The 56378-nt window shown below is 72.5% G+C and carries 49 protein-coding genes and 2 pseudogenes (1 of these 51 only partly in view); 26 read left to right on the plus strand and 25 right to left on the minus strand.

The features are described 5' to 3' along the window. The 4 genes in view from A6A29_RS15300 to A6A29_RS15315 are tightly spaced (at most 3 nt apart) and all read right to left on the minus strand, a layout consistent with a single transcriptional unit that may run on beyond the window. On the minus strand, positions 1 to 1171 hold the 5' portion of the coding sequence (locus A6A29_RS15300; protein ID WP_073720630.1) for a vWA domain-containing protein. It extends 2591 nt beyond the left edge of the window; the window shows 1171 of its 3762 coding nt (coding positions 1–1171); it begins with the start codon at positions 1169 to 1171; its stop codon lies off the left edge, out of view. Between the two features lie 3 nt (positions 1172 to 1174). Next, entirely contained in the window at positions 1175 to 2398 is a 1224-nt protein-coding gene (locus A6A29_RS15305; protein WP_073720631.1) for an ATP-binding protein, read from the minus strand. Further along, a complete protein-coding gene (locus tag A6A29_RS15310) occupies positions 2395 to 7584 on the minus strand; it encodes a hypothetical protein (protein ID WP_073720632.1) in 5190 nt (1729 codons plus the stop codon). Before A6A29_RS15310 ends, A6A29_RS15305 begins: the two co-directional genes overlap by 4 nt. After that, entirely contained in the window at positions 7581 to 8441 is an 861-nt protein-coding gene (locus tag A6A29_RS15315; RefSeq protein ID WP_073720633.1) for a DUF4132 domain-containing protein, read from the minus strand. The genes A6A29_RS15310 and A6A29_RS15315 overlap by 4 nt, the downstream gene beginning before the upstream one ends. Before the next feature lie 668 nt (positions 8442 to 9109). Here A6A29_RS15315 and A6A29_RS15320 point away from each other — a divergent pair. Beyond that, positions 9110 to 9751: a hypothetical protein gene (locus A6A29_RS15320; protein ID WP_073720634.1), complete on the plus strand. Its 642-nt coding sequence runs from the start codon at positions 9110 to 9112 to the stop codon at positions 9749 to 9751. Between the two features lie 57 nt (positions 9752 to 9808). Here the strand turns inward: A6A29_RS15320 and uppS are convergent, their stop codons facing one another. Beyond that, positions 9809 to 11437, minus strand: a complete 1629-nt coding sequence (uppS, locus tag A6A29_RS15325) for a polyprenyl diphosphate synthase (protein WP_241838483.1) — start codon at positions 11435 to 11437, stop codon at positions 9809 to 9811. Next, positions 11437 to 12075, minus strand: coding sequence for a LysR family transcriptional regulator (locus tag A6A29_RS48025; RefSeq protein WP_385730380.1), 639 nt, complete (start codon positions 12073 to 12075; stop codon positions 11437 to 11439). Before A6A29_RS48025 ends, uppS begins: the two co-directional genes overlap by 1 nt. A 110-nt stretch (positions 12076 to 12185) precedes the next feature. Here A6A29_RS48025 and A6A29_RS46505 point away from each other — a divergent pair, with 110 nt between their 5' ends. The 4 genes and pseudogenes from A6A29_RS46505 (at position 12186) to A6A29_RS15350 (ending at position 14633) form a co-directional block, all read left to right on the plus strand. Then, on the plus strand, positions 12186 to 12380 hold the full coding sequence (locus tag A6A29_RS46505; RefSeq protein WP_073720636.1) for an FAD-dependent monooxygenase: 195 nt from the start codon (positions 12186 to 12188) through the stop codon (positions 12378 to 12380). Further along, complete coding sequence (locus tag A6A29_RS46510) at positions 12377 to 12694, plus strand: hypothetical protein (RefSeq protein WP_241838484.1); 318 nt, start codon at positions 12377 to 12379, stop codon at positions 12692 to 12694. Before A6A29_RS46505 ends, A6A29_RS46510 begins: the two co-directional genes overlap by 4 nt. 145 nt (positions 12695 to 12839) lie before the next feature. Then, a pseudogene (locus A6A29_RS48030) lies at positions 12840 to 13040 on the plus strand (helix-turn-helix domain-containing protein); the annotation flags it as partial. Positions 13041 to 13238: 198 nt separating this feature from the next. Further along, the gene (locus A6A29_RS15350; protein WP_073720695.1) at positions 13239 to 14633 is read left to right on the plus strand and encodes an MFS transporter; all 1395 of its coding nucleotides are present in this window, start codon (positions 13239 to 13241) and stop codon (positions 14631 to 14633) included. A gap of 27 nt (positions 14634 to 14660) precedes the next feature. On the opposite strand, the gene A6A29_RS15355 is transcribed toward A6A29_RS15350, so the two are convergent. Together A6A29_RS15355 and lnt are read right to left on the minus strand one after the other, a co-directional pair. Beyond that, positions 14661 to 15140 carry an NUDIX hydrolase gene (locus A6A29_RS15355; RefSeq protein ID WP_073720638.1) on the minus strand — a complete coding sequence of 160 codons (480 nt, stop codon included), beginning with the start codon at positions 15138 to 15140 and terminating at the stop codon, positions 14661 to 14663. A gap of 51 nt (positions 15141 to 15191) precedes the next feature. After that, a complete protein-coding gene (lnt, locus tag A6A29_RS15360; RefSeq protein ID WP_073720639.1) occupies positions 15192 to 16796 on the minus strand; it encodes an apolipoprotein N-acyltransferase in 1605 nt (534 codons plus the stop codon). A gap of 324 nt (positions 16797 to 17120) precedes the next feature. On the opposite strand from lnt, the gene A6A29_RS15365 reads away from it, so the two are divergent. Continuing rightward, complete coding sequence (locus A6A29_RS15365; RefSeq protein ID WP_198953080.1) at positions 17121 to 18284, plus strand: O-antigen ligase family protein; 1164 nt, start codon at positions 17121 to 17123, stop codon at positions 18282 to 18284. On the opposite strand, the gene A6A29_RS15370 is transcribed toward A6A29_RS15365, so the two are convergent. Beyond that, positions 18232 to 18795 carry a hypothetical protein gene (locus A6A29_RS15370; RefSeq protein ID WP_073720640.1) on the minus strand — a complete coding sequence of 188 codons (564 nt, stop codon included), beginning with the start codon at positions 18793 to 18795 and terminating at the stop codon, positions 18232 to 18234. The genes A6A29_RS15365 and A6A29_RS15370 overlap by 53 nt on opposite strands. Positions 18796 to 18864: 69 nt before the next feature. Next, the gene (locus tag A6A29_RS15375) at positions 18865 to 19650 is read right to left on the minus strand and encodes a glutamate racemase (RefSeq protein WP_073720641.1); all 786 of its coding nucleotides are present in this window, start codon (positions 19648 to 19650) and stop codon (positions 18865 to 18867) included. Positions 19651 to 19708: 58 nt separating this feature from the next. Here A6A29_RS15375 and A6A29_RS15380 point away from each other — a divergent pair, with 58 nt between their 5' ends. Next, positions 19709 to 20890, plus strand: a complete 1182-nt coding sequence (locus A6A29_RS15380) for a glycosyltransferase (RefSeq protein WP_073720642.1) — start codon at positions 19709 to 19711, stop codon at positions 20888 to 20890. A 133-nt stretch (positions 20891 to 21023) separates the two neighbouring features. Here A6A29_RS15380 and A6A29_RS15385 read toward each other — a convergent pair whose 3' ends face one another. Then, the gene (locus A6A29_RS15385) at positions 21024 to 22325 is read right to left on the minus strand and encodes a TerD family protein (RefSeq protein WP_073720643.1); all 1302 of its coding nucleotides are present in this window, start codon (positions 22323 to 22325) and stop codon (positions 21024 to 21026) included. A 260-nt stretch (positions 22326 to 22585) separates the two neighbouring features. On the opposite strand from A6A29_RS15385, the gene A6A29_RS15390 reads away from it, so the two are divergent. The 4 genes from A6A29_RS15390 (at position 22586) to A6A29_RS15405 (ending at position 27537) form a co-directional block, all read left to right on the plus strand. Continuing rightward, a complete protein-coding gene (locus tag A6A29_RS15390) occupies positions 22586 to 23104 on the plus strand; it encodes a DUF6643 family protein (RefSeq protein ID WP_073720644.1) in 519 nt (172 codons plus the stop codon). Positions 23105 to 23218: 114 nt separating this feature from the next. Beyond that, a complete protein-coding gene (locus A6A29_RS15395; RefSeq protein ID WP_073720645.1) occupies positions 23219 to 24043 on the plus strand; it encodes an MOSC domain-containing protein in 825 nt (274 codons plus the stop codon). A gap of 163 nt (positions 24044 to 24206) precedes the next feature. Then, entirely contained in the window at positions 24207 to 24815 is a 609-nt protein-coding gene (locus A6A29_RS15400) for an Rv1733c family protein (RefSeq protein WP_073720696.1), read from the plus strand. Between the two features lie 277 nt (positions 24816 to 25092). After that, positions 25093 to 27537, plus strand: coding sequence for a right-handed parallel beta-helix repeat-containing protein (locus A6A29_RS15405; protein ID WP_073720646.1), 2445 nt, complete (start codon positions 25093 to 25095; stop codon positions 27535 to 27537). On the opposite strand, the gene A6A29_RS15410 is transcribed toward A6A29_RS15405, so the two are convergent. Beyond that, positions 27507 to 29786: a hypothetical protein gene (locus A6A29_RS15410; RefSeq protein WP_385730390.1), complete on the minus strand. Its 2280-nt coding sequence runs from the start codon at positions 29784 to 29786 to the stop codon at positions 27507 to 27509. The genes A6A29_RS15405 and A6A29_RS15410 overlap by 31 nt on opposite strands. A 362-nt stretch (positions 29787 to 30148) precedes the next feature. On the opposite strand from A6A29_RS15410, the gene A6A29_RS15415 reads away from it, so the two are divergent. The 4 genes and pseudogenes from A6A29_RS15415 (at position 30149) to A6A29_RS15430 (ending at position 34171) form a co-directional block, all read left to right on the plus strand. Continuing rightward, entirely contained in the window at positions 30149 to 30994 is an 846-nt protein-coding gene (locus tag A6A29_RS15415; protein WP_073720648.1) for a DeoR/GlpR family DNA-binding transcription regulator, read from the plus strand. A gap of 41 nt (positions 30995 to 31035) precedes the next feature. Continuing rightward, positions 31036 to 31515: an SRPBCC family protein gene (locus A6A29_RS15420; protein ID WP_073720649.1), complete on the plus strand. Its 480-nt coding sequence runs from the start codon at positions 31036 to 31038 to the stop codon at positions 31513 to 31515. 145 nt (positions 31516 to 31660) lie between these two features. Then, a pseudogene (locus A6A29_RS15425) lies at positions 31661 to 33508 on the plus strand (hypothetical protein). Between the two features lie 183 nt (positions 33509 to 33691). Beyond that, on the plus strand, positions 33692 to 34171 hold the full coding sequence (locus A6A29_RS15430; protein ID WP_073720650.1) for an SRPBCC family protein: 480 nt from the start codon (positions 33692 to 33694) through the stop codon (positions 34169 to 34171). Positions 34172 to 34261: 90 nt separating this feature from the next. Here A6A29_RS15430 and A6A29_RS15435 read toward each other — a convergent pair whose 3' ends face one another. Then, positions 34262 to 35395 (minus strand): PLP-dependent cysteine synthase family protein, encoded by a 1134-nt coding sequence (locus A6A29_RS15435; protein ID WP_073720651.1) that lies wholly within the window; start codon positions 35393 to 35395, stop codon positions 34262 to 34264. A gap of 301 nt (positions 35396 to 35696) precedes the next feature. Here A6A29_RS15435 and A6A29_RS15440 point away from each other — a divergent pair, with 301 nt between their 5' ends. Together A6A29_RS15440 and A6A29_RS15445 are read left to right on the plus strand one after the other, a co-directional pair. After that, entirely contained in the window at positions 35697 to 36014 is a 318-nt protein-coding gene (locus tag A6A29_RS15440; protein WP_073720652.1) for a hypothetical protein, read from the plus strand. 292 nt (positions 36015 to 36306) lie between these two features. Then, positions 36307 to 36825, plus strand: coding sequence for an ATP-binding protein (locus A6A29_RS15445; RefSeq protein WP_198953081.1), 519 nt, complete (start codon positions 36307 to 36309; stop codon positions 36823 to 36825). A gap of 68 nt (positions 36826 to 36893) precedes the next feature. Here A6A29_RS15445 and A6A29_RS15450 read toward each other — a convergent pair whose 3' ends face one another. Continuing rightward, complete coding sequence (locus A6A29_RS15450; protein ID WP_073720653.1) at positions 36894 to 37193, minus strand: SHOCT domain-containing protein; 300 nt, start codon at positions 37191 to 37193, stop codon at positions 36894 to 36896. 200 nt (positions 37194 to 37393) lie between these two features. Here A6A29_RS15450 and A6A29_RS15455 point away from each other — a divergent pair, with 200 nt between their 5' ends. The 3 genes from A6A29_RS15455 to A6A29_RS15465 all read left to right on the plus strand — a co-directional run bounded on the left by A6A29_RS15455 (position 37394) and on the right by A6A29_RS15465 (position 39624). Further along, positions 37394 to 37987 (plus strand): TetR/AcrR family transcriptional regulator, encoded by a 594-nt coding sequence (locus tag A6A29_RS15455; RefSeq protein ID WP_073720654.1) that lies wholly within the window; start codon positions 37394 to 37396, stop codon positions 37985 to 37987. Between the two features lie 69 nt (positions 37988 to 38056). Continuing rightward, positions 38057 to 38638: a DUF4865 family protein gene (locus A6A29_RS15460; RefSeq protein ID WP_073720655.1), complete on the plus strand. Its 582-nt coding sequence runs from the start codon at positions 38057 to 38059 to the stop codon at positions 38636 to 38638. Between the two features lie 86 nt (positions 38639 to 38724). Further along, positions 38725 to 39624 carry a phosphotriesterase family protein gene (locus tag A6A29_RS15465; RefSeq protein WP_073720698.1) on the plus strand — a complete coding sequence of 300 codons (900 nt, stop codon included), beginning with the start codon at positions 38725 to 38727 and terminating at the stop codon, positions 39622 to 39624. 195 nt (positions 39625 to 39819) lie between these two features. Here A6A29_RS15465 and A6A29_RS15470 read toward each other — a convergent pair whose 3' ends face one another. Next, positions 39820 to 41034 carry an ROK family protein gene (locus tag A6A29_RS15470; protein ID WP_073720656.1) on the minus strand — a complete coding sequence of 405 codons (1215 nt, stop codon included), beginning with the start codon at positions 41032 to 41034 and terminating at the stop codon, positions 39820 to 39822. A gap of 240 nt (positions 41035 to 41274) precedes the next feature. On the opposite strand from A6A29_RS15470, the gene A6A29_RS15475 reads away from it, so the two are divergent. From A6A29_RS15475 to A6A29_RS15490, 4 genes are all read left to right on the plus strand, one after another. Next, entirely contained in the window at positions 41275 to 42399 is a 1125-nt protein-coding gene (locus A6A29_RS15475) for an MFS transporter (RefSeq protein ID WP_073720657.1), read from the plus strand. Between the two features lie 96 nt (positions 42400 to 42495). Beyond that, positions 42496 to 42864 (plus strand): SCO4225 family membrane protein, encoded by a 369-nt coding sequence (locus A6A29_RS15480; RefSeq protein WP_073720658.1) that lies wholly within the window; start codon positions 42496 to 42498, stop codon positions 42862 to 42864. 22 nt (positions 42865 to 42886) lie between these two features. After that, positions 42887 to 43666 (plus strand): maleylpyruvate isomerase family mycothiol-dependent enzyme, encoded by a 780-nt coding sequence (locus tag A6A29_RS15485; RefSeq protein WP_073720659.1) that lies wholly within the window; start codon positions 42887 to 42889, stop codon positions 43664 to 43666. Between the two features lie 86 nt (positions 43667 to 43752). Next, positions 43753 to 44049, plus strand: coding sequence for a DUF6332 family protein (locus A6A29_RS15490; RefSeq protein ID WP_073720660.1), 297 nt, complete (start codon positions 43753 to 43755; stop codon positions 44047 to 44049). Here the strand turns inward: A6A29_RS15490 and A6A29_RS15495 are convergent. The 3 genes from A6A29_RS15495 to A6A29_RS15505 form a co-directional block, all read right to left on the minus strand. After that, a complete protein-coding gene (locus A6A29_RS15495; protein ID WP_073720661.1) occupies positions 44010 to 44675 on the minus strand; it encodes a response regulator transcription factor in 666 nt (221 codons plus the stop codon). The two genes, A6A29_RS15490 and A6A29_RS15495, sit on opposite strands and share 40 nt — an antisense overlap. Further along, on the minus strand, positions 44672 to 45985 hold the full coding sequence (locus A6A29_RS15500) for a sensor histidine kinase (protein WP_073720662.1): 1314 nt from the start codon (positions 45983 to 45985) through the stop codon (positions 44672 to 44674). The genes A6A29_RS15495 and A6A29_RS15500 overlap by 4 nt, the downstream gene beginning before the upstream one ends. Positions 45986 to 46174: 189 nt before the next feature. Further along, positions 46175 to 46951, minus strand: a complete 777-nt coding sequence (locus A6A29_RS15505; protein WP_073720663.1) for a TetR/AcrR family transcriptional regulator — start codon at positions 46949 to 46951, stop codon at positions 46175 to 46177. A gap of 126 nt (positions 46952 to 47077) precedes the next feature. Here A6A29_RS15505 and A6A29_RS15510 point away from each other — a divergent pair, with 126 nt between their 5' ends. Beyond that, positions 47078 to 47530: a nitroreductase/quinone reductase family protein gene (locus tag A6A29_RS15510; protein WP_073720664.1), complete on the plus strand. Its 453-nt coding sequence runs from the start codon at positions 47078 to 47080 to the stop codon at positions 47528 to 47530. 145 nt (positions 47531 to 47675) lie between these two features. Here the strand turns inward: A6A29_RS15510 and A6A29_RS15515 are convergent, their stop codons facing one another. Further along, positions 47676 to 48890: a geranylgeranyl reductase family protein gene (locus tag A6A29_RS15515; protein WP_073720665.1), complete on the minus strand. Its 1215-nt coding sequence runs from the start codon at positions 48888 to 48890 to the stop codon at positions 47676 to 47678. Positions 48891 to 49085: 195 nt separating this feature from the next. On the opposite strand from A6A29_RS15515, the gene A6A29_RS15520 reads away from it, so the two are divergent. Further along, a complete protein-coding gene (locus A6A29_RS15520) occupies positions 49086 to 50450 on the plus strand; it encodes a dipeptidase (RefSeq protein ID WP_073720666.1) in 1365 nt (454 codons plus the stop codon). Positions 50451 to 50559: 109 nt separating this feature from the next. Here the strand turns inward: A6A29_RS15520 and A6A29_RS15525 are convergent, their stop codons facing one another. The 6 genes from A6A29_RS15525 to solA all read right to left on the minus strand — a co-directional run bounded on the left by A6A29_RS15525 (position 50560) and on the right by solA (position 56218). Continuing rightward, positions 50560 to 51597 carry an NUDIX hydrolase gene (locus tag A6A29_RS15525; protein WP_073720667.1) on the minus strand — a complete coding sequence of 346 codons (1038 nt, stop codon included), beginning with the start codon at positions 51595 to 51597 and terminating at the stop codon, positions 50560 to 50562. A gap of 189 nt (positions 51598 to 51786) precedes the next feature. Further along, positions 51787 to 52077, minus strand: coding sequence for a hypothetical protein (locus A6A29_RS15530; RefSeq protein ID WP_143196989.1), 291 nt, complete (start codon positions 52075 to 52077; stop codon positions 51787 to 51789). Between the two features lie 564 nt (positions 52078 to 52641). Beyond that, positions 52642 to 52851, minus strand: a complete 210-nt coding sequence (locus tag A6A29_RS15535; RefSeq protein ID WP_073720669.1) for a hypothetical protein — start codon at positions 52849 to 52851, stop codon at positions 52642 to 52644. Then, complete coding sequence (locus A6A29_RS15540; protein WP_073720670.1) at positions 52844 to 53047, minus strand: helix-turn-helix domain-containing protein; 204 nt, start codon at positions 53045 to 53047, stop codon at positions 52844 to 52846. The genes A6A29_RS15535 and A6A29_RS15540 overlap by 8 nt, the downstream gene beginning before the upstream one ends. A gap of 200 nt (positions 53048 to 53247) precedes the next feature. Continuing rightward, a complete protein-coding gene (locus tag A6A29_RS15545; RefSeq protein WP_079182771.1) occupies positions 53248 to 54966 on the minus strand; it encodes an ABC-F family ATP-binding cassette domain-containing protein in 1719 nt (572 codons plus the stop codon). A 103-nt stretch (positions 54967 to 55069) separates the two neighbouring features. Then, the gene (solA, locus tag A6A29_RS15550; protein ID WP_073720671.1) at positions 55070 to 56218 is read right to left on the minus strand and encodes an N-methyl-L-tryptophan oxidase; all 1149 of its coding nucleotides are present in this window, start codon (positions 56216 to 56218) and stop codon (positions 55070 to 55072) included. Positions 56219 to 56378 lie beyond the last annotated feature (160 nt).

Consider the following 56378-nt stretch of genomic DNA (forward strand, 5'->3'; position numbering starts at 1 on the left):
GAAGGCGGGCCAGGTCACCGGCCACCCGGACGACCTCCCGGCCGTCCGCCGGGCCGTAGGGGTGGCCCTGTTCGCGCAGGGCGGCGCAGACGCGGACGGCGGTGCGGATCAGCGCCTCGTGCAGCGCGGCCGGGTCCCCGGCGGCGTCCAGGACGGTGTGCTGCCACTCCGGGTCCCGGATGCCGGCCGGGTAGCCGGACCGTGAGTCGAGCAGCGGGTACGTGTACGGGACCAGGGAGACCGTGCACGCCGCCGTCCCGGCAGCGCCGTTCACGTGGCCGTCCGCGTCCCGTGCGGGGCCCCCGGCGGCGGACGGCAACAGCGCCGGGGTGTGGAAGGCTCCCACCACCACGGCGGGCCGCCGCCCGCTCGCCAGGGCCTCGTCGACATGTCCGCGCATCCATGCCTCGCGCACCAGGTCCGTGCCGTGCACCCCGCCCCGCGCCTCGGCCTCGTAGCGCAGTGCCCAGCCGGTGAGCAGGGCCGCACGGCGGAGCGCCTCGGGTGTCGAACCGGGCGCGAGGGCCTCCACCAGCCGGTCCCACAGGTCGTCGCCGTCCCGGCCGGTGAGCCGGGACCGGAGGGCGGCGGACAACCCGTGCCCCTCCCCCGGCACGGGTACCGAGTCGGCTCCCGGAACAGGGGCGGGGGTGGGGGTGACCGGACCGCCGCCCGCCCACGCCCGGTCGGCCAGCGGCAGATCGCAGGCCACGGCCGGGACCCCGTTTCTCGCCGCCCAGCGCAGAGCGACCAGCTCGGGCGAGAAGTCCGCGAACGGGTAGAAGGCCGGACCCCGTTCGCCTGCCGAGCCGGGCCCGTCGGCGGGCACGGCCGCAAGCGCCACCGGGGCCTCGGTCTCCTCGTGGGCGAGCCAGCCCAGCCAGGGCTGGAACTCGGCGGGCAGTTCGACGAGGAGGACGTCGGGGGCCGCCGCGTCCAGCAGTGCCGGGAGGGCGGCCGCCAGCGAGGGCGCGTGGTGGCGCACCCCGATCAGGAACGGCAGCCCGGGTCCGGTCGCCGCGAGGGCCGCCACCGCGGCTTCCCCGGTGCGGGGCCCGGCGGCCGGGCCCCGCACCGGGGAGGCTGCCGGCGCACCGGCGGTGGGCGGAGCCTCGGCGGTGGGCGGAGCCTCGTGGGTGGACCGCGTCTCGGGGGTGGTCGACTCGCTCATCCGTCAGTTCTCCAGCACCGAGCGCAGGTCCCACAGGGCACGCCAGGTAGCCGCCCCCTGCTCCGCGCGCCTGCGCACCGGCCCGTCCCAGTACCCCAGCAGCCGTGCCGCGTCGGCGGGGTCGTCCTTTCGGACGACGCCGAGCAGATGGCCGGGCAGGAGGGAGAGTACGTCCCGGTCGCCGGGGAAGTAGGCGGCGGCCAGGCCCAGGGAGCCCGCGACGGAGACCGCCTCCGCCGTGCTCATCACCGTGGAGGGGCGCTCGACCTCCCAGCCCTCCACGGAGCGGCCCTCGCGCAGGTCCCGGAAGGCCGTGACAAGGGCTTCGAGGACCGCGTCGTCCACCTGGTAGGCGGCGCCCACGCGTTCGACGGCTGCCCGCGACTGGCGCCGGACGAGCGCGGTCTCGGCGTCCACGTCCCCGATGTGGCCCACGGTCTCGAAGTTGAAGCGCCGCTTCAGCGCGGCGGACATCTCCGAGACGCCCCTGTCCCGCAGGTTGGCGGTGGCGATGAGGGTGAACCCGGGGGCCGCGTGCACCTGGGCGCCCTCGCCGCCCGCGAGTTCGGGGACCGCGATCCGCCGCTCGGAGAGCAGTGACACGAGGGCGTCCTGGACCTCCGGCAGGCAGCGGGTGACCTCCTCGACGCGGGCGACGGCCCCGCGGGTCATGGCGGTGAGTACCGGGGAGGGCACCAGGGCCTGCTCGGTGGGGCCCTGGGCGAGCAGCAGCGCGTAGTTCCAGCCGTACTTGAGCTGGTCCTCGGTGGTGCCCGCGGTGCCCTGCACGGTGAGCGCGCTGGTCCCGCAGACGGCCGCCGACAGCAGCTCGGAGAGCATGGACTTGGCGGTTCCGGGTTCACCCACGAGGAGGAGTCCGCGCTCTCCGGCAAGGGTGACCACGCACCGTTCGACCAGGGCGCGCTCGCCGACGAACTTCTGCTCGATCACCAGACGGCGCGGCACCCCGGCTTCGGGCCGGGCGCCCTTCGGCAGGCTCAGTGCCTCGCCCGCGCTGCCCGTCACGAAGGTGACGACGGCCCGCGGGGTGAGCAGCCAGCCGGGTGGGCGGGGCCCGGAGTCGTGGGCGGCGAGGAAGGCCAGCTCGGTGGCGTACCGGTCCTCGGGCGGCGTGACCTGGCGGTGCTCCCGGCCGGTTGCCGTCGCCTGGTCCGGGACGCCGCCCGTGGTGGTGCTGTCCATGGTGGTCGTGGTCTCGTTCGTCATCGGCGGCGGCCCTTCCGGGTTGCGCGGGTGTCCAGTTCTTCGAAGGCGGGAGTGTCGCCGCCGCGGACCCGTGCCCAGGCGGCTGCGAACAGCGCGGGCACGGGGAGGTGGGGAAGGGTCCGGGTGGACCCGGCCACGGGGTACAGGCGTTCCTTCCAGGTCTCCAGCGGCAGTCCGGGGGTGCCGCGTTCGAGCCAGCCGCAGGGGAGGAACAGGGTGCGGCCGGCGCGGGATCGCTTCGCCTCCACGACGAGGTCGGTGGCGGCGAGTTCAGCCCGGGCCTTCTTGATCCGTGCCGGCTTCCACTCGGTCCAGCGGACGCAGTTGCGGTCCGTCGGGTCGGGCAGGGCGAGCAGCATCAGGTAGAGGGCGGCGGCGTCCGCGCTCAGGCCGAGGGCGTCGGCTGCCTCGGCCACCAGGTCCGGCACCGCACGCGTCGGGTCCTGGGCCGGGTGGTGCGGGGTGCCGTCGGGGGCACCCGCCGAGGCCAACGCGTCGGTCTCCTCACCCAGAAGTGCGCGCAGGGCGAGCAGATCACCGGTGCCGTGACGGCCGACGGTGCCCTCGACGAGGCCGAACGCCGGGTCGTCGGGGCCTGCCAGGCCGGCCGGGCGGATCAGCAGCTTCTCGTTGCTGCCGTGGCCGGGGGCGAGGAGCAGCGCCGTGCCGGCCCGGACGAGACCGTCGGCGGCGGCGCCGCCGGACTCGGGGAGCCCGTGGGCGGCGCGGACCACGGGGCCCATCGAGCCCCCCGACTCGGTCCAGTCCAGACCGAGGTCCAGCACCAGGTCCGGGTCGGCGAGGCGGTCACGCAGGGCCGCGAGCCCGACGGGCAGGTGCGCGCGCAGGGGGTGTCCGTACGGCAGTGTGTGGGCGAGGGTGCGCAGGGCGGTCAGGGCCGCGGAGACCGCACCGCGTGCGCTCACCCGGCGCAGGCCCGGGCGACCGGTGCCGTCCTGGACATCGGTGCCGTGGGCGAGCCAGGTCCGGGAGCCCGCGTTGAGGACCAGGTCGACGGCGCTCGGGGTGGTGCCCGACAGGTCGAGGTCGAGTTCCTCGGGGACACGGACGAGGGAGGCCAGGCGCTCCTGCCAGACCTCGGCGGCGGCCCGGACGTCGGGGCCCGTGGACCACAGCTCGGCCGGGTCCGCGGGCAGCAGTGCCCGGAGCAGGGCGTGCCGGTCGTCTCGGGGCAGTGCGTCCAGTCTGGCCTGGGCCGCCTCGAAGGCACGTGTCTTCGCCCCGAGCAGCGCGAGCGCCTCGGCGCCGGGCTCCTCGACGGCAGCCGACAACAGGGCGGCCGACTGGAGGGGACCGATTCCGGTGGCCGTGTGCATGGCCTCGGCGGCCTCCGGAAGCCAGGGTGCCGGACCCTGCTCCCGTACCAGGGCGGTGAGCCGGGTGAGCCGGTCGCGGGCGATGCCCTGCCGGTGAACGCGCTCGCGGTCCAGGGTGAAGCCGGGGACGGGACCGAAGGCGCCGGTCGGATCGTGGTCCAGGGCAAGCCAGCGTGCCGCGTCGTTCCGGGAGTTCCGGTCGCGGTTGGCGATGACCACGACGGTGCGGGCGCCCTTGCGCAGCACCTGGCCGAGGCGGTGCACGGCCTCGGGGCGTCCCGGCCCGGATGCCCCTCCGACGAACGGCTCGACGAGCTCCACCTGCCGGACCGTGCCCGCCGGGTCGGCCAGCGGGCCCGCGGCGAGGGTTTCCAGCAGCACGAGGAGCCCGGCGCGGTGCTCGGGGGAGGTGGTCGCCGAGGCGGCCCGGTAGGCCAGTTCGGGCAGCTTGTCGAGGAGGGAGGTCCAGGTCAGGGAGTCGCCGGGCACGGTGTACTCGTCCCGCTGCCAGCCGTCCGCGGGGGTGAACGGGACCTTGGACGGCGTGGGCGGTCCGAACGCCGGCTCGCCGCCGAGGACATGGTTGACGGCGAGGATCTGCCGGATCACGGTCCACCGGCTCCCGGCTCCCCACCAGTTGCCGTGCATCCGCTCGGAGCCCCAGGCGGTGGCGTTCCGCAGGTTCGTGTCGTCGCCGTGCTCGGGCTCGTGATCGAAGAACATGCCCTGGGTGCGCGCGGTGTTCCGAGGGGTGGCCGACTGCACGGGCTCGGGCGGTTCCAGGTACCGGGCGGCTGCGGCAGCCCGGTCCACCGCGTTCCGGACAAGCCCGGTGACGCCCGCGAGGAGCCGTACGTCGGTCACCTCGGGCAGCACCCGGGCGACGGCCTCCTGGCTCAGCTCCCGCGACGAGGGCCCGGTGTACTCCTCGACAGCCCGGAACGCCTCCAGGTGCCGGGCGACCGCGGCGGCGACCTCCTCGAACAGCTCCCCCGCGCGGGAGTCCGTCAGGTTCCGCAGGGCGATGGAACCCCGCTCGTCCCTCGGGCGCAGGGCGTGCCAGTAGGCGACGGGAGGCACGTAGGGGGTGCCTGCCGCGTTGTTCCCACCGGAGGAGTCGGTGGTGACGGACCACAGGCTGCCACCGGTGCCGTCCGTGTCCGCCGGGTGCGCTTCCACGGAGCGGTGGTGCAGGGCCGCGACCGGCCGTGACCCGCCGGGCAGGTTGAGGGCGCCGAGCGGTATCGGGGAGCCGTCGCCGGGCAGCGGGTGCGGCAGGGTAACCGTGTGGCCGTCGGGGGTGCCGGCGACGATCGAGTGCCCGTCGGCGGGTGCGGCGATGCCGGGCTCGGTGACCGTGCGGCGGACCCAGCGGCCGAGGACCGTGCCGTCCGTGCCGAACGGGGTGGTCTCCAGACCGGGTTGGAGGGGCAGCACCTGGCAGTGCTCGGTGAGCAGCCGGGCGCCGTCCCGCACCCCGGAGCGGAGGAAGGCGGGGAGGGATGCGCGGCCGTGCGTGCCGCTGACCGGGTCGTACTCCAGCCACACCCGCTGCGTGCCCTGGCGGCCTTCCCGCCAGTGGCCGGTGCCGTCGGAGATGACGGCGCGCTGAGGCGGGAGGGAGGTGTCGCCCGCGTGCAGGGTCTTGCCGCCGGTGACGCGGCCGCCGCTGGGCAGCGGCAGGCAGACCTCGTCCGAGGGGCCGGAGCCGCCCCAGCGGGGGGTCTGTTCGCCGCCGACGGTGAACACCTCGGCGGGGCGGTTCGACCAGTAGCCGCGCTGCTTGCCGTCCTCCCACCAGATGACCAGCAACTCGCCGTCGACGTAACGGAAGGCGAACGTCCGCCAGTGGTCGAGGGGGGCGGGCGGCCGCAGGGTGTGCCGCAGCAGAACGCCTTCCGGGCCGATGACGACGGCCCGTTCGAGAGTGTTCAGGATCAGCGCCGGCCAGGCGCCGGTGACACCGACGCCCTCCCGCCGGTGGCGCTGCTGACGCGCGGCGGCGGCGGCCTCGGCGGCCAGTTCGGCGTAGGTCTCGTCGAGCGCGGGCCAGCCCAGTTCGTCGAGGACGCCGGTACGCAGGGTGGAAGCGAGCAGCGGCACGACAGCATGGCCCTTGAGGATTCGCACGGCCTCCGGGGCGACGTCCGCGATCACGTCGCGGAAGACCGAGAGCCTGCTGAGAGCGGTGTGCAGCGCGGGGAGCCCTCGCGCGGCCGTGTACTCCGCCGCGCGGTCGGTCAGCCACTCCCGCAGTATTCCGGAGAGCACCGGGTGCGCCGCCAGCTTCGCCATACCGGCGTCGCTCAGCCGCTGACCGTGTCCGTCGCCGAGGCCGCCGAGGTTCCGGCGCAGAAGGGCGCGGAAGACCGGCCGTTCGGCGACGGCGGTGAGATCCCGTGCGCCGGGCACGGTGTCGGTGAGCCACGGGCCGAACGTGACACCGGGGGGCCGCGCGGTGCCCGTGTCCTGGTCGTCCGGCTCGGCGACGGGGACGCCGGAGGCCAGGCAGAGGTCGAGAAGGTCCAGATCGGCGGTGGGCTGCCAGCGGCCCTGGAACAGCTCGACGGGGCGCCCGTCGGCGCGCAGCCGGTCCGTCATCCGGGCGGCCAGGTCGAGGGTCTGCGAGCTGCGGGCGGCGGTGACCCGGTTGCGCCGGCGGTGTGCCTCCCAGCGGGCGAGCCAGTCCGCCGGGGAGACGGACGGGGCGGCGGAGTCGGAGGGAGCGATGCCGGAGGTGTCAGGGAGGGCGGTCAGCAGGTCCTCGGCGCCGGACTCGGCCAGCAACGCGAGCCAGCCGGATTCGCCGTCCTTGTCCCGGCCGCTCTCGCTGAAGGTCTCCGGGAAGAAGCCGAGGAGCCGGGCCCGCACGGCCGCATCCCGTCGAGCGAGGGCGATGAGCGCGGAGCGGTAGGCCGCCCAGAACGAGGCGGGGGCGCGGACCACTCCCGGGGAGCCGATCAGATCGGCCACCAGGTCGCGTTCGGCGGCCTCGCGGTCCAGCCCGGCGGCCTTGACCAGCGCGCGCACATCCTGCGGCAGCGCCGCGTACGGCGGCACGCCGGCCGCGCAGCGCTCGACCAGCAGACGGCGGAACTGCGCCCATGCGTCTGCCGGTGCGAGCCGGGCCACCAGGTCCCGCACGTACTGACGCAGCGCCTTGACGGTCAGCGCGCCGACGAACGCGAACTCCAGGAAGACCGCCCGCTGCCGGTCCTCGTCCACGACCAGTCCGTGCACCCGCTCGGCCTCGCGGGCCTTGCCGAAGAACGAGGCGGCGTAGGTGGTGTTCTCGGCCTGGAGGAAGAGGCGTGCCACCTGCTCGTAGTAGGTGGGGAGGAAGTGGGGCACGGCCCGGCCGAGCCGGGTGCCGAGTGCGTCGAAGCCTTCCTTGGCCGCTCCGGCGCGGGTCCTCGCCTGCCGGCCCAGCCGCTCGATGTCCTTGACCAGGGCCAGGGCGTGGTGCCCGTTGGCCGGGTCGTTGACCAACGCCCAGGCCGGGAAGCCCAGCGTCTCGCGGCGGACCTGGCCCACGACGGGGGCCTCGGCGGTCCGGGCCAGCCCGAGGAACTCCAGGGCCAGGTCCTCGGCTTCGCCGAGAGTGCCGGGCACGAGCCGGACCACGGGGCGGTCGCCGAGGGCGGTGTGCGTGTAGGTGCGGGCGGTCAGTGTGTCGGCGTCGTCCCGGTCGGTCGTACCGACCGGGAGGATCGTGCCGGCGTCCAGCAGGGCCGCCGCGCGGGCCTCGGCGGCCGGGGTGGAGTCGCTCCCGCCCCGGGCCTGGGCGGGGAGGAACGCCGCCCCCGCTGCCGTCGTGTTCGTATTGGTGTTCGTCGTCGTGGTGCTCATGCCGCCCGCTCCTCGTCCGCCACGTCGCGGCCGGCGTAGAGCGCCGCCGCCATGCGCATGCCCTCGGACCACGCGACAGGGCCGACCTCGGCGGCCGTCAGCGCGCGCCCCGCAGGTTCGGTCCAGCCCAAGGGGCCCGTCTCGGTGCCGTACTCGTCGTATCCGTCGTGCTCGCCGATCCAGATGCGCGCCTCGACGGTGACGCTGTCCTCAACGACCGGGCAGACCGCGTATCCGCCGCGCGACCGGTACCCGAGTTGGGTGACGCGGCCGTGCAGGAAGCGGACTTCCTTGAACACGCCGCCTGCGTAGGTGTCCACGGAGGTGGTGTCCGGGACGAGGTCCGGCGGGCGGCGCCACACCTCGCGGAACAACTGCTCCGCGTTCTGGCGCACCCCCAGTTCGACCGCGAACTCCCGCAGCTCGTCGAGGTCGTCGAGGAGAACGGGGTGGGGCACGCTGACGACGTCCGGGGTGATGCGGACCGTGTCGCCGTCCAGGTCGACGAGACCGAGACCGCGGTCGGGGTCGACATCGCGCAGGAAACCGGCGACCCCACCGTCCACGCCGGTGACCACCACGTCCCGCAGGGCCGCCTGCCACGCCGGGTCGGGCCAGACCCGGGCGAGCACGGCCGTGGGGACGGGCAACGAACGCACCATCCACTGCTCGACGTCGGTCAGGCACTGCCGTTCGTGCCGCTCCAGCCACTCGGTCAGCTGCCGGAGTCCGACGACCGCCGGGTCGTCCTTCAAGCCTGCCGGGACGGACTTCAGCCGTCGGCCCTTCCCATTGCGGCAGACCACCTTGCCCGCCTCCAGAGCGACTTCGTAGTCGCCCGCCGGAACCCACCCCATGCGCTGTTCTCCCCGTTGTTCCGGACGGCCGCCGAACCGGCGGCACGCTGATGAAACCCGTCAGCGGCAACGCACCGTGACGAGTGAAAAAGACTCTAGGCGCCACCAGTGACAATGGGTCCGGGCCCCCTCCGCTTCGCCGTACGGACCCGCACCTCAGCAGGACCGCCCGACGGTGCCCACCGTCCCGCCGAAGCCCGCGACGCCACGGAACCCGCCGGCGCGACGCCCGTCTCTTCCGCCCCGCTCGCGGAGGACGGTGGAAGGACGACAGGGATTGTCGGGTCAGGGAGCGATCGTGGTGTGGCCGAATGGCGTCGAACAGACGCGGGACGGGAACCCGCAGACAGACACCAACGACCTGGTGCCCGAGCAGGGCCGGGCACTGCCCGAGCAGGTCCGGGCACTGGCCGAGCAGGTCCGGGCACTGGCCGAGCACGTCGACGCCGAGCAGGGGGAACAAGCGGAGGCGGGCGTGATCGGCCTGGGCGAGGTCGGCCTGGGCGAGGTCGGCGTCCCTTGGCATGTGAGGTGTCGCGTCATCGGCCGGGGTGCTCCTGGCGCCCCTTCGGGTGGTTTACGAGCCCTTCGCGGACCGGGCGGCAAGGTGCCTGGAGCATTCGTTTCGGGTCGTGCCCCACGGCCCGGGGAAGGGATGGTGCACATCGATGAGTGCGACACGACGAAACGTTCTGGGTGCCGCTCTGGCCGCGCCGTTGCTGGCGCAGTTCACCGGGACGGCGTCCGCGGCGGATGAGAAGTACGGCACGGTCTCCGAGGGCTGGGTCGAGGTCCGGTGGTCCGAGCCGGTCCAGGCCGAGCTGGACCGGCTCGGAGCGGTGGTCGAGGCCGTGGCCCCGGCTGAGATGGTCAGGTCTTCCGGTGGGCCGGCGTTGCGGTTCCCCGTGCGGTCCGGCGAGGGCAACCCCTCTCTGACAGAGCTGCCGAGGGCCAAGGGCAGCGGTGCTCTCGACGGGGGCGTCTCGGTGCGCACACCGCTGGGCAACGTCCGGCTCACCGACCTGGAGAGCGCTCTGAAGGACGGACTGGCATCGGGAAAGTGCGAGGTCAACGGCCTCACTGTCGAGCACCCCTTGGCCCTCCGGTGCGGGGTGGACGAAGGGAAACTGTCCACCGACGAGGTTCCGGTGGGCCGGCCCCTGAAGGTCCGGCTCAGTGAGGTGCCGCTGTACGCCACCCCTGAAATGCTCAAGGCGTACACCGCGACGTTCGGCACGTCCCCGTTCAGCGCTGACTCGGTGCTGGGGTATGTGACCGTAGCGGGTACGTACACCCCGCCGAAGCCGTGAGGCAGGGACCGGGCCCGGGCTCCGGATGCACGGGCCCGTTCCCGGGTCGCAGGGTCCTCAAGCCGGCTCTGTCGAACGGGTCGGCTCCGCCGGCCGGGCAGGGCCGGGGAGAGTCCCGCCGAAGCGGCGCTGGCGGCCGGCGTAGACCGTGACCGCCTCCCGTAGCTGCTCCAGGCCGAAGCTGGGCCAGGGAGTCGGATCGAAGACCATTTCGGCGTAGGCCAGGTGCCAGGGAAGGAAGTTGCTGGTCCGCTGTTCACCGGAGGTGCGGATCAGCAGATCGACGTCCGGGAGGCCGGGCACGTACATGTTCCGGTCCAGGTCGGCGGGGCCGATGTCCTGTGGCCGGATCGCTCCGCGGGCCGCTTCGGCCGCCAGCGCCCGGGCGGCCTCGACCAGTTCTTCGCGCCCGCCGTAGTCGACGCAGACAGTCAGCGTCAGCGTCCGGTTGTTCGACGTCATGCTTTCCGCCAGGGTCAGTACGGAGGCCAGTGACGGGTCGATGCGGTCCCGCCGCCCGCACCAGCGCACCCGCACCCCCAGGTCGTGCAGCCACTCCGCACCCCGGGCCATCGCATCGGCCATGGTCTCGAACAGCGCGTCCAGTTCGTCCTGAGAGCGGTTCCAGTTCTCGGTGGAGAACGCGTAGAGAGTCAGGTGCCGCACTCCCAGCCGCAGCGCGGCGTTGACCAGGCGCATCGCGGGCCACTGACCCGCCTGATGCCCCCGGAAGACCGGCTGACCCTGCTCCGATGCCCATCGTCGGTTGCCGTCCATGATGACCGCGACGTGCTCCGGCACCGCATCCACATCCGCGAGCGGCCATACCGGGCGGCGAGGGACCCCATCGGCGGACACCAGCGGCTCAAGACCGTGGGTGAAGACCCGCTCCTGGCGGAGGGCGGTCTCGTCGAACTGCAGATGGGCACCCAGCACCAGCAGGTGCAGGAACGGCCGGTACTCGCGCTCCACCAATGCCGTCACCGGCGCAGCCTGTTCCAACAGGACGTTCCAGCGGCCGAGTTGCATGCGCATCAGTTCCGCCAGTGCCCCGGGACGTTCACCGCGTTGCAGATCGCTCACCTCCAGTCCCAGTGCCCGCAGATCGGCGCGCGGCAGGTAGCACCGGCCTGCGGCGAGGTCCTCCGGCATATCCTCGACGCCGTCCACCGCTTGGCCCGCCTCGCCCAGCAACGAGGCCATCGCCAATACCTCCGGGTCCCTCATGCCCAGCAGCGGGAACCACAGCTCAGCGGTCGCACCTCCCGTCCCCCTCAGGTAGCGCCGCTGGTCCTGGAACGTCTCGAAGAGCGGCGGACCGGCGCAGTCGGCCTCCAGGGTGCCCAGGAACTCCTCGATCACCACACGGTCGAGATCCCACCGCCACACCGTGTCCACGAACGCCCGCAGCACCGGATGCCCGCTGTCCCCCGAACGCAACCCCTCGCGGGTGGCGGAATACCAACGGGCAAGCCGCCGCACACGCTCCGTCGACGTACCCTCCCTGTCGGCGATGGTGTCGGTCCGCAGGAAGAAGCCGTGGACAGCGTGCATGTGCGGGCGAACCGGGGCGGGCAGCAGTTCAGTTGCCCGCCACATCGGCGTAAAGAACTGCCTGGTCAACGCCTCGCACTGCTCGTAGGACTCAAGCAACTCGGACGAGCCGGACAAAGTCTCATCACTCATCATGCACAGACCTCCCCTTCAACCACGCCGTTCGGCAGCACCCGCACCCCCGCGCAGCGCGGCCGGATGACAACGCCTCCCCACCGACCCGCGGGCAGGAAGCCTCCCCCATCACCAACGACACGCCGAGCGACCGGTATCGGGCGGCAAAGCGCCGACGGGCCCGCAGGATCGTCGATCGGCGGAGCGACTCGCTCGACGGCGTGGCCGTCATCGTCGTGGAGAAGCGCACTACGCCACCCGCGTCGATCGCCCCGTCGCGGACCTTCGCCGGCAGAGAGGGGCTCGATGCCCCGGTGAGACTCACCGCGACCCGGAGGTATCGGCGGTGATACTCCCCCAGCAGCCCGGGGATGCGGGTGCCTTCCAGGCCGCCGACGGTCCCCAGCGCGAACGAGCCGCCCAGCAGACCGGAACGGTCGGCGAACTCCAGGACCGCCGCCGCGGCCCGCCGCCGGACAGGCGCGGGCGTGCGGCAGCAGGGCGGCACCGCCGGAGATGAGGACCACCTGTCGGGGCAGCCGTTCGAACAGGGGCTCGCCCAGCTCCTTCTCCAGGGCCTGGATCTGCTGGCTGATCGCGGGCCGAACGACATGGCAGCGGGCCGCCGCCCTGGTGAACGACTGTTCCTCCGCCACCGCGACGAAGTACTCAAGCGTACGGAGGAGCCGCTGGGACGTGCGGCCGGATACCGCCGGCCGCAGACTCCGTACATCGCGGCCGTCTGTAGACGCTGCTGCTCGACGCGGTGCGCGAACGTCTGGGCCTGGACGCGGTCCGTACGGGCCTGCTCTTCCAGCGATTCGAGCAGACCGAGGGGGGCGTCCGCGCCCACTTCCTGGACCGGTCGAGCGGGCTGCCCACGACCGTCGACGGCGACGTGCTGGTCGGCGCCGACGGCATCGACTCCGCCGTCCGCGCCCAGCGTTCCCCATGGGCATGAACGGGGGATCGCAGTCCGTCGTCGACACCCGCGTACTGGCCTGGTGCCTGGCCCGGGACAACCACCCCGCCGCCGCGCTCGCCCGCTACGACCTGATGCGCCGGCCGGTCGTCAACCCGGTCGTGCCGGCCAACCGGGCCCTGGGGCCGGAAGAGATCATCGCGCGAGCCGCGGACCACGGCGGGGCGCTGCCCGGCGGGCAGGCCGAGAAGATCGCGGAACGCTACAGGGAGCTGACCCGGGCCACCGTGGCCCAGGTCAACACCCACGCGTCCTGGGCGGTTCCGCGCCGTGCCACGGAACCCGCACGCTGAGGACCAGCCATCGGTGCCCGGCCGCCCGGAGACGGACGTTGGCCTCGCGGGTGACCCTGCGGGCGAGCCTGTCCCGGCCGGCGCCTTCGCTGTCCGCGCACGGGCCTTTGGCGCGTGCCTCGCCGCTGATCGGAAGTGTGAGCCCATGAGCGGGACCGGCCATCCGGGTTTCGGGGAGGTGCTGCGTGGTCACCGCCGTGCGGCACGGCTGACGTTGGAGCAGTTGGCCGAGGTCTCGGGTGTCTGCGCCCGCACTCTGTCGGACATGGAGCGTGGACGGAGCAAGGGGCCGCAGGACCGGACCGTGGCCGCCCTCGCGGATGCGCTGGAGCTGGACGGGAAAGGCCGTACGGAGCTGATCGAGCCGGCACGCGACGGCCGGCTGACGAGGCCCACACGCAAACCCCCGCCACCGCCCCCATGGTGGGCACACGCACCTCGGCGACCGGAACTATGGTGCCCCACCACATACGCCCCTGAACTGCCCGTTCCTACGGTGTGGCGACACGAAACGTCCCCGCCAACCGTCCGGAAGTGGTGTCCCATGGCCGCCCCCGCAACCTCTCCCCCAACACCCGGCTCCCTCAAGCGAGTCGTCGCCGCCAGCCTCGTCGGCACCACCGTCGAGTGGTACGACTTCTTCCTGTACGGCTCGGCTGCCGCGCTGGTCTTCAACAAGCTGTTCTTCCCCGATTCCAACCCGCTCGTCGGCACCCTCCTCTCCTTCCTCACCTATGCCGTCGGCTTCGCCGCGCGGCCTGTCGGGGCCCTGGTGTTCGGGCACTACGGCGACCGCCTCGGGCGCAAGAAGCTGCTGGTGCTCAGTCTGCTGATGATGGGCGGGGCGACGTTCGCCATCGGACTGCTGCCGACCCATGCCACGGTCGGGTCGGCCGCCCCCGTACTGCTCACCGTCCTGCGGCTGGTGCAGGGATTCGCCCTCGGTGGTGAGTGGGGCGGGGCCGTGTTGCTGGTGTCCGAGCACGGGGATGCGAAGCGGCGCGGATTCTGGGCGTCATGGCCGCAGACCGGGGCTCCGGCCGGGCAGTTGCTCGCCACCGGGGTGCTGTCCGCGCTCACCGCGCTGATGTCGGACTCCGCGTTCCTGGCCTGGGGGTGGCGCATCCCGTTCCTGCTCTCGGGTGTGCTCGTGATTCTCGGCCTGTGGATTCGTCTCTCCGTCGATGAATCCCCTGTTTTCAAGGCAGCGTTGGCGCAGGCCGCTCAGCGCAAGGCGGAGTCCGCCGCGGCGGAGAAGATGCCGCTGGTCGCCGTGTTGCGCCATCACTGGCGGGACGTACTGATCGCCATGGGCGCCCGGATGGCGGAGAACATCAGCTACTACGTCATCACCGCGTTCATCCTCGTGTACGCGACGACCGCCGTCGATCTCAGCAAACAGACGGCTCTCAACGCCGTACTCATCGCCTCCGCCGTGCACTTCGCCGTCATTCCGCTGTGGGGCGCCCTGTCGGACCGCATCGGGCGCAAGCCGGTCTATCTGGTCGGGGCGATCGGAGTGGGGCTGTGGATGTTCCCGTTCTTCGCGCTGATCGACACACGGAGCTTCGGGAGTCTGCTGCTCGCCGTCACCGTGGGGCTGATCTTCCACGGCGCGATGTACGCACCGCAGGCGGCGTTCTTCGCCGAGATGTTCGCGACCCGGATGCGGTACTCGGGTGCGTCGATCGGGGCCCAGTTCTCGTCGGTCGCCGCGGGCGCTCCGGCGCCGCTGATCGCCACCGCGCTGCTCGCCGACTTCGACAGTTCGACGCCGATCGCGCTGTACGTCATCGCCGCGGCACTGCTCACCGTGGTGGCGCTCCTCTGCGCGAAGGAGACCCGGCACCGGGACCTCGCCGACATCGACGCCGAAGCGGCGGAAGGGCGGGAACCGGTCGACCGGGCGGAGCTGCCCGCCGACGCCCGTCCGGTCTGAGACCTCGGGCGGCGGCGGACGGCCGCCTCAGGCGAGGGCGGTGGGCTGGAACCAGGTCGGTCCGTCGGTGAGGGCCTGCTTGATGCGGAAGAGATTGAACTCGGCGAGCGGCGGGAGCGCGTCGACGTCGAACCAGCCCACCTCCAGCGACTCCTCGTCATTGACCCGTGCCTCGCCGCCCGTCGCCCGGCAGCGGAAGGTGATGTCGAGGAACTGGCACCGGTCGCCGTTGCCGTACTGCACCGGCTTCAGCGCCTTGGTGAGCACCACCCGCTCGGCCACGCAGTGCACGGCCGTCTCCTCCAGCACCTCGCGTTCGGCCGTCTCCGCGGGCTCCTCCCCCGGCTCGCAGATACCGGCGATGAGCGCCCACTTGCCCGTATCGGCGCGCCGCCCCAGCAGCACTCTGCCGTCGTCGTCGAAAACCACCGCGCTGACCCCCGGCAACAGGAGCAGCTGGTGGCCCGCGGTGGCGCGGATGTCACGGATGAAGTCGGGAGTAGCCATGCGGCGAGCCTAAAGGGTGTGCCGCACTCCTCGGTGGATCAGCTCCCGGCCCTACGCCTCACCGCGTCGAACCTGCCGGGCGCGCACCGCGCGGACCGTGACCCAGCCGAGGCCGGCCACGGCGAGCAGGGCGATGACGCCCTCCGGCAGCGGTCCCATCCGGGTGGCGGGCGTCAGCGAGGACCGCAGCGGCACCTCGTCGACAAGAGCGTCGGGCGTGAACATCTTGGTCTTCCGCACGATCGTGCCGTCCGGCCTGATCACGGCGCTGACCCCGCTGGTGACCGGTACGACGACGGAGCGCCCGTGCTCGACGGCCCGTACCTGGGACATCGCCAGCTGCTGGTAGGTCATCTCGCTGCGTCCGAAGGTCGCGTTGTTGCTCGGTACGGCGATCAGCTGCCCGCCGTGCTTCACGGTGTCGCGTACGGCGTCGTCGAACGCGGCCTCGTAACAGGTGACCAGGCCGACCTCGGTGCCGGCCAGGTCGAAGACACCGACCTTCTCGCCCGGCCCGAAGTCCCGGCGGACGCGGTCGACGTCCTTGCTGAAGATCCGGACGAAGGACCGCATCGGCATGTACTCGCCGAACGGCTGGATGTGCCGCTTGTCGTACGTGGCGACGGGGCCCTTGTCCGGGTCCCACTCGATGAGGGTGTTGCGGAGGTTGCCCGAGTCGGGCTCGACCACCGCGCCGACGACCGTGGGGACGCCGATCGCCTTCACGGCGTCATCGATCACGAGGCGGGCGTCGGCGTTGCGGTACGGGTCGAGGTCGGAGGAGTTCTCCGGCCACAGCACGAAGTCGGGCTGCGGCACCTTGCCCGCCTTGACCTCCCGGGCCAGCTGTTCCGTGCGCTTGGCGTGGTTGTCCAGGACCGCGCGGCGCTGGGAGTTGAAGTCCAGGCCGAGGCGCGGCACGTTGCCCTGGATCGCGGCGACCGTCGCCGTCCCGTCCTCTGCGGAGTCATCGACCAGCGGCAGAGCGGCGAGTGCCGCCGCGACGGGGACCAGGACGGTCGCCGCCGCGGCGACGACCGCGGCGCGCGGCACCCTGCCGGTGGTGCGACGGGAACGGAACCGGCGTACCGCCTCGAAGAGTCCGAAGCCGCACAGCACCACCGCGAAGGACAGCAGCGGGGTCCCGCCCAGCGCGGCGAGCGGCAGGAACACGCTGTCCGCCTGGCCGAAGGCGATCTTGCCCCAGGGGAAGCCGCCGAACGGCACCCGCGCCCGGACCGCTTCGTCCAGGGTCCAGACCGCGGCCGCCCAGACGGGCCAGTACGCGAGCCGGGACACTGCGGCGATCCCGACGCAGCCCACCGCGATGAACAGCGCTTCGGCGGCGGCGAGCGCCAGCCATGGCACCGGGCCGACCTCCTCACCCGTCCAGTGCAGCAGCGGGAGCATGAAGCCGAGCCCGGCGAGGAGGCCGAGGCCCAGGGCCGCGCGCAGTCCGCGGCCGTACAGGACCCAGCCGAGCAGTGCGAAACCGGGCAGAACCAGCCACCACAGTGGCCGGGGCGGGAAGCTCGCGTAGAGCAGCACACCGGAGAGTGCGGCAGCGAACGGCCGCACGAGCCCCGGCAGCAGCCTGCGGCCGGGGGGCGTGGCGGCGGGCGACGAGTCGTCGACGGTGGTCATGGTGGCGCTCACCTGGCGGAGTCTACGGTGGGCCGCTGTGCGCGGCCGACGTGGCCGGTGCGGGCATCGGCGCCGGTGTCCGGGGGCGGGTGTGGCCGGTGGAGATGTGGCCGGTGACCGGGGCGGTGTGCCCGCGGTCGAATCGGCCGGCTCGACGTCCCGGAGGGAGGAACGTGCCGAGGCTCGCCGCCTGGCGCGCCTTTTCCTGCCACACCGTTTCTACGCCATTCCCTCACACCTGCGCCCCATGGCCGGTTACGGTGTGCGCCAGTCCCCTGTCGGCCGGCTGATCCGGCCGTCGTGGGCGGGACGGTCATGGTCGGGGGGTCGATCAGGATGACTGCACCTGTGGGCCGGGACAGCACCCGGGAGCGCGGCGGCGCGTCCGACGCGGCCGGGGCCGTGATCCTCGCCGCCTGCGCCGTCTGGTCATTGGTGAGCGCCGCGGGCCGGGACACCAGGCCGGAAGGCGTGCTGCTCGCTCTGCTGGCCGTCGCGGCGGGCTTCACCTGCGGCAGGATCTGCGGAACGCTGCTGCCCGTCGCCGCGACCACCGTGGTCTCCGTCGCCGCCCTGGTCATGGGGCTCGGCTCGCGGCACGGCATGCCGGGGGCCACCGCCGCGTCGGACATCGCTCCCGGTCATACCGGTGCGGCCACCGCCCTGATGGTGTTGGCGGCGGGCGCCGCCTGCTGCGCGGCGGCCGCGGCGGGGCGGGCCTCGCTGCGCGTCACCCTGCGGCTGCTGGCCCTCGGCTCCGCGTGTGCCGCACTGACGCTCGGCTCGGCGGTCGGATTCGCCGCGGCGCTCGGAGTGCTGCTGTGTTCGCCGGCCGCGGTCCGGACGCGGCACCGGCTGGCCGGGCTGGCCGGGCTGGCCCTGATCGCCGGGCTGATGGCCGGGGCTTCCTGGGCGGTGGCCGAGGACGCCCTGCCGGAAGGACTCGCGGTCTCCCTGGAGGGGCAGCTCACCCGGAACCGGGTGGAGCTGTGGCGCGACGCGGTGGAGCTGGCTCGGGAGAATCCGCTGCTGGGGGTGGGGCCCGACCGGTTCGGAGAGCTGAGCCCCACCGCGCGGGAGACACCGCGCTCCGACGGAAAGCCGCATTCCGCCCCCTTGCAACAGGCCGCCGAACAGGGCGTGGTCGGGGTGGCGCTGCTGGGGGCCGCGTTCGGCTGGCTGTTGTACGTCCTGTGGCGCTCTCCCCGTACGACGGCGGTGGTGCTCACGGCCGGTGCCGCGTTGACCGCGCTGGCGGCTCTGGCCGTCGTCGGCAACGCGCTGAGCTTCACCCCGGTGACAGCGGGCGCCGGACTGCTGGCCGGCCTCGCCTCGGCGCGGCGCCCGGTGGGCGAGCCCTCGGATACGGATACGGCTAGGGGCGCTGGAGAAGACGGACTCCGCGTCACCGGACCGCGCGGGGCCGGCAGGGGTCGCGCCGAGGAGGTCAGGCTCCGGCGGCCGGTCCAGGGGCCGGGAGGTGCAGACGGTCGCGGATGAACCGTACGGCCGCCTCCGCGTCGTCCACCGTGACGGTGAAGGTCCGGCCGTCACCGAGTCTGAGCACCAGGCCCTCCCCCTTGCGCACCACGACGGCGGAGCCCTGCTCGGGGCGCCAGCGGTAGCCCCAGCCGCCCCACTGCCGCGGATTGACCGTGGGCGCGAACTCCGCGCCGACCACATGGGTGAGCAGGATGCGGCGGCGCGGCAGGCCCGCGTGGCCGCAGCGCACCTCCAGGGCGTCCCCGTCGACCTTGACGGCCACATGGACGAAGGCGAGCGTCCCGAACAGCATGAGCAGCCCGGCGGCGACGCAGCCGATCACGGACATCAGCAGCGGGGCGATGCCGGAGGTCCACGCGGAGTCGACGGCGAGCTGGATGCCCAGCGCCATGCACCCCGCGCCCACGGCCGCGAGCAGCCACTGCACACGATTGGTCGCCCGGCCGGTCCACACCGTGGACGGCGCCTCGGTCGAGCCGTGCCTCGCACTGTCGGGGTGGTGCGTCATGCCAGCAGCGTACTCACGTTCCCCGTCGCCGGGAGGGGGCGAGCGGCCCCGTTCCCCCGGTCCGGGCGGTCAGTGCGCGGGGCTGACCGCTTTCAGGAGCAGACCCTCCGCATAGGCCATTGCGGGTTCCGGCAGGGCCGCGGCGCGTCCGCTGAGGATGACGGCGAGCGTGCCGGCCGGTTCGGCCGACGGAGCCGGTACGACGCCGATGCGGCGCAGCGCCTGGGCGGCGACGGCTCCCGCGGAACCGTGCAGGGCGAGCGGCGGGCGGCCGGGGCGCTGCACGGCGGCGCGGATGCGTTCGGCCACCAGCTCGTAGTGGGTGCAGCCCAGGACGACGGCCCGCACGTCGGGCGGGGTGAGGGCGGCGGCGGCGGCGACGGCGCGGCCGATCGCGGCTTCGTCGGCGTTCTCCACGGCGTCGGCGAGGCCGGGGCACGGGACCTCGGTGACCTGCGCGGAGCTGGCGAACTCCTGGATCAGCCCGCGCTGGTACGGGCTGCCGGTGGTGGCCGGGGTGGCCCAGATGGCTACGGGACCGCCGCCCGCGGCGGCGGGCTTGATGGCGGGGACGGTGCCGATGACCGGCAGCGTGGGTTCCAGCTCGGCGCGGAGTGCCGGCAGAGCGTGGACGGAGGCGGTGTTGCAGGCGATGATCAGCGCGTCCGGCCGGTGGGCGGCGGCGGCGCGGGCCACGGCCAGCGCGTGCGCCGTGACGTCCTGCGGCGTGCGGGGGCCCCAGGGCATGCTGTCCGGGTCGGAGGAGAGCACCAGGTCGGCGTCGGGCCGCAGACGGCGTACAGCGGCAGCCGTCGGGAGCAGGCCGATTCCGGAGTCCATAAGTGCGATCTTCACCCGGTCACCATAGTCGACAGCCCTTGCGCCCCGGCCGAAGTGGGGCAGACTTCGGCGGATGAGCGCCGTTGCCTGGATCGCCGTGGGTTCGCTGATCGCGTGGGTGTGGCTGCTGCTGGGGCAGGGGTTCTACTGGCGCACCGACCAGCGGCTGCCCCGCCACGCAGAGCCCCCGCGCTGGCCGTCGGTCACCGTCGTCGTGCCCGCGCGCGACGAGGCCGCGATGCTGCCGGTGAGCCTGCCCTCGCTGCTGGCCCAGGACTATCCCGGGGAGGCGGAGATCATCCTCGTGGACGACTGCAGCCGGGACGGTACGGGGCAGGTGGCCCGGGACCTTTCGGTACGGCACGGCGGGCTGCCGCTGACCGTGGTCTCGCCCGGGGAGCCGGAGCCCGGCTGGACGGGCAAGCTGTGGGCCGTACGGCACGGGATCGCACTGGCCCGGCAGCGGAAGCCGGAGTTCCTGCTGCTCACGGATGCCGATATCGCGCATGAGCCGGACAGCCTGCGCGATCTGGTGGCCGCGGCCGGTACCGGGGGGCCGGACTCTTTCGACCTGGTCTCCCAGATGGCGCGGCTGCGGGTGGCGAGCGGCTGGGAGCGGCTGGTGGTGCCCGCCTTCGTGTACTTCTTCGGGCAGCTCTACCCGTTCCGGCGGGTGAACCGGGCGGGGGCCCGTACGGCGGCCGCGGCGGGTGGCTGTGTGCTGCTGCGCACGGAGGCCGCCGAGCGGGCCCGGATCCCGGAGTCGATCCGGCAGGCGGTGATCGACGATGTGTCGCTGGCCCGTGCGGTGCAGCGCAGCGGTGGCCGGATCTGGCTGGGGCTCGCGGACCGGGTCGACAGTGTGCGCCCGTATCCGCGGCTCGGGGACCTGTGGCAGATGGTCTCGCGCAGTGCGTACGCGCAGCTTCGGCACAGCCCGCTGCTGCTCGCCGGGACCGTTCCGGGGCTCGCGCTCGTCTACCTGGGTCCGCCCGTCACCCTGGTGGCCGGGCTGCTGACGGGTGATCCGGTGGCGGCGTGGGCGGGTGGGGCGGCGTGGGCGGTGATGACGGCGACGTATCTGCCGATGCTGACGTACTACCGGCAGTCGCTGTGGCTCGCGCCGTCGCTGCCGTTCACGGCGGTGCTGTATCTGCTGATGACGGTGGACTCGGCGGTGCAGCACTACCGGGGCCGGGGGGCGGCCTGGAAGGGGCGCACCTACTCCCGCCCCGAGGCCACCCCCGACGTGTGACCCGGCCGCCGCGCCCCCTGTGCCGTGATCGACCGGGCGCCGTGCCGAAGGCCGGCCCGGCGCCTTGCCGGAGGTCGGCCGGGCGCCTTGCCAGAGGTCGGCCGAGACCCTGCGCGGGCCCGCCGGTCGGCGTCTACTTGCGGCCCGGGGTCCAGTCCATTCCCCACCCGTACGCGGCGTCGATGGTGCGCTGCGGGCTCACTCCGCGCTCGGGTACGAGATAGCGGGCCTCGCGCTGCACCATGAGGTCTCCGGCGTTGTTGCTGATCAGCGCGAGGGCGCAGACGGTTGAGGGCACCGTGCATTCGTCGAGGGAGAAGTCGATCGCCGCGCCGTTCCGCGGCTGAAGGGTGACGGTGGCATGGAGATCGGCGAAACTCCGGGCACCTTCATAGATGGTGACGAAGATCAGAACGCGGCGGATCCGGTCCTTGTGGTCGAGGTTGAGGGTGAGGTTCTCACCGGTGGAGACGGCGCCGGTGCGGTCGTCCCCGTCCAGATGGATATAGGGCGGCTGCCGCAGAGAGCCGAAGGCGTTTCCGAGTGACTGGACAACTCCCTTGCTGCCATCGGTGAGTTCGTAGAGAGCGCAGAGATCGAGATCGAGGTCGGCGTGCATGGCGATGGCCCGGCCGAGTTTGGCGCCCCAGCTCTTGAACTGTTTGCGTACTTCCCAGTTGAGATTGACGCGAAGCTCTCCGGAGGTACCGCCCTGTTTGGCGAGCGAGACGGAAGGGGCTTCCTTCGTCAGCGTGACCTTGGTCAGCCTCACCGGCGGGGCGGCGGGCGGTGCGGGTACGGCGGGCGGTGCGGTGGCCGGGGGCCGGATCACGGGCGGGGACTGCGGCTGTTGCGTCGGCCGTGACGGCTGGGCCTGCGGGGCCTGCTGCGGCTTCTGGGGTTCGTCGACCGAGATCCCGAAGTCCGTGGCGAGGCCCTCAAGTCCGGTGCTGTACCCCTGACCGACGGCACGGAACTTCCAGGCGCCCTGACGCAGGTACAGCTCCCCGAGAAGGAAGGCGGTCTCGACCGTGGCGTCCGTGCTCTCGAAGCGGGCGATCTCCGCGCCGCTCGCCGTGTCCACGATCCGTACGTACAGACCGCTCACCCGCCCGAAACTGCCGCCGTCCGCCGAAGCCGCGACGACGACGCGGTCGATCGCGGGCTCGATCCGCGCGAAGTCGACCGCGAGGGTGTCGGTGACGCTGTCGCCGGTGGTGGCCTTACCCTCGTACCGGACGGCACCGGAGGCGTGCGCGGGCTGGTTGTAAAAGACGAAGTCCGCGTCACCGCGGACCTTTCCCGACACCAGAAGCAGGGCTGACGCATCGACACCGGGGGTCCCCGGAGAGGCCCGCCATCCCAATTCGACCCGCACGGCCTGAGCCGGCACCGGAACATTGGTTCCTTTTAGCATGGTCATGCTCGCTCCCATCGCGAGTCGGGCTGTCCGAAAAGCTTTTCCGCCAAACCTAATCCCCCGGCCGGCCGGGGCGCCCGCCGCCCTCACCGGGACCGGCTCGGCGATCTGCCGGTAACCCCCCGCGAACTCGCCCTTTACACGATCACTACGCCACTGGGCGCCCTTTTTTGCCAAGTTCGCTCGCATTGGGGATCGCGGTTCACTCACAACACGCAAAACAACCCTCTTATCGGGCTCCCCAACCAGCACATCGTGGGCTTAACTTAGGTGGCATGACCTCCCCCCGCTCCACCTACGGCGGCGGCTACTACGCCGCACCGTCGTTCCCCGACACTCCGATCTACGACTCCCTGGTCGCGGAGCGGGGTACCCCTCAGATCGCGCCGATCCGAGTGCCGGCCGCCTACGACACCGGCAACAGCTATCTGCCGGCCCTGCCGTCGGCGTTGCCGGCTCTTCCCGCGGCTCCTTCGCAGCCCAACGGGTCGTACGGCTACCAGCAGCCGACGGCGCCGCAGTATCAGCAGCAGGCCCCGGCGCAGCACTCGCCGATGCAGCCCGCTCATCTGCAGCACGCCCCGGCGCCGTACATCCCGCAGCAGCCGGCCCCGGCGCGTGGCTATCAGCAGCAGCCCCCGGCCCGGGGCTACCAGCCCCAGCCCCAGCCGCCGCGGCCCGCACCCGGCACCGGGTACGAGTCGATGCGGCCGGCTTCTCCCCGGCCCGCCCCGGCGCCGTCCCCCTACGAGGACCCGTACAACAACCGCCCGTACCAGGGCCGGGGGTACTGACAGAGGCGACAGGCACCGCACAGCGGGCCCACAGTCACACACGCGCACGGCGGCACCGTATGCCCGTTCCGGGCCGGTCATGCACGTTCAGGGGTGGCTGGCAGGATGGACGGCATGGCTTCTCCCATGCTCCGGTCCCTCCATGTGCATCCGGTCAAATCACTGGCCGCGTGTGCCCGCGACGAGGTCGTCGTCGAGCCATGGGGACTCGACGGCGACCGGCGCTGGATGCTGATCGACCGCACGGACAGGGCCGTCACACAACGTCAGCAGCCGCGCATGGGGCAGGTGTCCGCCGCGCTGACCAAGGACGGCGGGGTGACGTTGAGTGCGCCCGGGAGTGCGCCCCTGACCGTGGAAGTGCCCCCGCCCGGCCGCACCCTCACCGCCGAGCTCCACGGGAGCGGGTTCGAGGTCGTGGAGGCCGCGGCCGACGCGCACTCCTGGCTCGGTGATTTCCTCGGCACGCCGGTCCGGCTCGTCCATCTCGACGCGCCGTCGCACCGCAGACTCATCGACCCCGCCTACGCGCGCCCCGGCGAGACCGTCTCGCTCGCCGACGGGTATCCGCTGCTCCTCACCACCACCGCCTCGCTCGCCGCCCTCAACGCGCTGATCGCCTCGGGCGGCCATCCGGAGGAAGGCCCCCTGCCGATGAACCGGTTCCGGCCGAACGCGGTCGTCGACGGCACCGGCCCCTGGGCGGAGGACGACTGGAAGCGGATCTCCATCGGCGAGGTCCCGTTCCGCGTGGTGAAGCCGTGCGGCCGCTGTGTCATCACCACCACCGACCAGCGCACCTCCGAACGCGGCAAGGAACCGCTGCGCACGCTCGCCCGTCATCGTCGGGTGGGGAAGGACCTTCTCTTCGGCCAGAATCTGATCCCCGACGGGACCGGAGTGATCCGGGTCGGGGATCCTGTCCGGATCCTCGACTGACGACAAGGAGTCCCGACCGGGCCGAAGAGCGGGGAACTCGCCCGGACACACCGGACGTTGGAGGGGCGAGATCGCTCTCTCCCCGCTTCCCCGACAGGCGAGACCCGCCGTACCGGGCATCACGGATTCGGTGGGCCACGGATACGGAAGGGGGCGCACGGTGATACGGGCGGTAGCGGGAGTCCGGCGTTGGCGGCACAACCCCCTGCGCCGGTCCACCGATCGCAGCGAGGCATGGCTGGCGCTGACCGCGCTGCTGCTGATCGCGCTGGCGGCGCCGGTGCTCGGCTGGATATGCGGGGCGCTCACCGACGACGCCCTCCAGGAGTCGGTGCGGGCCCAGCAGGCGCACCGGCATCTCACGGCCGCGGTCGTGGTGCGCCGGACCGCGGCTCCACCGCGCTTCTCCGGGGACCAGGAAGGCTCTTCCGGACGGGCCACACAGACCTCGGTGGTGGCCACGTGGAGAGCCCCCGACGGAAGGCCCCGCAAGGGGACGGTGTCCACCACCTCCAAGGTCGGCGGCCCCGGTTCCCGGGTGCGGATCTGGACCGACGACTCGGGGCGTCCGGCGCTGCGCCCGATGGACCCGCCGACGGCCCACACCCACGCGGTGCTGGCCGGAGTCGGCGTGTTCCTGCTCGCCACCGGGTTCGTCGAAGCGGGCAGGCGGCTGATCCTCTGGCGCATGACCCGGCGGCGGTACGCACGGCTCGACCGGGCGTGGGCCAGGGCCGGACCGGACTGGGGCAGGACCGGGACGGGCACCTGACGGCCGCCGCCTGCCCGCCGCCCCCGCCCACCGCCGGAGACGAAACGGTGAGAGACGGTGCACGCACAGTCATGCGGAAAGGCCCGTCGGGCTGATCGACGGCCGACTCGTCAACTCCCGCCCTTCGCGCGCGCTACGGTGGACCGGCCGCCCGCCCCCTCGGCAGGCGGACCCGGTGCTGTCGTCGTCCCATGGCTGTGGCACCGGCACATCGCCCGCCGTACGCGGACGGACCCGGGGGATCGCACACAGCACGAGGTGGGGGCACAGCAGCGCCATGGCACAGGGCTCGGTCCAGGTGACGCACACCGGCACATCTCGATGGCGGCGCCGTACCGGCGAATACGCCTCCCTCTCCGCGGCTCTGGAAGCGGCGGCCGACGGCGACGTCCTCACCGTCGCGCCCGGAACCTACCGGGAGAATCTCGTCGTCCACCGCGCGGTCACGCTGCGCGGTCCCGAGGGCTCGGTCGGCTCCGTGCGGATCGCGCCGGTCGACGGCGTACCGCTGACCGTCCGGGCCTCCGCGATCGTTCAGGATCTGCATGTGGAGGGCCAGGACTCGGCGGCCCCCGCCCTGCTCGTCGAGGACGGTGCGCCCGAGTTCACGGATCTGCGGATCGTGACCCGGTCGGCGGCGGGAATCGAGGTACGGGGCGCCGCCCGGCCCACGGTGCGGCGGTGCACCGTGGACAACCCGGCCGGTGTCGGCATAGCCGTGCTGGACGGCGGTGGCGGGGTGTTCGAGGAGTGCGAGGTCATGTCCGCCGGCCAGTCCGGTGTCGCGGTGCGCGACGGCGGACATCCGCGCCTCGACCGGTGCCGGGTGCACCACGCGTCGGGCGCGGGCCTCAGCGTCACCGGAGAGGGCAGCGGTCTGGAGGCCGTCGGCTGCGAGGTGTACGAGATCAAGGGCAGTGGGGTCCAGATCACCACCCGCGCCTCCGCGCACCTCACCGACTGCACCGTGCACCGCACTTCCGCCGACGGGGTCACGCTCGACACCGACGCGGTACTGACACTCGCCGACTGCGACATCCATGACATCCCGGAGAACGCGGTGGATCTGCGGTCCCGTTCGGTGCTCACCCTGACCCGGTCCACGGTGCGCCGCTTCGGCCGCAACGGTCTCTCGGTCTGGGACCCGGGCACCCGGGTCGACGCCAACCAGTGCGAGATCCACGACAGCACCGGCGACTACCCGGCGGTCTGGGTGAGCGACGGGGCGACGGTGATACTCGACGCCTGCCGCGTCCATGACGTGCCCGACGCGATCTTCGTCCTGGACCGGGGTTCACGGGCCGACGTCGTGGACAGCGATCTCTCCCAGATCCGCAACACCGCGGTCTCGGTGAGCGACGGAGCCACCGCCCAGCTGGACGACTGCCGGATCCGGGAGGCGTCCACGGGTGCGTGGTTCCGCGACCACGGCAGCGGTGGCACGCTGAACAACTGCACCATCGACGCCGCCCAGACCGGAGTCATCGTCACCAAGGGCGCCGACCCGACCATCGAGCGCTGCACGGTCACCTCACCCGCCGAAGCGGGCTTCTACGTCTCCGCCGAGGGGCGCGGCACCTTCCACGGCTGCCGGGTCACGGGCAGCGACGGCTACGGCTTCCATGTGATGGACGGCTGCCGCACCACCCTCACCCGCTGCCGTACCGAACGGTGTGCGCGCGGGGGTTACGAGTTCGCGGAGGGCGGCGCCCCGCACAACGACGGCAACGGCACGGGCCCCGTGGTGGAGGACTGCACCAGCGACGAGAGCGGGCTGCGCGGGGCGGCCGCCGCCCCGGCCCCCGCGGTGCTGACGGCGACCCAGGCGACTCCCGGGCTGCTCGGCGCGATGCCGGAGCAGCGCGCGGCCGTGCAGAGCGCACCGGTCCCGGAGCCCGCGGCCGAGCCCGCACGCGACCCGGGCGCCGTCCTCGGCGAACTGGACACGCTGGTGGGCCTGGACAGCGTCAAGCGCGAGGTACGGGCCCTCACCGACATGATCGAGGTCGGCAGGCGGCGCCAGGAGGCCGGGCTCAAGGCCGCCTCGGTGCGCCGCCATCTCGTCTTCACCGGCTCCCCCGGTACCGGCAAGACGACGGTGGCCCGGCTGTACGGGGAGATCCTGGCCTCCCTCGGGGTGCTGGAGCGCGGTCATCTCGTGGAGGTGTCCCGGGTCGATCTGGTCGGCGAGCACATCGGTTCGACCGCCATCCGGACCCAGGAGGCGTTCGACCGGGCGCGTGGCGGGGTGCTGTTCGTCGACGAGGCGTACGCGCTCTCGCCCGAGGACTCGGGCCGGGACTTCGGCCGGGAGGCCATCGACACGCTGGTGAAGCTGATGGAGGACCATCGGGACGCGGTCGTGGTGATCGTCGCGGGGTACACCCACGAGATGGAGCGGTTCCTTACCGTCAACCCCGGTGTGGCGTCCCGTTTCTCAAGGACCATCACCTTCAGCGACTACCTCCCCGAGGAGCTGCTGCGGATCGTCGAGCAGCAGGCCGAGGAGCACGAGTACAGCCTGGCGGACGGGACCGGGGAGGCGCTGCTCAAGTACTTCACGGCGCTTCCCAAGGGCCCCGCCTTCGGGAACGGCCGCACGGCCCGCCAGACCTTCGAGTCGATGGTGGAGCGGCATGCGGGCCGGGTCGCCCAGCTCGTCGAGACGAGTACGGACGACCTGACCCTGCTCTATCCGGAGGACCTCCCGGAGCTGGTCTGAGTCTCCCCGCCCGTCTGCCGCGGCAGGAGCGGCCCGAGCTGTTCGAGCAGCGCGGCCCGCTCCTGGGCGAAGACCGGGTCGGCCTGGTAGTCGGAATGCCCCAGGATCGGTTCGGGCAGGGGCAGTTCGGGGGTACGCCCGTAGGCCAGCGGGTCCTTCAGCGGTCCTCGGTCGACGTCGGCGCCCCGGCTCCCGGCGATGCGGACGGGGCCGCCGATCGGATCGGTGGGCCGCCACAGATTGCGCCAGCAGTGCACGGAGCGGTGCAGCCCGCGCAGGGGACCGGGACCGAAGTAGGCCGGGAACCACCGTCCGTACAGCCGTTCCAGCGGCGATCCGTAGGTGAGCAGGGCGACCCGGTGGCGGGTCTCGTCGGGCAGTTGCCAGACCGCGGAGGCGGCGAGGACGCTGCCCTGGGAGTGGCCCGAGATGACCAGCCGGCCTTGGGGGTTCCCGCCGGTCCAGGCGGTCATCCGGGAGGCCAGGTCGGGGACGGCGCGTTCGGCGTAGCAGGGCGGCGCGAAGGGGTGGGCGGCGCGCGGCCAGAAGGTTCCCACGTCCCAGAGGATGCCGATGGTGCGGCGGGCGGAGGCGTCGCGGTAGGCACGGCGGCCGCAGGCGACGAACAGGATGAAGCCGAAGCCGATCAGCCAGGAGCCGGTCGACTGGGCGGTCTCCGCGAGGGATTCGATGGCGGGAGAGGCACCGTCCGCCGCCAGCCCCGGTACCTGTCCGCTCGCCCAGGCACCGGCGACCGCTCCGGCTCCGAGCAGCAGGGTGGCGCCGGAGACCAGGCCGACGATCCCGGGTGCGGAATCGGTGAGCGCGGCGGCGGCCCGGGTCCGCGCGATGCGCCGGGTGCGTCCGGGATCGGGCCGCTCGACGCCGTACTCCTCCTCGATGACGCTGCCCGTGCGGCGGGCGTTGCGCGCGGTCCGGACGACCAGGGCGATCACCGGAACGAGCAGGAGCAGCAGCAGGACCGGGATGATGGACGCCTGCCAGCTGAGCAGTACGGGCGGGCCTTCGATGGCGGCGCCGAGGCCCATGCCGGGCGTGCCGGGTCCGTCGAGCCAGTCGGCCACGCGCTGGGCGACCCCGCCGGTCATGACGCCCCCGAGCGCGCAGGCGAGCATCGCGACGGCGGGCCCGCCCAGGCCGTACATGATGGTGCGGGGTTCGGGCGTGCGGCGGTACAGGCTCATGGCCACGACGGCGAGGGCGACGACGAGCGTGCCCTGGCCGAGGGTGAGGGCACGGAAGGCGACCTCGCCGGGCAGGGAGCCCGCGGACCCCCAGTCGGGGCGCGACCAGGCCGCGTATCCGGCGGCGAGGACGAGCAGGGCGAGCGCGGTGCCGGGCAGGAACGTGATGAGGGCGCTGTCGAGCCTTTTGTCCAGGCGCCGTTCGCTGCGGCCTCGGCTGCACACCACCCAGACGGCCACCAGGGCGCACAGTGCCAGAGCCGCCCCGAGCAGCCCGCCGAGGACGTTCGGTACGGGGCTGTCGGCGGCCCGGTCGTGGCGGGCGGCGGCCACGGTGAGACAGGCGGCGACGGTGAGGAATCCGGCCGTGGTGTGGGCGGCGCGGAGCCGGGCGACCAGCCTGCGGCCGTACCAGAATCCGGGCCGCCCGAGGGCGGGGCGGACGGGGTCGGTCGCGGTGTGCGCCCGCGTATTCGGGGTCTCCTCCTCCGGCTCGGCCCCGTCCAGGGGGCGCTGTGATTCGTACGCGCTCCAGGTGCGGTTGGACAGGTACCACAGCAGTCCCACCAGTGCGGTGGGCGCGAGCGCGGCGACCGCGAGGCGGCGTCCCGGCTGGGACCACCAGCCGCCCTGTTCCGTCGACAGGAAGCCCAGCCAGGACCGCCGGTTCGAGCAGTCGGGTACGCCCGCGCACTGCCAGGCCACCAGGTCCAGGGCCACCTCGCAGGCCGCCGCGGTCAGCAGGACGGTGAGGCTGAGCGCGACGAGGCGCACCAGCACCCCGTACAGCCGGACGGCGCGGGTGCTGCCGGAGGCGGTGGGCCGCATCCAGTGGGCGAGGTTGACCACCATGAACGGGAGCAGCAGCAGCCACAGGGCGCGGGAGCCGTTGCCGGAGGTGAGGTTGGACCAGCAGTACGCCTCCGCGACGGGTTCCTTCCCGTACCGCTCGGGGTGGTGTTCGCCGTCGATGTCCTCGGGGCGCCGGTAGACGGCCGCCGTCGCGTCACCGGTGACCCGGACCGTGCGGGGATCGCCGAGCATCTCCTGGGGCGTGGTGCCGCCGACGCCGTGGACGAGCAGTTCGAGCGCTGCCCCGGTGCTCTGCGGGGCCTGGATGGCAGGGGGCAATGGGGTGACTCGCTCTCTGGGGCGCGCGGCCTCACGGCCGACGGGGGGAAAAAACGGAGGACGACGGAGGAGAAGCCGTGGGAGGAGTCGGGGGCGCGCCGCGCGGGGCCACGGGCCGACGCGCGGTCACCAGAATCCCGGACCCGGGACGGGTGCGGCAGAGCTCTCACGGAATCTCCCCAGTGACGCGTCCGACATTCCTGCGTGGCAGGATGAGTACGTTCTGCGGGCCGCTGCGGGACGGTACGGCCAGAGGGAAGGACCGGGACCCGGCGTTGAGCGAGAATCAGAATCTGCTCGCGGAGCAGCGGCGTGCCCTGATCCTCGACGAGGTGCGCAGGCGCGGGGGTGTCCGGGTCAATGAGCTGACCCGGAAGCTGAACGTCTCCGACATGACCATCCGCCGGGATCTGGACGCGCTGGCCCGTCAGGGTGTCATCGAGAAGGTGCACGGCGGTGCGGTGCCGGTGGTCGAGGCGAGCACGCACGAGCCCGGGTTCGAGGCGAAGTCGACGCTGGAGCTGCGCGCCAAGGAGGACATCGCGCGGGCTGCCGCGACGATGGCGGTTCCGGGCAGTGCGATCGCCCTGTCCGGGGGGACCACCACGTACGCGCTGGCCCAGCATCTGGTGGACGTACCGGATCTGACGGTGGTGACCAACTCGGTGCGGGTGGCCGATGTGTTCCACGGGGCGCAGCGTCCGGCCGCCGGCGGCGCTGCGCGCGCCGGTGCGGCAACGGTGGTACTGACCGGTGGGGTACGGACCCCGTCGGATTCCCTGGTCGGTCCGGTCGCCGACCGGGCCATCGCCTCGCTCCACTTCGATGTGCTGTTCCTCGGTGTGCACGGGATCTCGGTCGAGGCCGGTCTGTCGACCCCGAATCTCGCGGAGGCGGAGACGAACCGGCGTTTCGTGCGGGCGGCGCGGCGGGTCGTGGTGGTGGCCGATCACACCAAGTGGGGCACGGTCGGCCTGAGTTCCTTCGCCACGCTGGACGAGGTGGCCGCGTTCGTCACGGACTCGGGCCTGTCGGCCGGGGCTCGCGAGGAGATCGAGGAGCATCTGCCGGGTCTCGTGGTGGCGGGCGGAACTCCCGACGAGGCAGCCCCGGAGCGCTGATCCGACCGGCGAACGGGGGCGGTCGGTCTTAGGATCACGTTGTGGCCGTCTTCCGGATCGAGCGCTTCACTCCCCTTCCCGCCGCCGAGTCCTGGCGCCGGGTGACCGACTGGGAGCGGCACGCCGCGCATGTCCCGCTCACCTCGGTCACTGTCCCGACGGGCTCTCCGTCCCGGATCGGCACCGTGTTCGTGGCCCGGACGGGCGTGGGTCCGCTGGCCTTCGACGATCCGATGGAAGTGGTGCGGTGGACTCCGCCGTCCGCCGGGCGTGCCGGGGCCTGCCGGCTGGAGAAGCGCGGGTCCGTGGTGCTGGGCCGGGCGTCGATCGATGTCCTGCCGACCAATTCCGGGTCCCATGTGGTGTGGGTGGAGGAGCTGCGTGTCCGGCTGCTGCCCGCCTGGGGTGATCCGTTGCTCGCCTCGTGCGGCCGGCGGATGTTCGGCGGGGTTCTGGACTCCCTGCTCGACGCGCCGGTAGGTCGCGCCGCCGAGGGATCCGGGGCTGCCGGCGGGTCCTGACGGGCTGCTGACGGGCTGCTGACGGTTTCGGGAAGATCGGCAACGACCGGACGCACGATTCGGTGCGGATGATGTGACCGTCACACGATCGACTCGTTTGCCGGTATGACGTTCTCACCACGTGGCCCCGGAAGGCACCGAACTCATGCCGATCCATCAACCGCAGCAGCGGACCGACACCACGAGCGAACGCCCCGGCGTCCAGCAGGCCGAGGCCGCGCTCATGGAGCACTACCCGCACCTCGTCCGGCTCGCCTATCTCGTGCTGCCGCCCTCGCTCGGCCGGCACCGCCGGGTCCTCGCCGCCCACGGGGCGGTGCAACGGTCCCTGCCCGCACGGCGGAGTGCCGCTCCCGAGCGGGTCCGGGTTCCGGCCCGGACGCGAGCCCCTGAGTCCGGCGAGGGACCGGACGGGCCCCGGGGGGCCGCGTACACCTGGATGCGGCTACGGGTGCTCCGTGCCGCGCTGGCGTACGAGCGCCGGCCCCGCTGGTGGCCCGGACGCCTTCCCGCACCGGCCGCCCTGCGCCCCACCGTGCCGTCGGTCCGGGGGCTGCGGCTCTTTCCACGGGCGGGCGGTGTCGACGAACTCGCGCTGGACCGGGCCCTGTCCACGGTGTCGGGAGGGGTACGGGCCGCCTTCGCCCTGCAGTTGCTGAAAGGGCTGCCGGAGCCCGAGGTCCGCGCGGTGCTCATCGAGGCCGGGTGGAGCCACGTCGCCGACGCGGTGCGGGCTGCCGGGCGGCTGAGCCGGCCCGACCGTTCGGCGGCCGAGGCGCTGTTGCGATCCGGTGAGTTCGATCCGTGCACGGTGCAGACCCGGCCCAGCGATCTGCTGCGGCGCAGGCACCGGACGCGCGCCGGGAGGGCCCTCGCGGGTGGACTTCACCGCCTGGCCCGCCCGCGGCGACCGGCGCGGCGACCGGGCCCTGCTCGGCCGGGCCCTGCGGGCCTGGGGGCAGCCCTCGCGTGCCCTACGGGTTTCCACCGCCCCGGGCACGTCCGATGCGCCCCCCGCCCAGCCACCCGGACTGCTGTACGCGGGCGAGGTGGACGGGGCGGCCGTGGTGCTGCTCCACGACGGCGGCGTACGGGTGGTGCGCTATGCCGAACCGCTGTCCGGATCCGGCGCCCCGGCGCTGGACTTCGCGCGGGCCGACGACGCGGATGTGACGACGGGGCGGCCGTGGTCGTCAGCCGGACGGGAGACCGGGCGAGGTTCCTGCTGGCCCCGTGGGTCTCGGAGACCACGACCCGGGACCTGCTCACTCCGGACACCCCGGCCCGCCACCTGGACGTGGGCGCGGACGGTGTCACCGCTCCGGTGCCCCGTCCCGCGCCCGGCGGCGACTGCGGTTCCTGGCCGGTCATGGAACTGCGGTCCTCGGAAAGCATCGTGGAGAACCATGCCTTCCTCCTGACCGACCTGGGTGATCTCACCCCCGTCCCTCTCACGTACACGCCGAAGCCCGGCCGGAGTGCGCCGTCACGTCAGCCGCGCGAGGCGACGGGTACCGAGGCGTTGTTCGGCTGGGCACGCACCGCGTGTTCGCTGCGCACCTTGCGGGGCACCGGCGTGCGCGCCGTGAACAACTGGGAGTTCGCCGAGCAGAAGCTTCCCGAGGGCGGCGCCCGGATGGGGTGGGTGTGCACGCGGGCCGACACCTGGCAGGGGCCGGGCCGGATCCTGGTCCAGCTGCTCCAGCCGTCCGCCTCCCCCACGGCCCCGGCAGCGGTGGTGGCCGACCGGAGCGACACGGCGCTGTGCAGCCGGTTCGGGCAGCACATTCTGGCGAGCGCCCGCTGGAAGGCCCCGTCCGGCCGGTGGTACGTCCTGGCCGCGGGCAGCCGGGCGGTGAACCGCATCGAGGCCGCGGGGGCCGTGCGCGGCGGTGTGCCCGGCACGACGCTCGCGCTGCGGGCACCGCAGGACGCCGCGGTCGATCTGACGGCCCGGCTGCGGGAGGGCGGGACGATGCCGGCGGTGCGCTGAGGCGGGGCACGTGTGCGCGTTCACGACGCGGGTCGGCGCGGGTCGGCGCGGGTCGGCGCGGGCGAGGAACAGGCCGGCGCGGGCAGGGAGCGGGCTGATCAGCGTATTGGTACAGACATCTGACGTCGTGGCCGCTATCGTGTGCGCGGCTCTCCGTCGCCGATCGCCCGGGAGGTGCGTTCCATGGCACGCCGACTCCGTACCGTGGGCCTGGACTTCACCGAGTCCGCGCCGCTGCGCCTGGTCTTCGCCGCCGAGGTGGCCGCGCCTCCCGACGCCGTGTACCGGGCGCTCGCCGAGGACGTCGCGTCCTGGCCGTCCTGGTTCACCGCGGTGACCAGGGCCACGCCCACCGACGCGGGGGCGGGCCGGGAGGTCCGGCTCAGGGGCGGCACGGTGTTCCGCGAGACGATCGTCGCGGCGGAACCGGACGTGCGGTACGCCTACCGGGTCGACGAGTCCAACGCCCCCGGCCTGCGGGCCCTGTTGGAGGAGTGGCGGCTCACCCCGTCCGCGACCGGGACGCATGTGCAGTGGACGTTCGCCGCCGACGGGACCGCTCCGTTCCGGTTCGTCCTGGGCCTGGGGCGGGCGGGGGTGGGGCGCTCGTTCCGCGACGCCGTGCGCCGGCTCGGCGACCGGCTTGCGGGGGCAGCCGCCTGAGTGACGCGCTTCCGTGCGCCGCGCGGACGCCCGGCGCACGGGGTCCGGCCAGCCGGGGTCCGCCGCACGGGGTCGGCGCACGGGGTCCGGTCAGTCGGGCCAGTTGCCCGTGCTGAGGAAGCGGTCGACGGTCTCGGTGTAGGGGGCGATGTCGAGGCCCTGCTCGCGCAGCCAGCTGTCGGAGTAGTACTTGTCGAGGTAGCGGTCCCCCGGGTCGCAGATCAGGGTGACGATGCTGCCGGTCCGGCCCTGTTCCACCATCTCGGCGACCAGCTTGAACGCGCTCCACAGACCGGTGCCGGTCGAGCCGCCCGCCTTCTTGCCGATGCCGCGTTCCAGGGCGCGCACCGCGGCGACGCTGGCCGCGTCGGGCACCTTCATCATCCGGTCGATGGCTCCCGGCACGAAACTCGGCTCCATCCGGGGCCTGCCGATGCCCTCGATGCGGGAACCGCAGTCGCTGGTGGCCAGCGGATTGTGGTGGGTCCAGCCGTCGAAGAAACAGGAGTTCTCCGGGTCGGGCACGCAGATCCGGGTGTCGTGCTGCATGTAGTGGACGTACCGGGCGATGGTCGCCGAGGTGCCGCCCGTCCCGGCGGTGGCGACGATCCAGGCAGGTTCCGGGTACCGCTCCAGTCGCAGCTGCTGGTAGATCGACTCCGCGATGTTGTTGTTGCCGCGCCAGTCGGTCGCCCGCTCCGCGTAGGTGAACTGGTCCATGTAGTGGCCGCCGGTCTCGGCGGCCAGGGCCGCGGACTCCTCATACATCTTCCGGGAGTCGTCGACGAAGTGGCACTGCCCGCCGTGGAATTCGATCAGCCGGCACTTCTCCGGGCTGGTGGTGCGCGGCATCACCGCGATGAACGGCACGCCGATCAGCTTCGCGAAGTACGCCTCCGAGACGGCCGTCGAGCCGCTGGACGCCTCGATGACCGGCTTGCCCCGGCGGATCCAGCCGTTGCAGAGCCCGTAGAGGAACAGTGACCGGGCCAGCCGGTGCTTGAGGCTGCCGGTGGGGTGCGTCGACTCGTCCTTGAGGTAGAGGTCGATGCCCCACTGCTCGGGCAGCGGAAAGCGCAGCAGATGGGTGTCGGCCGAGCGGTTGGCGTCGGCATGCACCTTGCGTACGGCTTCCTTGAGCCAGGCCCGGTACTCCGGGTCGCTGCGGTCGATGTCCACGGTCGCCGTGGCCCCACTGTCACGTCCGTGCCCACTGGTGTCCATCAGCGCGTTCCTCCTCGTGTCACCGATACTCCCGTCCACCCACGATATTCCCCCCACCTGCGCAAACATTGACTTTGATGTTCCATAGCCCTGCCTTGGTGCGGATCTGCGGCACTGCTCCGGCGTGAACCCGCGCGCCCGCCCGGCGCGAGCGCGCGCCCCTGCCGGGCGTGGACGCGTGTGACGGCTGTGGCGTGCGGCGCGGGGGGCGCGCATCCCGTCCGGATGACACCTGGTGAACTCGGCCCGACCAGGGCAGACTGCCCAAGCAGGAGTCGGTACGAAGGGGGGCGAAGCCGCGATGACGGACGCCGAGTTCAGTGCGACAGGGGTCAGGATCGAGCGATGGGCCAGGTCGCTGACCAAGGCGGGGCAGGTGGTCGTCAAGGACGGCCGGGTTGCCCTCCTGACGAGTTACGGGCGGGAGATCGACAGCGCCCCGGTGGGGGCGGTGAGCGCGGGCAAACCCTGGTTCGCGACCGCCGATTCGGCGACCGCGCGGGTCAACGGCGTGCGGTACCGGCTGACGATGGGGCAGCGCAGCCGCAGACGGGACGGTGCGGCTCCGGTCCACCGTTTCCTGGAGGTGCTGCGCAACGCGGGCGGCCGACGGGGCTGACGACCGGGCAGGGCGGGCGGCCCGCGGGAGGCGGCGGTGCGGACGGCCCGCGAGGGCTGTCCGGCGGCCGGGCGGAGCGGCCGGGCGGCCACCGCGAGTTGCGGAGCCGTAACCACTGGTCCACGCTGGACATACGTCACTGATGGTGCACCGGCGGTAACACTGCGATCCAGTCCGCCGGGCATCAGCAATCAGGACGGACCAAGTCATAAGCAGACCAGAAACAGCAGCCAGCCATCTGCTGGATCCGTTCCTTCGTCTTCTTCCGGACCTATTTCGGGGAGTCGCAGCCGTGATCAGCGAGCCAAGCAGGCACTGCACGGTGGAGCTCCAGGCCCTGCCGTCGCGGATCGGTCAGGTCCGCAGAATCATCTCGGCGCAACTGCGCTACTGGCATCTCGATCCTCTGATCGACCCGGCAGCGCTGGGCGTCACCGAACTGCTGACCAATGTCCACCGGCATGCCCAGCCGGACAAGTCATGCACCGTCGAGATCGAGCTGCTGCTCGACCGGCTGACGGTCTCCGTCCACGACCACGACCCACGGCTGCCGACCGTGAACGAGGCGGATTCCTTCGCCACCTCGGGCCGGGGCCTCGCCCTGATCGCCGCGGTCAGCGAGAGCTGGGGCGTGCGGCCGAGCGGCGTGTCCGGCAAGGCGGTCTGGTTCACTCTTCCGGCGCCCTGCGGCACCACCACCCTGCCACCGCTCCCGGTGTACGGGTCGATGACCGACGGGCCGTTCGGTGCTGTGCGCACCGACCCCGTGGAGTCGGTCGCGAGCCCCGTCAGGTCGGCCGTCGTCGGCTGACCGGGCGGGGCGGGCTCACGTCCCAGGGGTGGTGGGCACTGCCGGGTGGTTCACACCCCCGGGCGGGGTCATGCCGCACGGCCGTTGGAACCGGGACCGAACTGCTCGTCCAGGACGGAGAGCCGGCGCCAGTACTCGTCCTCGTCGATCTCTCCGGCGGCGAACCGGCGGCCGAGCAGAACGATCGGCGAGGGCTCACCGGGAGCACCGTGCGGGGTCCGGGCGGCGGCGCCCTGCCAGGGTCCGCGCCGGGAGCGCCACACAGTGCGTCGCAGCAGGGTGACGACGCCGACGACGACGGCCGCCCAGAGGATCGGGAAGAGAAGGATCCAGGGCCCGGGTCCGCCGTTGTACGCCAAGGTGTTCATCTCGGTCAGCTCCCTCGGTTCAGGGGGGTGTCACGTTCTTCTGTCGCTTACGAGCCTGTCCCCGGCAGGGGGTCCGGCGCGTCGTGCGGCCGGCGACAGTGTGCGTACCACCGCGGGAGCAGACGGCGGCATCCCGGCGGCTCCCCGCCCGCGGCCGCCCGCCTGCTCGCCTGCCCACTCCGCAATCTGTACCTACTAGTATGTACAGTGGGGTCATGAGCACTCCGGAGCGTCTGATCGAAGCCACCCGGGAACTGCTGTGGGAGCGCGGCTATGTGGGCACCAGCCCCAAGGCCATCCAGCAGCAGGCCGGAGCGGGCCAGGGCAGCATGTACCACCACTTCACCGGCAAGCCCGATCTGGCGCTCGCCGCCATCCTGCGTACGGCCGAGGAGATGCGCGGGACGGCGGGGCGGCTGCTGGACGGCCCCGGTTCCGCGCGGGAGCGGATCTCGGCGTATCTGCTGCGGGAGCGCGATGTGCTGCGCGGCTGCCCGGTGGGGCGTCTGACGATGGATCCGGAAGTCATCGCGAACGACGAGCTGCGCGCGCCGGTCGACGAGACCATCGGCTGGCTGCGCGGACGGCTCGCCGAGCTTGTCCAGGAGGGTCTGGACGAGGGCGAGTTCGCTCCCGGGCTGGTTCCCGGACAGGTCGCGGCGACCGTCGTCGCGACCGTGCAGGGCGGCTATGTGCTGGCCCGCGCCTCGGGCTCGACCGCCGCCTTCGACACGGCCGTCGAGGGTCTCCTCGCCCTGCTGACGGCCCACGCCCCGGGCCCCCCGGCCGGCTGATCCCCCACCTCCACACCCGTCCACCCGCTCACCCGCCCTCGCCCGACGGCGGGGCCCGAGGAGTGCGCCATGCACGTCATGCAGTACGAGATCACGTTGCCCGCCGATTACGACATGGAGGTCATCCGTAAACGGGTCGCGACGAAGGGCCATCTGCTGGACGCCTTTCCCGGCCTCGGCCTCAAGGCGTACCTGATCCGCGAACGCGGCAAGGGTTCACCGGTGAACCAGTACGCCCCCTGCTATCTGTGGGCGACCCCCGAAGGCATGAACTCCTTCCTCTGGGGGCCCGGATTCCAGGGCATCGTCGATGACTTCGGGCGGCCGGAGGTGCAGCACTGGACGGGCCTGTCGTACGTGGAGGGCCCCTCGTCCGGCGCCCTCCCCCGTACCGTCGTCCGCCGTCGTGAGCGCATTCCCCCGGTGGTACGGCCCGCGGCGGCGGTCGAGGCCGCGCTGGAGGAGTCATGGCGGCTGGCCGCCGTGCCCGGGGCCGTCGCCACCGCGCTCGCGGTGGACCCGCGCCACTGGGAGCTGGTCCACTTCACGCTCTGGGAGCAGGCGAGCCCCGAAGCGGTCGGCGACCACTACGAGGTGCTGCATCTGTCGGCGCCGGAGCGCGAGCGGCTGGGCCGCGGGAGGCAGTGGTGACCGAGGCAATGGCGACCGAGACCGCGGCGGCGGAGACCGTGGTGACGGAAGCAGTGGTGGCGGAGTCGACGGGGGCGGAGTCGACGGTGGCGGTGGTCCGTACCGTCCTCGGTGACATTCCCGCCGGGGAGCTGGGGGTCTGCGACGCCCATGACCATCTCTTCCTGCGCAGCCCGCGCCTGGCGGGGCAGGAGCTGGACGACGTGGGCCGGGCGGGCGAGCGGCTGCGCGCCTTCCGCGGGCTCGGCGGACGTTCGGTGGTGCAGTGGACGCCGTACGGGATGGGCAGGCGGGCGGCGGATCTCGCGGCGCTGTCCCGTTCGACGGGCGCGCACGTGGTCGCGGCGACCGGGCTGCATCAAGCGGTGCACTACGACGAGGAGTCGCTCCGCCGCATCGGCCCCCGGCCCGCCGATCTCTTTGTCGCCGAGGTGACCGGGGGCATCGGGACGACCGGCGTGCGCGCCGGGCTGATCAAGGTGGCGGGGGCGTTCCACGGGGTCGACGCCCATGCGCGGCGCACGATGACCGCGGCGGCGGAGGCGCATCACCGGACGGGTGCGCCGATCGCCGTCCATCTGGAACTGGGCACCGGAGCGCTCGACGTGCTGGAGTTGCTGTGCGGGGAGTCGGGGGTCGATCCGCGTCGGGTGATCCTCGGCCACCTCGGCCGCTCCCCGGACGGAGTCGTGCAGCGCGAGGCCGCTGCGGCGGGGGCGTTCCTGGCGTTCGACGGTCCCTCGCGGGCGAACCATGCGACGGACTGGAGGCTGCCGGAGCAGCTCGCGGCGCTCGCGGACGCGGGTTTCGGCGGGCAGTTGCTGCTCGGCGGCGACACGACGGTGCCCGAGACACCCGGCATGCCGCATCTGCTGCGCCGGGTGCGGCCCCGGCTCGAACAGACCCTGGGCAAGGAACTGTTGGACGCGGTGCTGATCGGCAACCCGGCGCGGGCCTTCTCCTTCGCACCGGTACGCGGTGGCTGAACGCGCGGCGAGGTCGATGCGCGCGGCCGAGCGACGGCACACGCCGGTGCACGGTCTCCGAGCCCCCGCGCGCCGGCACGGGAGCCGATCCTCGTGCTCCGGCTCAACAGCCGATCCCCCGCGCGCCGGAGCGCGCTGAGCCCCGCGCCCTGAGCCGCCGCGCCCCTCGCGCGCCCGGACCGCCCGGCGCCCCCTTCAGGAGAGGGCGCTCAGCGGGTCGTCGAGCACCGGCTGCCACGCCAGTTCGGCGGCGCCCACCAGGCTGTTGTGGGCGAGGGTGCAGGGCAGGATCGGCACGCTGCCGCTGCGCCCCCAGAGGCTGCGGTCGGCGACGACCGCCCGCAGCCGCTCCGGGTCGGCTTCGAGGAGGTCGCGGTGCAGCCCGCCGAGGATGATGCGGTCCGGGTTGAGGATGTTGACCAGACCGGCCAGACCGAGCCCCAGCCGGTCGATCAGCTCCTCGGCGGCGTTGCGTACGGCGGCGTCCTCGTACTCCGTACGCAGCAGATCACCGGCCTGCTTGAGCAGGGACTCCTCCGGCCCGGGCGCCCGGCGGGCGGCGGTGAGAAAGGCCAGCGGATCCGTTTCGACGTCGAGGCAGCCGCGCCCGCCGCAGTGGCAGGGGCGCCCCTCGGGGTTCACCGTGAGTTGTCCCACCTCCAGCGCGAGCCCCGAACTCCCGCTGTGCAGGCGGCCGTCGATCACCAGGGCGCCGCCGACGCCGCGGTGGCCGGTGGCGACACAGAGCAGATGCCGGGCGCCGCGTCCCGCGCCGTGGCGGTGTTCGGCGAGCGCGGTGAGGTTGACGTCGTTGGCGGTGAACGCGGGTGCGGTGATGCCCGCCTCGCGTACGCAGGAGGCGAAGATCTCGCGGACCGGGGCGCCCGCCGGCCAGGCGATGTGGAGCGGGTTGAGTGCCGTGCCCTCGGGCTCGGCCACGGCGGACGGTACGGCGAGTCCGGCGCCGACACAGCGCAGCCCGCTCTCGCGCAGCAGCCGGGCCCCCTCGGCGACGACCTCACCCAGCACCTGGGCGGGGTCGGCCATCACGGGGACACAGCCCGGCGCGGTGGCGACGATCCGGCCGCCGAGGCCGACGAGCGCGGCGCGGAAGCCGTCGGCGTGCACCTGGGCCGCGAGGGCGACCGGTCCGTTCTCGCGGACGGACAGCCGGTGCGAGGGGCGGCCCTGCGAGCCGGCCGCCGAACCGGGGCTGGAGTCGACCCGGATGAGCCCGAGCGCCTCCAGTTCCGCGGCGACCGCACCGGCGGTGGCCCGGGTGACGCCGAGCTCGGAGGTGAGTACGGCGCGGGTGGGCGCGCGTCCGGTGTGGACCAGTTCCAGCGCGGGGCCGAGCGCGCTGCGGCCCCTCTCCAACTTCGTCCGGGTGGTGGTCACCTTGCCGTTCATGGGGGCGAGTCTCCCATGATCCGGAGGTGCCGCCGACGCTTCGGAGCCGTACGCCACCCGCTCCCGTGCCGTATGCCGCCGCGCCGTCGGCCACCTCCGGCCACCGTCTTGCGCCCTTCGTCCGTGCGCCCCTATGCTGAGTTTGTGCCGCAACTAAACAAACTGCGGACGGCCCTACCGGGGGGACTTGGCGGAGACACCGCCCCACCCTCGTCGGCCCGCCTCCGTACCGCGCTGACCGTGTTCTTCGCCCTCGATGGCTTCCTCTTCGCCGGCTGGGTGGTCCGCATCCCGGCCATCAAGCAGCAGACCGGTGCCACCGCCTCCACCCTGGGACTCGCCCTGCTGGGCGTCTCGGCGGGTGCGGTGATCACCATGATGCTCACCGGCCGGCTCTGCCGGCGCTACGGCAGCCATGCCGTCACCGTGGCCTGCGGAGTCCTCCTCTCCCTGAGCATCGCGCTTCCCGCGCAGACCCATTCGGCGACCGCGCTCGGCTTGGTGCTGCTGGTCTTCGGCGCCGCCTACGGCGGCATGAACGTGGCGATGAACAGCGCCGCGGTCGATCTGGTCGCCGCCCTGCGACGACCGGTGATGCCGAGCTTCCACGCCGCGTTCAGCCTCGGCGGAATGATCGGCGCCGGGCTCGGCGGGCTGGTCGCGGGCGGGCTCTCCCCCGCCACGCATCTCTTCGTCCTCACCGGAGTCGGACTGATCGCCACCGCCGCGCTGGGGCCGACGCTGCTGCGCCACCCCTCGCGATCCGCGACGCCCGCCGCGTCGCACACCCCGTCGGCCCCGAAGCAGCGGCTGGACGGACGGGCCCGCCGGGTGGTCCTCCTCTTCGGGGTGATCGCGCTGTGCACCGCGTACGGCGAGGGGGCACTCGCCGACTGGGGCGCCCTGCACCTCGAACAGGATCTCGACGCCCACCCCGGCCTGGCCGCCGCCGGATACTCCCTGTTCGCCCTCACCATGACCATCGGCAGGCTGACCGGCACCACCCTGCTCGAACGGTTCGGCCAGACCCGGACGCTCGTCCTGGGCGGCGCGACGGCCGCGGCCGGAATGCTGCTGGGCGCGCTCGCGCCGACCATCTGGCTCGCCCTCGTCGGCTTCGCCGTCACGGGCCTGGGTCTCGCCAATATCTTCCCCGTCGCGGTGAGCCGGGCCGGGGAGCTGGCAGGACCGAGCGGGGTCGCCGCCGCCTCGACGCTCGGCTACGGCGGAATGCTGCTGGGCCCGCCCGCGATCGGCTTCCTGGCCGACTGGTTCTCCCTGCCGGTCGCCCTGACGACGGTGGCCCTGCTGGCCATGGGGGCCGCCGTTCTGGGGTACGGCGCACGCAACGCCACGCACACGTGAGCTACGCACGCATGAACGATTGAGTAGCCGTACTCAGGCGTTCCCGGCTCCCCCGGCGCACGCTGGAAGCCTCAACCACTCGATCGGGAGCCGGCCATGAAGAACCAGGTCATCAACCACCCGCACCTGCGCACACTGGTGCGTCTGACCTTCGGTAACGCCGTCTCGCTGTGCTATCTCGGCCTGGTGCTCGCGGCAACGGTCCTCGTCACGGTGGACACCCTGTTCGTCACCCACGAAGACGCCTCGTTCTCCGGGGTCTGGCTGTTCCTGCTGGCCGCCCCCACCGTGTTCGTCTTCTTCGTCGGGAGTTCCCTGGCGGGTGCGGACGCGGGCGGGCCGACCTGGTTCCTCTGCCTCGCCCTCGTGGTGTCGGTCCTGGTGCAGTCGCTGGCGCTCGGATGGTTCGCCCGTCTGGTACGCCGGGGCGGCCGGGCCGGCTCCCCGCACCCGCAGAGCGCCTGAGCCCCCTGCCACAATCGGCACCATGGAGATCACGGATTACCTCAAGTCCCTTTCCATGGAAGGCCGTCTGCTCGCGGCGGCGGCCGAACAGGCCGGTCCGGGCGCCTCGGTCCCGACCTGCCCCGGCTGGCAGATGCGCCATCTCCTGCGGCACACCGGCATGGTGCACCGCTGGGCGGCGGCATTCGTGACCGAGGGGCACACGGAGTACCACCCGGACGGCGGTGAACCGGATCTCGACGGGGGCGAGCTGCTCGACTGGTTCCGCGCGGGCCACCACCATCTGGTCGAAGCCCTCGCGGCGGCCCCCGCCGATCTCGACTGCTGGGTCTTCCTGCCCGCGCCCTCGCCCCTCGCCTTCTGGGCGCGGCGCCAGTTGCACGAGACCACGGTGCACCGCGCTGATGCCGAGTCGGCGCTCGGAGGAGCGCTCACACGGGTGGGTACGGAGCATGCGCTGGACGGCATCGACGAACTGCTGACCGGGTTCCACGCCCGTCCCAGGAGCCGGGTGCGCACCGATGTCCCCCGCACCCTGCGCGTGCGGGCCGTGGGCGCGGACGCCGATGCCGATGGGGGCGCCGACGCGGTGTGGACCGTACGCCTGTCGGCCGAACCGCCGAAAGCGACCCGCGAACAGGTCCTCCACGAGCTGCCGCCTGCCGACTGCGAGTTGAGCGGGACGGCCGAGGGCATCTATCTGACCCTCTGGAACCGGCTGCCGCTCTCCGCCGTCACGCTGACCGGCGACCGTACGGTGGCGCGGCTGTGGACGGACAACTCCGCGGTCACCTGGAACTGACGCCGCGCCGCGCTCCCCCGGGAAGTGCGGCGCACCACCGGTGGGGCTCCCTTGCCGCCACCGGACGCCCCTGTGAGAATCCGGGCATGGGGCGACGCACACAGGCGGACCGGGACGCGATCACCGTCGAGATCGGCTACGCGCTGGTGAGCGGGACCGTGGTGGCGGCGGTCACCTTCGCGGGGATCTACGCGCCCGCCCTGCTCTTCGCTCTCACGCACCACGGCGAACGCCTCCTCCTCGGCATCGGTGCCGGAGCCGCCGCTCTCGCCTTCCTCGCCCGGATCGTCCATGTGCTGTGGCGCTTCCCCCGTGCCGCGGAGGGCCGGCCCATCCCGGCCGATCAGCCCAGCCAGCCGGGCCGTACGAGCCCCGACTCATAGGCCATGACGACCAGTTGGGCCCGGTCGCGGGCACCCAGCTTGACCATGGTGCGGCTCACATGGGTCTTGGCGGTGAGCGGGCTGACCACCAGTCTGCGGGCGATCTCCTCGTTCGACAGCCCGATGCCGACCAGCGCCATCACCTCCCGCTCCCGGTCGGTGAGCCGGCCGAGAGCGGTCGCGGCCGTGGGCTCCTTGGACCGGGCGGCGAACTCCGCGATCAGCCGACGGGTCACTCCGGGCGAGAGCAACGCGTCCCCGTTCACCACCGCCCGCACCGCGCGCAGCAGTTCCTCCGGTTCGGTGTCCTTGACGAGGAAGCCGGAAGCCCCGGACCGGATCGCCTCGAAGACGTACTCGTCGAGTTCGAAGGTGGTGAGCATGACCACCTTCACCTCGTTCAGCGCGGGGTCGTCGGTGATCCGCCGGGTCGCGGCCAGGCCGTCCAGACGCGGCATCCGGATGTCCATCAGCACGGTGTCCGGGCGCAGCTCGCGCACCAGCCGCACGGCCTCCTCGCCGTCCGCCGCCTCTCCGGCCACCTCGATGTCCGGCTGGGCGTCCAGCAGCGCCCGGAAGCCGGCCCGGACCAGTAGCTGGTCATCGGCGAGCAGTACGCGGATCACGGTGTCTCCTCCGGCTGAGCTGCTGGGTCCCCGGGCCCGGTCTCCGGGTCCCGCGGGGCGGCGGGCAGCGGGAGTTCCGCCCGTACCCGGAAGCCGCCGCCGGTCCGGGGGCCCGCCTCGATCGTGCCACCGAGCGCCGCCGCCCGCTCCCGCATTCCGACGAGCCCGTTGCCGCTGCCGCCCGCGTCGCCGCCGGTCGCGGGGCCTTCGTCGTCGATACGGAGGCGGAGGCGCCCGGCGCCGTAGCCGATCCGGACCAGTGCGGTACGGGAGCCCGAGTGCCGCACGACGTTGGTCAGGGCTTCCTGCACGATCCGGAAGGCGGCCAGATCGGTGCCGGGCGGAACGGCGGTCTCCGTACCCTCCGTCTCGACGGTGACGGTCAGGCCGGCGCCCGCCGCCTGGTCGACGAGTTCGGGCAGCCGGTCGAGGCCGGGGGCCGGGGCGCGAGGGGCGTCACCCGGCGTACGGAGGTTGGCGAGGACCTGCCGCACCTCGTCGAGCGCCTCCTTGCTGGCTCCCTTGATGGTGATGAGGGCAGAGCGGGCCTGCTCGGGGTCGGAGTCGAGCAGGGCGAGCCCGACCCCGGCCTGGACGTTGATGACGGAGATGCTGTGGGCGAGGACGTCATGCAGCTCGCGGGCCATCCGCAGCCGCTCCTCGTCCGCCCGCCGCCGCTCCGCGGCCGCCCGTTCCGCCCTGGCCGCCGCCCATTGTTCGCGGCGTACCCGCAGCAGTTCGGCGGCGGCGACGATGGCCACCACCCATGCGGTGATGAACGCCTCCTGCCCCCAGGGCGCGGCACCGTCCCCGGCGGGCGGCAGCCACCGGTAGAGCCAGTGGCCCACCAGCACATGCCCGGCCCACAGCCCGCCGAGCGACCACCAGGCGGCCTTCCGGTGCCCGGACACGATGGCGCTGAAGCACCCCACGGCGACGGCGATGAAGACCGGGCCGTACGGGTAGCCCGCGGCGAGATAGAGGAGTGCGGCGGCGGCGGCCGTGGTCACCGCCACCACGGGATGCCGGTGGCGCACCAGCAGCACCGCGACCGCGACGAACAGCAGCAGCCGCGCGAGGACGTCCACCGGCTGCCTGTCCTGGCCGTGCGCCGCGAAGCCCGTGCCGACCATGACGAACACCAGCAGCGCGATGGTCGAGGGCCACGGAAGCCCGGCGGCGGACCGTGCCCGCAGACCGGACAGCCAGTGCGGAGGTTCCCCCCGCCCCCAGGGGCCGCGGGGGCCACCGGGACCGACGGGGCCCCGGGGTGGACCACCACGCGTGTGTGATCGCTGCTGCTCTTCCATGGCGGCAACGCTAGACGGGTCACCGACGCGCGGGCGTCAGCCGGGCGTGGTGATCACACGTACTCCCCGGGGAGTACGCCGTGAGGGCGGCGGACGGTGTCGCGGCGGGCGGTGACGGGACGGGTGATGCCCGGGGTTCCGTCCGGACGGCTCCCGGTCGGGCTCGTTCTCCGGCTCCCCCGCAGCCGCCTACCGGGTTCCGGCCCGGCTTCCGGTCAGTCCCACCGAGCGGGCGAGTTCGCCGACGGCGTGCCGGAAGAGGACGTCCCGCGCCTCGACGACCCGGTTGAACTGGCCGAAGAGTTCGAACGAGATCAGGCCGAAGAGCTGCGCCCAGGCGGCGACGAGCGCGGCCACGACCGCGGGCGGGAGATCCGCGGCGAGGTCGGCCGCCATCCGCTCCGCCTCGGGGCGGAGTTCGCCGTCGAGGGGCGGCACGGCCAGACCGTCGGCGCGGTACGCCTCGCGGAGAAGACCGATGAACACCACCCCGACCCGGGAGGCGGGGCCGACCGTGTCCCGCGGAGCGATGTAGCCGGGGACGGGCGAGCCGTAGATCAGTGCGTACTCATGGGGGTGGGCCAGGGCCCAGTCGCGTACGGCGCAGGCGACCGCGGTCCAGCGCGCGAGATACGGGCCGGCCGGTGACGCGGCGGCGCGGCGCACGCCACCACCGGCACCGCCACCGACATGGGCGGCGGCACCAGGAGCGGCACCCGTGGCACGGGCGGACTCCGCCGCCTCGCCGACCGCGTCATAGGCGTCGACGATAAGAGCTGTGAGGAGGTCGTCGCGGCTGGGGAAGTAGCGGTAGAGCGCGGAGGAGACCATGCCCAGCTCGCGGGCGACAGCGCGGAGGGAGAGCTTGGCGGCACCCTCGGCCGCGAGCTGCTTCCGGGCCTCGTCCTTGATGGCGGCGGTCACTTCGATACGGGCGCGTTCCCTGGCCCCTCGGATAGTGCTCATGGCCTCAGTCTGCCACGACGGCGGATCACTGAACACTAATGAGAGCAGTGCTCTTGCTTTCGAGCACCGAACACGTGCACACTGATCTCAAGCGAGAGCACTGCTCTCCCAACGGTGGGAGTCACCATGCCGCAGCCGTACTACCTTCAGGGCAGCCCGTTCACCATCCGGCTGAACAGCGCGATCGGCTGGCTCGCCCGGCACGGAGTGAGCTTTCTCGGCTCGGCCGAGATGTCGGTGCGCGGGCGCAAGAGCGGGCAGATGCAGCGCATCCCCGTCAACCCTCACACCTACGAGGGCACGCAGTACCTGGTATCGGCCCGCGGCCACTCCCAGTGGGTGCGCAACATGCGGGTCGCCGGCGGCGGCGAGCTGCGGGTCGGTCGGAAGGTCCGCACATTCACGGCCGTGGAGATCGCGGACGACGAACGGAAGACGCGCATCCTCCGCACCTACCTGGAGCGCTGGGGCTGGGAGGTCAACAGCTACTTCAAGGGCATCACGGCGAAGTCCACGGATGCCGAACTCCTCGCCGCGTGCCCGGACCACCCGGTCTTCCGGATCACGGTCGAGGCGTGACCGCCCGCACAGCCCCGGTCGAGGCGTGACCCCCGCACAGCCTCCCGGCGGATGCGCCCACCCCGGAGACCGCGATCCGGCGGAACCGCGCAGAAGCGCGGGAGCACGCCGAACCGCGGCTACCAGCCTGAACCGCAGAACAGCCCTAGCGGTCCATCGCGCTCATCGCCCGCTGCGCCAGCGGGTGCGTACGGACGAGCTCGGCCAGCGACGTGGTCCCGCGGGTGATCCCGGCGAATGCCTTCCAGGCCGGGCGGAAACTGGTCAGCACCGCGTGCAGCAGTCCCGGGCGGCGCTCGAACAGCTTGAGCATGCGCCGCCCGACGCCCATCTCCACACCCAGCCCCGCCTTGATGGCGAACGCGTAGTTGAGGGCCTGCCTGCGGGCGTCCACCGCGTCGTGCGATTCGGCGATCCGGACCGCCCACTCACCGGCGAGACGCCCCGACCGCAGCGCGAAGGAAATGCCCTCCCGCGTCCACGGCTCCAGCAGCCCCGCCGCGTCGCCGCACACCACGACCCGGCCGCGCGACAACGGTGAATCATCGCTCCGGCAGCGGGTCAGATGGCCGGAGGAGACCGCGGGCTCGAACCCGGCGAGGCCGAGCCGGGCGATGAAGTCCTCCAGATACCGCTTGGTGCCCGCGCCGTCACCACGCGCCGAGATCACCCCGACGGTCAGGGTGTCTCCCTTGGGGAACACCCAGCCGTAACTCCCGGGCATCGGGCCCCAGTCGATGAGCACCCGCCCCGCCCAGTCCTCCGCCACCGTCGCCGGTACGGGGATCTCGGCCTCCAGACCGAGGTCCACCTGGTCGAGCTTCACTCCGACGTGAGCGCCTATCCGGCCCGCACTGCCGTCGGCGCCGACGACCGCGCGGGCGAGCACCGTCTCGCCCCCGGACAGCACCACGGCGACCGTGCGCCGGTCGGGTACGGCGGGCCCGTGCTGCTCCACCCGCACCACCGCGGCTCCGGTGCGCAGTTCGGCGCCGGCCTTCTGCGCCTCCTCCACCAGACCCGAGTCGAACTCGGCGCGGTTGATGAGTCCGAAGAGCATCCGCTTGGACCGACGCGTACGCGACAGCTTCCCGTTGAGCGAGAAGGTCACCGCGTGGATGCGGTCCTTCAGGGGCAGTTCGAAGCCCGGGGGCAGCGAATCACGGGAGAACCCGATGATGCCGCCGCCGCATGTCTTGTAGCGGGGCAGTTCCGCTTTCTCCAGCAGCAGCACCCGCCGGCCCGCCACGGCTGCCGCGTACGCCGCCGATGCTCCCCCCGGTCCGGCGCCGACCACGACGACGTCCCAAACGGACGACTCTTCCGACTCACGTCCGGCGTCTGCGTTCTCGCTGCTCACGATGTGCTTCTGCTCCCGATCCGACCAGTGGCCCCAAGCTGCTCACGGCATCCTACGGCGCGATTCGGCCAAGCCCCGCTGTGGGAGGATCGGCCATGATTTCGTCGTACTGACAACGCCGGACAAAAGGCGTCGCCCACGGCCGCGTACACAACGCGCCGTACACATAACGTCGCACCCACGAGGAGCGTGCCCATGACCGCCCGTCCGATTTCCGAGACCGTCGCCTCGCTGATGCCGCGCGCCAGGACGGAGCTGGCCGAGCTGGTGGCCTTCCGGTCGGTGGCGGACCCCGCCCAGTTCCCGAAGAGCGAGTGCGAGGCGGCGGCCGGATGGGTCGCCGACGCGCTGCGCGCCGAGGACTTCCAGGACGTGGCCCTGCTCGACACTCCCGACGGCACCCAGTCCGTCTACGGCTTCCTGCCCGGCCCGGCCGGCGCGCCGACCGTGCTGCTCTACGCGCACTACGACGTGCAGCCCCCGCTGGACGAGTCCGCCTGGCTGTCCCCGCCGTTCGAGCTGACGGAGCGCGACGGCCGCTGGTTCGGCCGCGGCGCGGCCGACTGCAAGGGCGGGTTCATCATGCATCTGCTCGCGCTGCGCGCGCTGAAGGCGAACGGCGGCGTCCCGGTCTCCGTGAAGGTGATCGCCGAGGGTTCGGAGGAGCAGGGCACCGGCGGTCTGGAGCGGTACGCGGAGGCGCACCCCGAGCTGCTGGCCGCCGACACGATCGTCATCGGCGACACCGGTAACTTCCGGGTCGGCCTGCCGACCGTCACCGCGACGCTGCGCGGGATGACGATGCTGCGGGTGAAGCTCGACACGCTCGAAGGGAACCTGCACTCGGGGCAGTTCGGCGGTGCGGCCCCGGACGCGCTGGCCGCGATGATCCAGCTGCTGGCCTCGCTGCGCGCCGAGGACGGCACGACGACGGTCGACGGTCTCACCGCGGACGCGGAGTGGGACGGTCTGCAGTACCCGGAGGCGGAGTTCCGCAAGGACGCGAAGGTCCTGGACGGGGTGGAGCTGATCGGCGCGGGGACGGTCGCGGACCGGATCTGGGCGCGGCCCGCCGTCACCGTCATCGGGATCGACTGCCCGCCGGTGGTCGGTGCGACGCCGTCCCTGCAGGCGAGCGCGCGGGCCCAGGTCAGCCTGCGGGTGCCGCCGGGCCAGGACGCCGTCAAGGCGACCGAGCTGCTGACCGCCCACCTGGAGTCGCACGCCCCGTGGGGGGCGCGGGTGACGGTGGAGCAGGTGGGCCAGGGCCAGCCGTTCCGTGCGGACACCACGAGCCCGGCGTACACGTCGATGGCGGACGCCATGCGGGTCGCGTACCCGGGCGAGGAGATGCAGTCCTCCGGCATGGGCGGCTCGATCCCCCTGTGCAACACGCTCGCGAGCCTGTACCCGGAGGCGGAGATCCTGCTGATCGGTCTCAGTGAGCCCGAGGCCCAGATCCACGCGGTGAACGAGAGCGTGTCCCCGGAGGAACTGGAGCGGCTCTCGGTGGCCGAGGCGCTGTTCCTGCGGAACTACGCGGAGTCCAAGAAGGGTTAGCCCGCCGCGTCGGATCGCGCCCGGTCCGACGGTGGGGCTCCCGCCCCCGGCCCTGCCCCGTCGCCCGGTGATCCGGGCCGGAGCGGGGGCGGGGGCGGGCCCCGGTCCGTCATCCCACCGGCACCCCGGCCTCCAGATTGAGCACGGTCGACCGTTCGCGCGCCCGCAGTGCCCAGCGCAGCCGCTCGTAGCGGGTGGGCGGCAGCATCGCCGCCGCCTCCGCCTCGGTGACGAACCGCCAGCCGCGCAGCTCCGAGCCGGGCAGCAGCAGATGCGCGGCGTCCTCGCTGCGCAGCAGCCCGCCGTCGAAGAGGAAGCGCAGCCCGCCGTAGCCGGGTGGTTTCGGCGGCTCCCAGTCGACCACCAGGAGTTTCGGTATCCGGTCGAGCCGGAGTCCTATCTCCTCGGCGACCTCACGCATCCCGGCCCGCGCCGGAGCCTCCCCCGCCTCCACCACTCCGCCGGGGAACTCCCAGCCCGGCTTGTACGTGGGGTCGACGAGCAGGACGCGGTCCTGTTCGTCGAAGAGCAGGACCCCGGAGGCGACCGTCTCCGCGGTCGGTTCGGGGGTCTGGACTATCTCGCACGCCTCGGCCTGCCCGTTGCGCACCGCCTCGGCGATCCGCTGTGCCGTCTCGTGCGGAGTGAGGGTGCTGGTGTCGATGGTGTGGGCGTCCGCCGTGATCCAGTCGAGGGCCGCCAGATAGGGGTCGATGTGTTCGTGGGCCCACCGTCGGATCCGCTCGCTGTGTTCGGGGTCGTCCGGGAATTCCGTCCGCCCCGCGATCCGGCCACGAAGGATCGTTTCCTCAGGTGAGAGCAGTACATGGCGCACGGGAATGCGCCGGGAAGCGAGCCCGCCGAAGATCTCGTCGCGGTATTCCTGGCGCAGGAGCGTCATCGGTACCACGAGCACTCCCGGCACCTCGGCGAGCAGCGCGGCCGCCGTGTCCACCACCAGTCGCCGCCAGATCGGCAGGTCCTGGAAGTCGGTCACCTCGGCGAGCTTCTTCTGGGGCAGCAGGGCGCGCAGCCCGCCGCCGGTCAGCTCGGGGTCGTACAGCGTGCTGTTCGGGATCAGATCGATCAGTTCGCACGCGGCGCTCGTCTTGCCCGCACCGAACGCACCGTTGACCCACACGATCACTCGTACTCCAAGAGGGGAAGGCCGCTGATCAGCGGCGGAACGGATTGCGCGGGATCACATGAGAGACGCATGGGAAAAGTCGGCGTCCATAGCCCGGCTCCCACCACCTCCTTCTCCCAGACCCTGTGGAGATACCCAACGATCCGCTCCTCCATCGCGAGGGTCACCTCGCGATGGCGCCCTCCACCCCTATATGCCCTCTCCGGCCATCTCCTCGACTGCCGGCAGGGCGGGCCGCGCCCACCGTTCGTACCGCGGCCGGGGCGTACGCTCGTCAGCGCCGTCCCTGATCGGGAACCAGTAGGTGTTGTCGAAGTCGGTGGAGAGCAGCGGCTTGCCCTGCGGCGAAAGAAAGACCCACGGCTGGTCGTGGGACGCGAAAAGGGCCTCTTCGCGTAGTTCGTCGTCCGGCTCGGAGGCCGGCCGGCACGGCGAGACGTAGCCGCGCCGCAGGCCGAACATCTCGCCGGGTGACCTCATCCCGGTGAAGGCGATAGTCCAGACGTAGGTCCCTCCGGCGAAGCCCCCAGACGTGGTGGGCGTTGTGGGCCAGTTGATGCACGGACCGGGTCGACAGCCGCCGCTTGACTCGGCGCATCCGCTCTTTCCTATACAGACCCCGCCCACTTCTGCTCAATGATGGGCGATTCTTCACGGTATTTGCACTTCACCACCGCATCTCCCATGAGCATCTTGAACGTGCCCAGGATTTCCTTTGTCCTGCCCGGTCCACCACTTCACACGGACGCTCTTCCCGCGGACTTCCGTGTACGGCACTTGACATCTCCCAGTTTGATGGTCGGCGTGCGCGGAGGACGGCGGACACTACATGCTCCAGCCTTCTCCACCACCCGCCCTACTGCGAGTGCCCAACCGAGCACCCACGGCAGGACAGTGGGCCCCGGGGCTTCCATGAACCGCCTCACGCGCTGTCGGACTGCGCGATCTTCGACAATTCCGGACGGCAGGACGCACACCGTCTCTCCTGCTGCTCGGGCCGCGGTAACGCGGAAAAGGTTGTACGGGGATTGAAGCGCATCCTTTTCATTCCGACACATCACCCGACCTCCGCAGCGCCTCCACGAGCTGCTCACTGAAAGCGTCAAGCTCCCCGATCGCCACGGTCGGCATCGTCTTCCTCGCGGCTTTGAACACGGCTTCACGGACGGCCGCCACACTCAACCCCACCCTGGCCGATGCAGACTCGCCGTCGGCGGCGGAGCCAACGAGGACTGGCTCGGCGCCTTCAGCCACAGCTCCTCGTATCCCACCCGAGCGCTCGGTCGACCTTTGCGTAGGTCACCTCGCGAACGCCCATCCCCTCCTCGACGCGTCGCCACGTGTCCTTGGAGATGCCTGCCGCCTCGGCGGCCGCGAGGCGCGAGCGGTAGAGCTCCAGCCGACGCGTCCTGACGTGTGACGCAAGTCGGGCGAGATCGCGCGTTCCCATGCTGACATCCTCGCAGGACCAACGATGACCAGCCAGATCCCCCGCGAGCCAGCCGAACAAGGGCCGGGTTCTCGACATCGTCGACCTGACACAGGCCGGTCCGACGACGTCGAGACCCGGTGAGCCTGGTTCAGCAACAGCCTGCTTACTCTACGTCGCCTCGGACACGGCCCGCGGCCGTTGTTGTGCCCGGGGCTTCCTCAGCTCTGCCACGGGCGGCTCAGGTATCCCTCGGCCAGCTCCCTTACCTTGTCCGCGTATCGGTGGCGCAGCGTGCGGTCGTGGGTGATCATCACCACTGGGCCCGGGAACGACTCCACCGCTTCCTGGAGTTGTTCGACAAGCGGCAGGCTGAGGTGGTTCGTCGGCTCGTCCAGTAGGAGCAGTTCCGGGCTGCCCGCGAAGAGTTCGGCCACGGCCAGGCGGCGGCGTTGTCCGGTGGAGAGTCGTTCGACCGGGACGGACAGGTCCGCTCGGCGGAAAAGGCCGAAGCGGCCCAGTTCTTCTTCGGCGCTCTCCTGGTCGAGGGCGCGGAGTTCCGCGTACACCTCCAGGAGGGGCCTGTGTGCGCCAGCGTAGTTGGTCTCCTGGGGAAGGTAGCCGATACGCAGGCCCGCGCGGGCGGTGATGGAACCGGCGTCCGGTCGTTGGGCTCCTGCCAGCACCTTCATCAGGGTCGACTTGCCGCACCCGTTCGCTCCGACGACGACCACCAGGTCGCGGGGGCGTAGTTCCAGGTCGATGCCGTGCAGGACATGTTTGACAACGATGCCTTGGGCGCGCAGGAGGCGTACCTCGCTCCTGCCGGCTTCGCCGGTGTCGTGGGGCGTGGCTCGGGCCTCGGTGCTGAAGTGGAGGGGCTGCGGCGGGCGCGGGACCGGTTCGTCGAGCAGGCGGCGCAGGTCGAGGCGGGCTGCTCGGGCTGCTCTGGCCACGGCGGCTTGCGCGCCCGCGCCTGCCATGTCGAACGCCATCTTGTTGCGGTCGCGCATCTCCTGGCCGTGTCCGCCCGCCTCGTCCGACCGGGCGATGCGCCGGCGTACTCGGGTGAGTTCGGCCTGCCACCGGGTGTATTCGGCTTCCCAGCGGGTGCGGGCGGCCCGTTGTTCGGTGAGGTAGTCGCGGTAGTCGCCGCCGTGGCGTACCAGTGTCGCGCGGGGCCCGTCGAGGTCGGCGATGGAGGTGACCGAGGCCGAGAGAAGCGCCCGGTCGTGGGAGGCGATCACACAGGGTCCCCGGTAGTGGGAGAGCCAGTGCAGGAGCCAGCCGGTGGCACGGTCGTCGAGGTGGTTGGTGGGCTCGTCGAGGATGAGTGCGGAAGGAGTGGCGAGGGTCAGTTCGGCGAGTGCCAGGCGTGCGCGCTGGCCGCTGGAGAGGCGGCTGACCGGGCGCTCCCGTGCGACAGCGCCCAGACCGAACACCTCGAGGACTTCGCCGGCCCTGGCGTCACGTTGCCAGCCGCCACGGTCCTCGAACGCGTCCTGGGCACGGCCATATCTGGCCAGGAGGTCTTCCAGCGCGGTGCCTTCGGCTTCGGCCATGCATGTTTCGAGGTCGCACAGCTCGGCGGCAACCTCGTCGAGTTCGGTGAAGGCGCGGTCCAGTACGTCGCTGAGCTGCCACCCTGCGGGGAAGGCGGGTTCTTGCGGGAGGAATCCGACGCGGCCGGTGACCGCGCGTACGACGTCGCCTCGGTCGGGGGTCAGGTCGCGGCCGAGAACTCGCAGCAGGGTGGATTTGCCGAGGCCGTTCTCCCCGATGAGTCCGACGCGTTCACCCGCTCCGACGGACAGGGAGATGTCCCGCAGGACAGGTCTGTCGCCCAGGGTCACCGAGACGCGTTCGGCGGCCACGTGGGAGGCCTCGGGGCTGCCCGCGAGGATGTCGGCGGTGGAGGAGGTCGTGGGGTCGAACGTCATGTACCCAGTCTTCTCACGATCGGGGCCGGGGAGTATGCGACGGGGCTGCTTGGCGGGCGTCTCCGGCCGGAAGGTGCGGTGGCTGCGACAGGGGCGGGCTCCTTCAGGCCAGGCTGGCGCGGTTCGGGTCGGTGAAGTCCAGTGGCATCCGGGTGGGGGTGCCCGTGACCAGGTCGGCCAGTGCCTCGCCTATACCGGTGGCGTGCTTGAATCCGTGGGCGTTGCAGCCTCCGGCGAGGACGAGGCGGGGGTCGCCGTCCGGCCTGCCGAGGACGAACTGCCCGTCGCGGGTGCGGGTGAGCATGCACACGGAGACCTTCGCCGGGGCGGGCTCCAGGCCGGGCAGCCGGGTCTCCAGCACGGCGGCGAGGTCGGACCAGTCCTCCTGGACGGTGGCCCGGTCGTCGGTGTCGGGGTTCAGGGGCCTCGGGGTGCGGCCGTGGATCTCCAGGCCGAGCTTGACGTCGTGGGGGCCTTCGCTGCCGTTGCCCCACAGGACCTCGCCGCCAGGCAGCTCGCGCATGAAGACGGGGAACTCATCGATCGCGAAGCGCTTGTCCGGGGTACGCGGGCGGAACCAGGTGAGGGGCATGCGCAGGGTGGTGAGGGCCAGCTGGGGCACGTGCACGCCGAGCCAGGAGCCGACGGTCAGCACGGCTTGGCGGACCCGCAGGGTGCGGGAGCCGGTGATCAGTTCGACGCCGCCCGGTAGCGGGCGTACCTCGTGGACGCGGGTGCCGGTGAGGACCTGTGCTCCGGCGTCCTGCGCGCGGGCGGTCGCGGCGCGTACGGCGGCTTCTGGGCGCAGGATACCCGCGGACGGCTCCCAGACGCCGATGTCGTCGGGGCCCAGGGCGGCGTGCAGCGGGTGGTGTGCGGCGAGTTCGTCGCGGGTGAGCCGTTGCACGGGGATGTCGTGCTGGGCTGCGGCGCGCAGGGTGCCGCCGACGACACGGCCGTTCTCGGGGCCGATCAGCAGACCGCCCCGGTTGTCGAACAGTTCCTCGCCGGACGCATCGCTGAGCGCGTGCCACAGTTCCAGCGAGCGCCGGGCCAGCGGGACCAGGCCGGGGTGTTCGAGGCAGGTGATGCGGAACATGCGCGACCCGCCGTGCGAGGAGCCCCAGGGATGGCCGGGGGTGAACTGTTCCATGCCGATGGCGTCGATGTCTCGGGCTGCGAGCTGCCAGAGCGCGTTGGAGCCCCAGGCGCCGAGCCCGACGACGGCCACGTCGGCGTCCCATGTGCTCACGCCGGGACCTCCTTGGTGGAGTGCCCGGGTCGGCGGGACGACGCGGGCGGTCCTGCAAAGTCTTCCCGTCTGGCGTGGCCTTGTAAAGGACGGCCGGTGGCCGCGCTGGCACGGCGCTGACGTACTGACGAACGGGCACCTCGTATTCCCGTCAATTGCC

Source organism: Streptomyces sp. TSRI0281, from assembly GCF_001905125.1.
Classification (GTDB): Bacteria; Actinomycetota; Actinomycetes; order Streptomycetales; family Streptomycetaceae; genus Streptomyces.

Coding starts and splice junctions, on each gene's coding strand:
- A6A29_RS15305 (WP_073720631.1), bottom strand. CDS start 2,398: ATGACGAACGAGACCACGACCACCATGGACAGCACCACCACGGGCGGC.
- A6A29_RS15395 (WP_073720645.1), top strand. CDS start 23,219: ATGGCTTCTCCCATGCTCCGGTCCCTCCATGTGCATCCGGTCAAATCA.
- A6A29_RS15500 (WP_073720662.1), bottom strand. CDS start 45,985: ATGGAAGAGCAGCAGCGATCACACACGCGTGGTGGTCCACCCCGGGGC.
- A6A29_RS15435 (WP_073720651.1), bottom strand. CDS start 35,395: ATGGACACCAGTGGGCACGGACGTGACAGTGGGGCCACGGCGACCGTG.
- A6A29_RS15540 (WP_073720670.1), bottom strand. CDS start 53,047: ATGGGAACGCGCGATCTCGCCCGACTTGCGTCACACGTCAGGACGCGT.
- A6A29_RS15470 (WP_073720656.1), bottom strand. CDS start 41,034: ATGAACGGCAAGGTGACCACCACCCGGACGAAGTTGGAGAGGGGCCGC.
- A6A29_RS15450 (WP_073720653.1), bottom strand. CDS start 37,193: ATGAACACCTTGGCGTACAACGGCGGACCCGGGCCCTGGATCCTTCTC.
- A6A29_RS15355 (WP_073720638.1), bottom strand. CDS start 15,140: ATGGCTACTCCCGACTTCATCCGTGACATCCGCGCCACCGCGGGCCAC.
- A6A29_RS15485 (WP_073720659.1), top strand. CDS start 42,887: ATGGAGATCACGGATTACCTCAAGTCCCTTTCCATGGAAGGCCGTCTG.
- A6A29_RS15530 (WP_143196989.1), bottom strand. CDS start 52,077: ATGAGGTCACCCGGCGAGATGTTCGGCCTGCGGCGCGGCTACGTCTCG.
- A6A29_RS15315 (WP_073720633.1), bottom strand. CDS start 8,441: ATGGGGTGGGTTCCGGCGGGCGACTACGAAGTCGCTCTGGAGGCGGGC.
- A6A29_RS15545 (WP_079182771.1), bottom strand. CDS start 54,966: ATGACGTTCGACCCCACGACCTCCTCCACCGCCGACATCCTCGCGGGC.
- A6A29_RS15440 (WP_073720652.1), top strand. CDS start 35,697: ATGACGGACGCCGAGTTCAGTGCGACAGGGGTCAGGATCGAGCGATGG.
- A6A29_RS15385 (WP_073720643.1), bottom strand. CDS start 22,325: ATGGGAGCGAGCATGACCATGCTAAAAGGAACCAATGTTCCGGTGCCG.
- A6A29_RS15370 (WP_073720640.1), bottom strand. CDS start 18,795: ATGACGCACCACCCCGACAGTGCGAGGCACGGCTCGACCGAGGCGCCG.
- A6A29_RS15480 (WP_073720658.1), top strand. CDS start 42,496: ATGAAGAACCAGGTCATCAACCACCCGCACCTGCGCACACTGGTGCGT.
- A6A29_RS15320 (WP_073720634.1), top strand. CDS start 9,110: ATGAGTGCGACACGACGAAACGTTCTGGGTGCCGCTCTGGCCGCGCCG.
- A6A29_RS15380 (WP_073720642.1), top strand. CDS start 19,709: ATGAGCGCCGTTGCCTGGATCGCCGTGGGTTCGCTGATCGCGTGGGTG.
- A6A29_RS15365 (WP_198953080.1), top strand. CDS start 17,121: ATGACTGCACCTGTGGGCCGGGACAGCACCCGGGAGCGCGGCGGCGCG.
- A6A29_RS15520 (WP_073720666.1), top strand. CDS start 49,086: ATGACCGCCCGTCCGATTTCCGAGACCGTCGCCTCGCTGATGCCGCGC.
- A6A29_RS15510 (WP_073720664.1), top strand. CDS start 47,078: ATGCCGCAGCCGTACTACCTTCAGGGCAGCCCGTTCACCATCCGGCTG.
- A6A29_RS15505 (WP_073720663.1), bottom strand. CDS start 46,951: ATGAGCACTATCCGAGGGGCCAGGGAACGCGCCCGTATCGAAGTGACC.
- A6A29_RS15350 (WP_073720695.1), top strand. CDS start 13,239: ATGGCCGCCCCCGCAACCTCTCCCCCAACACCCGGCTCCCTCAAGCGA.
- uppS (WP_241838483.1), bottom strand. CDS start 11,437: ATGAGTGATGAGACTTTGTCCGGCTCGTCCGAGTTGCTTGAGTCCTAC.
- A6A29_RS15430 (WP_073720650.1), top strand. CDS start 33,692: ATGGCACGCCGACTCCGTACCGTGGGCCTGGACTTCACCGAGTCCGCG.
- A6A29_RS15310 (WP_073720632.1), bottom strand. CDS start 7,584: ATGAGCACCACGACGACGAACACCAATACGAACACGACGGCAGCGGGG.
- A6A29_RS15455 (WP_073720654.1), top strand. CDS start 37,394: ATGTACAGTGGGGTCATGAGCACTCCGGAGCGTCTGATCGAAGCCACC.
- A6A29_RS15490 (WP_073720660.1), top strand. CDS start 43,753: ATGGGGCGACGCACACAGGCGGACCGGGACGCGATCACCGTCGAGATC.
- A6A29_RS15390 (WP_073720644.1), top strand. CDS start 22,586: ATGACCTCCCCCCGCTCCACCTACGGCGGCGGCTACTACGCCGCACCG.
- A6A29_RS15460 (WP_073720655.1), top strand. CDS start 38,057: ATGCACGTCATGCAGTACGAGATCACGTTGCCCGCCGATTACGACATG.
- A6A29_RS46510 (WP_241838484.1), top strand. CDS start 12,377: ATGAACGGGGGATCGCAGTCCGTCGTCGACACCCGCGTACTGGCCTGG.
- A6A29_RS15405 (WP_073720646.1), top strand. CDS start 25,093: ATGGCACAGGGCTCGGTCCAGGTGACGCACACCGGCACATCTCGATGG.
- A6A29_RS15410 (WP_385730390.1), bottom strand. CDS start 29,786: ATGCTCGGCGATCCCCGCACGGTCCGGGTCACCGGTGACGCGACGGCG.